Source organism: Streptomyces sp. 8N616 (assembly GCF_052246385.1).
GTDB lineage: Bacteria > Actinomycetota > Actinomycetes > Streptomycetales > Streptomycetaceae > Streptomyces.
The window spans coordinates 1-56,357 of record NZ_JBQQBY010000050.1 but is presented as its reverse complement, the minus strand read 5'-3'; the positions used below and the strand labels follow the sequence as shown (position 1 = coordinate 56,357).

47 protein-coding genes, 3 pseudogenes and 1 riboswitch (1 of these 51 running past the window's edge) are annotated in these 56,357 nt (G+C 72.2%); of the genes and pseudogenes, 30 read left to right on the top strand and 20 right to left on the bottom strand.

The window, feature by feature from the left end; genetic code table 11:
* Positions 1–1,078: the 3' portion of an IS701 family transposase gene (locus tag ACTWQC_RS32535; RefSeq protein WP_443319448.1), read on the top strand. 206 nt of this gene lie to the left of the window's left edge; the window shows 1,078 of its 1,284 coding nt (coding positions 207–1,284); the start codon falls outside the window, past its left edge; it ends in the stop codon at positions 1,076–1,078.
* On the opposite strand, the gene ACTWQC_RS32530 is transcribed toward ACTWQC_RS32535, so the two are convergent.
* A complete protein-coding gene (locus tag ACTWQC_RS32530; RefSeq protein WP_443319447.1) occupies positions 1,027–3,102 on the bottom strand; it encodes a helix-turn-helix domain-containing protein in 2,076 nt (691 codons plus the stop codon). The genes ACTWQC_RS32535 and ACTWQC_RS32530 overlap by 52 nt on opposite strands.
* A 268-nt stretch (positions 3,103–3,370) precedes the next feature.
* On the opposite strand from ACTWQC_RS32530, the gene ACTWQC_RS32525 reads away from it, so the two are divergent.
* The 3 genes and pseudogenes from ACTWQC_RS32525 to ACTWQC_RS32515 all read left to right on the top strand — a co-directional run.
* The gene (locus ACTWQC_RS32525) at positions 3,371–4,162 is read left to right on the top strand and encodes a methyltransferase domain-containing protein (RefSeq protein ID WP_443319446.1); all 792 of its coding nucleotides are present in this window, start codon (positions 3,371–3,373) and stop codon (positions 4,160–4,162) included.
* A 145-nt stretch (positions 4,163–4,307) separates the two neighbouring features.
* Positions 4,308–4,616 (top strand): hypothetical protein, encoded by a 309-nt coding sequence (locus ACTWQC_RS32520; RefSeq protein ID WP_443319456.1) that lies wholly within the window; start codon positions 4,308–4,310, stop codon positions 4,614–4,616.
* Positions 4,589–4,798 (top strand): annotated as a pseudogene (locus tag ACTWQC_RS32515) (chorismate-binding protein); the annotation flags it as partial. The gene ACTWQC_RS32520 and the pseudogene ACTWQC_RS32515, both read left to right, overlap by 28 nt.
* A gap of 151 nt (positions 4,799–4,949) precedes the next feature.
* Here the strand turns inward: ACTWQC_RS32515 and ACTWQC_RS32510 are convergent.
* Positions 4,950–6,107, bottom strand: a pseudogene (locus ACTWQC_RS32510) (transaldolase family protein); the annotation flags it as partial.
* Between the two features lie 266 nt (positions 6,108–6,373).
* Between ACTWQC_RS32510 and ACTWQC_RS32505 the strand changes: the two are divergent.
* A complete protein-coding gene (locus ACTWQC_RS32505; protein WP_443319445.1) occupies positions 6,374–6,877 on the top strand; it encodes a GNAT family N-acetyltransferase in 504 nt (167 codons plus the stop codon).
* A gap of 251 nt (positions 6,878–7,128) precedes the next feature.
* Here the strand turns inward: ACTWQC_RS32505 and ACTWQC_RS32500 are convergent, their stop codons facing one another.
* Complete coding sequence (locus tag ACTWQC_RS32500; RefSeq protein WP_443319444.1) at positions 7,129–8,118, bottom strand: zinc-binding dehydrogenase; 990 nt, start codon at positions 8,116–8,118, stop codon at positions 7,129–7,131.
* Positions 8,119–8,373: 255 nt separating this feature from the next.
* On the opposite strand from ACTWQC_RS32500, the gene ACTWQC_RS32495 reads away from it, so the two are divergent.
* Positions 8,374–9,000 carry a pentapeptide repeat-containing protein gene (locus tag ACTWQC_RS32495; protein ID WP_443319443.1) on the top strand — a complete coding sequence of 209 codons (627 nt, stop codon included), beginning with the start codon at positions 8,374–8,376 and terminating at the stop codon, positions 8,998–9,000.
* 71 nt (positions 9,001–9,071) lie between these two features.
* On the top strand, positions 9,072–9,407 hold the full coding sequence (locus ACTWQC_RS32490) for a hypothetical protein (protein ID WP_443319442.1): 336 nt from the start codon (positions 9,072–9,074) through the stop codon (positions 9,405–9,407).
* Between the two features lie 79 nt (positions 9,408–9,486).
* On the opposite strand, the gene ACTWQC_RS32485 is transcribed toward ACTWQC_RS32490, so the two are convergent.
* The 3 genes from ACTWQC_RS32485 to ACTWQC_RS32475 form a co-directional block, all read right to left on the bottom strand.
* Positions 9,487–9,984, bottom strand: a complete 498-nt coding sequence (locus ACTWQC_RS32485) for a hypothetical protein (protein WP_443319441.1) — start codon at positions 9,982–9,984, stop codon at positions 9,487–9,489.
* A 76-nt stretch (positions 9,985–10,060) separates the two neighbouring features.
* A complete protein-coding gene (locus ACTWQC_RS32480; RefSeq protein ID WP_443319455.1) occupies positions 10,061–11,656 on the bottom strand; it encodes a M4 family metallopeptidase in 1,596 nt (531 codons plus the stop codon).
* Between the two features lie 449 nt (positions 11,657–12,105).
* Positions 12,106–12,657 carry a GNAT family N-acetyltransferase gene (locus tag ACTWQC_RS32475; RefSeq protein ID WP_443319440.1) on the bottom strand — a complete coding sequence of 184 codons (552 nt, stop codon included), beginning with the start codon at positions 12,655–12,657 and terminating at the stop codon, positions 12,106–12,108.
* Positions 12,658–13,098: 441 nt separating this feature from the next.
* On the opposite strand from ACTWQC_RS32475, the gene ACTWQC_RS32470 reads away from it, so the two are divergent.
* The 5 genes and pseudogenes from ACTWQC_RS32470 to ACTWQC_RS32450 all read left to right on the top strand — a co-directional run bounded on the left by ACTWQC_RS32470 (position 13,099) and on the right by ACTWQC_RS32450 (position 17,789).
* The gene (locus ACTWQC_RS32470) at positions 13,099–14,046 is read left to right on the top strand and encodes an ROK family protein (RefSeq protein ID WP_443319439.1); all 948 of its coding nucleotides are present in this window, start codon (positions 13,099–13,101) and stop codon (positions 14,044–14,046) included.
* Positions 14,046–15,203 (top strand): N-acetylglucosamine-6-phosphate deacetylase, encoded by a 1,158-nt coding sequence (nagA, locus tag ACTWQC_RS32465; RefSeq protein ID WP_443319438.1) that lies wholly within the window; start codon positions 14,046–14,048, stop codon positions 15,201–15,203. Before ACTWQC_RS32470 ends, nagA begins: the two co-directional genes overlap by 1 nt.
* 133 nt (positions 15,204–15,336) lie before the next feature.
* Positions 15,337–15,562 (top strand): annotated as a pseudogene (locus ACTWQC_RS32460) (PfkB family carbohydrate kinase); the annotation flags it as partial.
* 44 nt (positions 15,563–15,606) lie between these two features.
* On the top strand, positions 15,607–16,563 hold the full coding sequence (locus tag ACTWQC_RS32455) for a 1-phosphofructokinase family hexose kinase (RefSeq protein ID WP_443319454.1): 957 nt from the start codon (positions 15,607–15,609) through the stop codon (positions 16,561–16,563).
* Positions 16,564–16,934: 371 nt separating this feature from the next.
* On the top strand, positions 16,935–17,789 hold the full coding sequence (locus ACTWQC_RS32450) for a class II fructose-bisphosphate aldolase (protein WP_443319437.1): 855 nt from the start codon (positions 16,935–16,937) through the stop codon (positions 17,787–17,789).
* 60 nt (positions 17,790–17,849) lie between these two features.
* Here the strand turns inward: ACTWQC_RS32450 and ACTWQC_RS32445 are convergent, their stop codons facing one another.
* Positions 17,850–18,884: a CBM35 domain-containing protein gene (locus ACTWQC_RS32445; protein ID WP_443319436.1), complete on the bottom strand. Its 1,035-nt coding sequence runs from the start codon at positions 18,882–18,884 to the stop codon at positions 17,850–17,852.
* A gap of 297 nt (positions 18,885–19,181) precedes the next feature.
* Positions 19,182–20,891, bottom strand: a complete 1,710-nt coding sequence (cdgB, locus tag ACTWQC_RS32440) for a diguanylate cyclase CdgB (RefSeq protein WP_443319435.1) — start codon at positions 20,889–20,891, stop codon at positions 19,182–19,184.
* A gap of 361 nt (positions 20,892–21,252) precedes the next feature.
* On the opposite strand from cdgB, the gene ACTWQC_RS32435 reads away from it, so the two are divergent.
* Complete coding sequence (locus ACTWQC_RS32435) at positions 21,253–21,753, top strand: flavin reductase family protein (protein ID WP_443319434.1); 501 nt, start codon at positions 21,253–21,255, stop codon at positions 21,751–21,753.
* A 134-nt stretch (positions 21,754–21,887) separates the two neighbouring features.
* On the opposite strand, the gene arfB is transcribed toward ACTWQC_RS32435, so the two are convergent.
* A complete protein-coding gene (arfB, locus tag ACTWQC_RS32430) occupies positions 21,888–22,313 on the bottom strand; it encodes an alternative ribosome rescue aminoacyl-tRNA hydrolase ArfB (protein ID WP_443319433.1) in 426 nt (141 codons plus the stop codon).
* A 229-nt stretch (positions 22,314–22,542) separates the two neighbouring features.
* Here arfB and ACTWQC_RS32425 point away from each other — a divergent pair, with 229 nt between their 5' ends.
* Positions 22,543–23,118 carry a TerD family protein gene (locus tag ACTWQC_RS32425; protein WP_443319432.1) on the top strand — a complete coding sequence of 192 codons (576 nt, stop codon included), beginning with the start codon at positions 22,543–22,545 and terminating at the stop codon, positions 23,116–23,118.
* 203 nt (positions 23,119–23,321) lie between these two features.
* Here the strand turns inward: ACTWQC_RS32425 and ACTWQC_RS32420 are convergent, their stop codons facing one another.
* Together ACTWQC_RS32420 and ACTWQC_RS32415 are read right to left on the bottom strand one after the other, a co-directional pair.
* Complete coding sequence (locus ACTWQC_RS32420; RefSeq protein WP_443319431.1) at positions 23,322–24,332, bottom strand: SIS domain-containing protein; 1,011 nt, start codon at positions 24,330–24,332, stop codon at positions 23,322–23,324.
* A 13-nt stretch (positions 24,333–24,345) separates the two neighbouring features.
* Entirely contained in the window at positions 24,346–24,507 is a 162-nt protein-coding gene (locus ACTWQC_RS32415) for a hypothetical protein (protein ID WP_443319430.1), read from the bottom strand.
* Between the two features lie 178 nt (positions 24,508–24,685).
* Between ACTWQC_RS32415 and ACTWQC_RS32410 the strand changes: the two genes are divergently transcribed.
* From ACTWQC_RS32410 to otsB, 3 genes are all read left to right on the top strand, one after another.
* Positions 24,686–25,918 (top strand): extracellular solute-binding protein, encoded by a 1,233-nt coding sequence (locus ACTWQC_RS32410; RefSeq protein ID WP_443319429.1) that lies wholly within the window; start codon positions 24,686–24,688, stop codon positions 25,916–25,918.
* Between the two features lie 13 nt (positions 25,919–25,931).
* Positions 25,932–26,180, top strand: coding sequence for a DUF3263 domain-containing protein (locus ACTWQC_RS32405; RefSeq protein ID WP_443319428.1), 249 nt, complete (start codon positions 25,932–25,934; stop codon positions 26,178–26,180).
* Positions 26,181–26,390: 210 nt separating this feature from the next.
* Positions 26,391–27,233, top strand: coding sequence for a trehalose-phosphatase (otsB, locus tag ACTWQC_RS32400; RefSeq protein ID WP_443319427.1), 843 nt, complete (start codon positions 26,391–26,393; stop codon positions 27,231–27,233).
* Between the two features lie 50 nt (positions 27,234–27,283).
* Here otsB and ACTWQC_RS32395 read toward each other — a convergent pair whose 3' ends face one another.
* Together ACTWQC_RS32395 and ACTWQC_RS32390 are read right to left on the bottom strand one after the other, a co-directional pair.
* Positions 27,284–28,738: an alpha,alpha-trehalose-phosphate synthase (UDP-forming) gene (locus ACTWQC_RS32395; protein WP_443319426.1), complete on the bottom strand. Its 1,455-nt coding sequence runs from the start codon at positions 28,736–28,738 to the stop codon at positions 27,284–27,286.
* A 262-nt stretch (positions 28,739–29,000) separates the two neighbouring features.
* Positions 29,001–29,999, bottom strand: coding sequence for a glucosyl-3-phosphoglycerate synthase (locus tag ACTWQC_RS32390; protein WP_443319425.1), 999 nt, complete (start codon positions 29,997–29,999; stop codon positions 29,001–29,003).
* Positions 30,000–30,173: 174 nt separating this feature from the next.
* Positions 30,174–30,318: riboswitch (SAM riboswitch) on the top strand.
* Positions 30,319–30,336: 18 nt separating this feature from the next.
* Between ACTWQC_RS32390 and thrC the strand changes: the two genes are divergently transcribed.
* From thrC to groL, 4 genes are all read left to right on the top strand, one after another.
* Entirely contained in the window at positions 30,337–31,623 is a 1,287-nt protein-coding gene (thrC, locus tag ACTWQC_RS32385; RefSeq protein ID WP_443319424.1) for a threonine synthase, read from the top strand.
* 169 nt (positions 31,624–31,792) lie between these two features.
* The gene (locus tag ACTWQC_RS32380) at positions 31,793–32,071 is read left to right on the top strand and encodes a ubiquitin-like small modifier protein 1 (protein ID WP_443319423.1); all 279 of its coding nucleotides are present in this window, start codon (positions 31,793–31,795) and stop codon (positions 32,069–32,071) included.
* A gap of 506 nt (positions 32,072–32,577) precedes the next feature.
* Positions 32,578–32,781, top strand: a complete 204-nt coding sequence (locus ACTWQC_RS32375; protein ID WP_003986833.1) for a cold-shock protein — start codon at positions 32,578–32,580, stop codon at positions 32,779–32,781.
* A 506-nt stretch (positions 32,782–33,287) separates the two neighbouring features.
* Positions 33,288–34,910, top strand: a complete 1,623-nt coding sequence (groL, locus tag ACTWQC_RS32370; RefSeq protein ID WP_443319422.1) for a chaperonin GroEL — start codon at positions 33,288–33,290, stop codon at positions 34,908–34,910.
* Between the two features lie 90 nt (positions 34,911–35,000).
* Here groL and ACTWQC_RS32365 read toward each other — a convergent pair whose 3' ends face one another.
* A complete protein-coding gene (locus tag ACTWQC_RS32365) occupies positions 35,001–36,416 on the bottom strand; it encodes a phytoene desaturase family protein (RefSeq protein ID WP_443319421.1) in 1,416 nt (471 codons plus the stop codon).
* A gap of 311 nt (positions 36,417–36,727) precedes the next feature.
* Between ACTWQC_RS32365 and ACTWQC_RS32360 the strand changes: the two genes are divergently transcribed.
* The 4 genes from ACTWQC_RS32360 to ACTWQC_RS32345 all read left to right on the top strand — a co-directional run bounded on the left by ACTWQC_RS32360 (position 36,728) and on the right by ACTWQC_RS32345 (position 40,788).
* Entirely contained in the window at positions 36,728–37,180 is a 453-nt protein-coding gene (locus ACTWQC_RS32360; RefSeq protein WP_443319420.1) for a hypothetical protein, read from the top strand.
* A gap of 533 nt (positions 37,181–37,713) precedes the next feature.
* Positions 37,714–38,310, top strand: coding sequence for a DUF5819 family protein (locus tag ACTWQC_RS32355; RefSeq protein WP_443319419.1), 597 nt, complete (start codon positions 37,714–37,716; stop codon positions 38,308–38,310).
* A 238-nt stretch (positions 38,311–38,548) separates the two neighbouring features.
* A complete protein-coding gene (locus ACTWQC_RS32350; RefSeq protein ID WP_443319418.1) occupies positions 38,549–39,616 on the top strand; it encodes an HTTM domain-containing protein in 1,068 nt (355 codons plus the stop codon).
* A gap of 410 nt (positions 39,617–40,026) precedes the next feature.
* On the top strand, positions 40,027–40,788 hold the full coding sequence (locus ACTWQC_RS32345) for a hypothetical protein (protein WP_443319417.1): 762 nt from the start codon (positions 40,027–40,029) through the stop codon (positions 40,786–40,788).
* A 136-nt stretch (positions 40,789–40,924) separates the two neighbouring features.
* On the opposite strand, the gene ACTWQC_RS32340 is transcribed toward ACTWQC_RS32345, so the two are convergent.
* From ACTWQC_RS32340 to ACTWQC_RS32325, 4 genes are all read right to left on the bottom strand, one after another.
* Positions 40,925–41,473, bottom strand: coding sequence for a SixA phosphatase family protein (locus ACTWQC_RS32340; RefSeq protein ID WP_443319416.1), 549 nt, complete (start codon positions 41,471–41,473; stop codon positions 40,925–40,927).
* Positions 41,470–43,008 carry a PTS transporter subunit EIIC gene (locus ACTWQC_RS32335; RefSeq protein ID WP_443319415.1) on the bottom strand — a complete coding sequence of 513 codons (1,539 nt, stop codon included), beginning with the start codon at positions 43,006–43,008 and terminating at the stop codon, positions 41,470–41,472. The genes ACTWQC_RS32340 and ACTWQC_RS32335 overlap by 4 nt, the downstream gene beginning before the upstream one ends.
* 117 nt (positions 43,009–43,125) lie before the next feature.
* The gene (murQ, locus tag ACTWQC_RS32330; protein WP_443319453.1) at positions 43,126–44,070 is read right to left on the bottom strand and encodes an N-acetylmuramic acid 6-phosphate etherase; all 945 of its coding nucleotides are present in this window, start codon (positions 44,068–44,070) and stop codon (positions 43,126–43,128) included.
* A 246-nt stretch (positions 44,071–44,316) separates the two neighbouring features.
* Positions 44,317–45,258 (bottom strand): MurR/RpiR family transcriptional regulator, encoded by a 942-nt coding sequence (locus tag ACTWQC_RS32325; protein ID WP_443319414.1) that lies wholly within the window; start codon positions 45,256–45,258, stop codon positions 44,317–44,319.
* A 58-nt stretch (positions 45,259–45,316) separates the two neighbouring features.
* Here ACTWQC_RS32325 and ACTWQC_RS32320 point away from each other — a divergent pair, with 58 nt between their 5' ends.
* Both ACTWQC_RS32320 and ACTWQC_RS32315 read left to right on the top strand, forming a co-directional pair.
* Positions 45,317–45,688, top strand: coding sequence for a hypothetical protein (locus ACTWQC_RS32320; protein ID WP_443319452.1), 372 nt, complete (start codon positions 45,317–45,319; stop codon positions 45,686–45,688).
* 2 nt (positions 45,689–45,690) lie between these two features.
* Complete coding sequence (locus ACTWQC_RS32315) at positions 45,691–45,951, top strand: DUF4031 domain-containing protein (protein ID WP_443319413.1); 261 nt, start codon at positions 45,691–45,693, stop codon at positions 45,949–45,951.
* Positions 45,952–46,392: 441 nt separating this feature from the next.
* Here the strand turns inward: ACTWQC_RS32315 and ACTWQC_RS32310 are convergent, their stop codons facing one another.
* Positions 46,393–47,631 (bottom strand): Cmx/CmrA family chloramphenicol efflux MFS transporter, encoded by a 1,239-nt coding sequence (locus ACTWQC_RS32310; protein ID WP_443319451.1) that lies wholly within the window; start codon positions 47,629–47,631, stop codon positions 46,393–46,395.
* 567 nt (positions 47,632–48,198) lie between these two features.
* Between ACTWQC_RS32310 and ACTWQC_RS32305 the strand changes: the two genes are divergently transcribed.
* Positions 48,199–51,348, top strand: coding sequence for a helicase-associated domain-containing protein (locus tag ACTWQC_RS32305; protein ID WP_443319412.1), 3,150 nt, complete (start codon positions 48,199–48,201; stop codon positions 51,346–51,348).
* 524 nt (positions 51,349–51,872) lie between these two features.
* Entirely contained in the window at positions 51,873–53,591 is a 1,719-nt protein-coding gene (locus ACTWQC_RS32300) for a DNA repair helicase XPB (protein ID WP_443319411.1), read from the top strand.
* Positions 53,592–53,604: 13 nt separating this feature from the next.
* Here ACTWQC_RS32300 and ACTWQC_RS32295 read toward each other — a convergent pair whose 3' ends face one another.
* Positions 53,605–53,805, bottom strand: coding sequence for a hypothetical protein (locus ACTWQC_RS32295; RefSeq protein ID WP_443319410.1), 201 nt, complete (start codon positions 53,803–53,805; stop codon positions 53,605–53,607).
* 307 nt (positions 53,806–54,112) lie between these two features.
* Between ACTWQC_RS32295 and ACTWQC_RS32290 the strand changes: the two genes are divergently transcribed.
* Entirely contained in the window at positions 54,113–56,227 is a 2,115-nt protein-coding gene (locus tag ACTWQC_RS32290; protein WP_443319409.1) for a HelD family protein, read from the top strand.
* Positions 56,228–56,357 lie beyond the last annotated feature (130 nt).

Sequence of the window (56,357 nt, the reverse complement as noted above, 5' to 3'; positions counted from 1 at the left end):
GCTCTTCGGCGGGCAGGCCACCGAGCAGAGCCTGCACCACTTCATCTCCAGCTCCACCTGGGACTGGCGGCCGGTGCGGCGGGCGCTCGCCCGCCACCTGGACCAGGCGATGGCCCCGCAGGCCTGGGTGGTGCAGTCCGTTCCGATTCCGAAGACGGGCCGGCACTCCGTCGGCGTCGACCGCATATTCGTGCCGGAGCTGGGCCAGACCGTCAACGGGCAGCAGGCATACGGAGTCTGGCTCGCGGGCGCCGAGACGAGTGTGCCGGTCAGCTGGCGGCTCTTCCTCCCCCCGTCGTGGGTCAACGACCCCGCCAGGCGGCACAAGGCGGAGATCCCCGCGACCGCCCGCGAGGAGCGCCCGGACGCATGCGCGGCCGCCGCCGTACTCGACAGCGTCGGCGGCTGGCAGCTGCGGCGGCGGCCGGTGCTGATGGACGCCCGGCTGCACGATGTGGGCGGCGTCGTACGGCGGTTCCTGGACGCGCGCGTGCCGCTGGTCACCCGGATCGGCGGGACGTCGAGCCTGGTCGTCGCGGATCCGGCGATGCCGGGTTACGGCCGCGGTGCGCTACCCGCCCAGCGGATCCTGGAGTCCGTACCGGGCCTGCGCCGTCCCGTCGAGTGGGCCGACCCGGCCGTCGGGCCCGCCCGCAGGACGACGCTGGTCGCGGCCGTACGGGTGATCCTCCCGGACATCCGGGCGGGCGGCGCCGTGGACGCAGGGCCGCCGACGCGGCCGGCCGGCGGCGGGCAGCGGAGCCTGCTCCTGCTGGGGGAGTGGCGTTCCCGCACTGCCCCCGCGCAGCTGTGGCTCACCGACATGACGTCCGCGCCCGCGTCCTCGCTGCTCGTGCTGACCAAGCTGGCCGGCAGGGTGTCCCGGGACTTCGCGGAGCACGGCGACCCCGTCGGCCTGCGGGACTTCGAGGGGCGGTCCTTCCGCGGCTGGCACCGCCATATGACGCTGGCGTCCGCGGCGCACGCGGTTTCGGTGCTCGGCGCGAGGGGACCCGGCGGTCCGCGCTATGTCCCGGAGCCGTCCGCTTGCCCCTCCCGACCACCCCGCCCCTCCTGACCACCCCGCCCCTTCTGACCGCCCTGACCTGCCTGACCACCCGGGGCAGGACCAGGGCTGCGGCCCGGGCTGGATCGGCCCCGGCCCGGGCCGCCTTCCTCCCGCTGCCTGCGCAGTGTGTGCCGGGCGCGGTTCAGCCGGAGCGCCAGCTGCACTTCGAGGGCACGCTCCGGCTTCTGCCAGTCGGGGCCGAGCAGTTCGGTGATGCGCTCGAGGCGCCGTGAGACGGTGTTGGGATGAACGTGCAGGGCCTCCGCGGCGCGCGTGGGGCTGCCGCCCGATTCGAAGTACGAGCGCAGGGTGCCGGTGAGATCGGTGTAGCGCTGCGCGTCGTACTCCAGGACGGGACCGATCGCGGCGGCGATGAACCCCTCGGCGTCGTGGTTGTCGGAGAGCAGCAGGCCGAGGAAGCCGAGCTCCCTGGCGGAGGCGGTGGAGCCGGTGCCGCCCAGCGCGGTGAGCGCGTCCAGGCAGCGCAGCGCCTCACGGTAGGCGCGGAAGACCGGGCCCGGATCCGAGACCGGGCCCGCGCCGCCCACCGTGACGGGATGGCCGAGCAGCGGCGACAGCTCCGCGGAGACCGCCTGCGCCGCGCCGCTCGCGTCGGAGCCGGGCAGGAGCAGCACGATGCACCCGTCGCGGGTGCTCTTGAGACCCGTCATCCGGCGGGCATATGAGGCCGCCCACACCAGCGCTCTGCCCTGCGCCCCGCCCTCGGGCCGGGCGACGACCACGACATGCGGCTTCTCCAGGTGGACGGCGAGCCGGCGGGCGCGCTCGGCGAGCTGCTGCGGCGGCCGCTGCGGCGGCCGCTGCGGGGTGGCGAGCAGGTCCTCGAACAGCTCGTCGCGCACCTTGTCCTCGGCGACGGCCGTGCTGCGCTGCATCAGCAGCAGGACCGCGACGGCCTGCGCGGCCAGGTGCAGCAGCCGTACGCCGTTGTCGTTGAGCGGCCTCCTGGGGCGCAGCAGGAGCGTGCCGAGGTCCTCGCGCCCCGCTACGACCGGGGCCACCCAGGTGCCGTCGGGCAGGGCCGGCCGCGCCTGTCCGGCGTGCGCGTCCAGGGCCGCCTTGGTGACCTCGGTCTCGTCGAGCCCCGGGAGCTCGCCGGTGGCGGTGAGCAGCCGCCCGTCCGCGTCCCGCACCATCAGGGTGCCCTCCAGCGCATCCGCCGCCTCCGCGGCGAGCGTGTGCAGGTCCGAGCCGGTGAGCACGAGGTCGATGAGGCGGCTGTGGGTGTCGCCGAGCCGCCGCACGGCGGTGAGGCGCGACTTGGCCCGCGAGGTGTCCAGCTCCAGCTCGACGACCTCGGCGTGGGTGCGGTCCAGCAGCCGGGTCTTCTCGATGGCCACGGCGGCGAGGTCCCCGAGCGAGCTCATCAGCGAGACCTCGTCCGGGGTGAAGTGACGGATGTTCCGGTCGGCGATGTAGAGGATGCCGAAGGTGGAGTTGCCGTACCGCAGGGGGACGGCCATCATCGCGCGCAGCCCTTCGGCCCTGACCACCTCGTCGAGGACGTCCTGGTGCACGATCCGCTCGTCCGGCAGGTAGTCGGGGGTCCAGAAGGGCGCGGAGCTGTCGGTGACCTTCTGGCCGAGCCCGGAGAACAGCGGGGCCTTGAAGCCGATGGTGAGCGCGGTGGCGTTGCCGTCGGCGGTGCGGACGTAGGAGCACGACTCCGCGGGCTCGTGGAAGCTGATGTAGGACATGTCGACGCTGAGCAGCCGGCGGGCTCGCCGGGTGATGAGCTCGAGGAGGGCGTCCAGGTCGTACGGCGTGGTCAGGTCGCGTGCGGTGTCGACGAGGGCGGAGAGACCGGCCTCGCGCTGCCGGCGGCGGCCGAGCAGCGCGTGGACGGACAGCGCCAACTCCTGGGCGCGGGTCAGCTCTTCGAGGGTGGCGGGCGAGGCGCCTTCCCGGCGGGCCTGCCTGATCAGGTCCTCGAACTGGCTCGGAGGTGCCTCCTTGGCCAGCAGCTCGAGGACGGATAAGACGTCGATGCCTTTTGATCCGCCGTCCGACACCGTGCTCCCCCGTTGAGGCCAGAACGTCCCCCTCGCCGCGAACCTAATGACGGGACAAGGTGCGAGTCAAGGCTTGACCAAGCGTGAGGGCAGCCGGAACGCCGCAGCTCAGGACCGTACTGTGGTGGCCCGGGCACCTCTCGAACCCCCGAGAGTGTTGCCGGGTCACCTGTTGCGGCGCCTCAGCTGTGCGAAACAGTTGGCGTCCGTACATCGCTCATCTGTACGGTCCGGCTGAACGGAGGCCGACGTAGGGAGCAGGGGTCACGTGTCGGAAGTCCAGAGCTATGTCCGGTCACTTCAGCGCAGCCAGGAGTCACTGACCAGAGCGGACCGGCCCAGCGTCTTCACCATGCGGGGGCGCGACTGGGATCTGCTGGACGAGGTCTTCGCGCCGATCTACTCCCCCTCGACGGGCATCGCTCTCGACTTCCTCGGGCTCGGACCCGGACCCGGACCCGAACCCGGACTCGGATCCGGACTCGGATCCGGACTCACCGACGGGGCAGCCGAAGCGGAGCAGGCCCCGCTCAAGGGTTCGCTGCTGGAGATCGGCTGCGGCACCGGCATCATCGCGGTCACCGCCGCCCTGGCCGGCTGCGGCCCGGTCGTCGCGGCCGACATCAGCGAGCGCGCGGTCGAGAACGCGGCCAGGAACGCCGCCCGGCACGGCGTCTCCGACCGCGTCCGCGCCGTGCACGGCGACCTGTTCTCCGGACTCGGGCCCGGCGAGCGGTTCGACACGATCTTCTGGAGCTCCAACTACGTGCGGGCGCCGGAGGACTACGAGTACCGCTCGGTCCATGAGCGGGCCTACGTGGACGCGGGATACGCGGTGCACCGCAGGTATCTGGCGGAGGCGCCGCAGTGGCTGACCGCGGGCGGCTCGGTGCTGCTGCACTTCAGCAACCGGGGAGACGTCGAGGGCCTGAACGCGATCGCCGCCGAAACCGGCCGGGAACTCCGGGTCCTGGCCACCCGTTCGGTCCCCGAAGGCGGGGACATGGTCGAGCACATGCTGCTCGAGGCCGTCTCTGCACGGACGGCGGCCGCCAACTGACGGGCAGCTTCGCCCGGATGACCCGCGAGCACCCGGCGGCCGGGGCCACGCGGACGCCCGCGCCGCCCGTCCGACTGACCGGCGGCCGCCGCCCGGACCCTCAGCCTCCCGTGGCCGGCCGTCTGCCGCGCCCCACCGCCCTGCTGTGGCCGACCCGGGGCCGGGACCCAGGCTGCGCGTGCTGGTGGAGCGGCTGCTGGACCGGGCCGTGGTGTTCGACCACGCGACCTGCACCACGTATCTGCTCGCGCTGGTGGAGGAGCAGGACCGGCAGGGCGCGGACGAGACCGCGGCCCGGGCCTGGCTGAACGCGGTCGCGACCGGCCTCCGCGCCATAGCGGGCCGGTGTCCGAGCCGCCGGGCCCGCCCGGGATGGCGGGCGAACTGCGGCTGCGCCACGGCCGCGAGGCGTACCTGGAGCTCATCTTCTCGCTGTCCGGGGCCGCCGATCTGAGCATCGTGATCCGGACGGCCGTGGTCACTCCAGGGCGGGTGCGCTACGGCGTGGGCGGCGCGATCATCGCGCTGTCGGACCCGGAGGAGGAGTACGAGGAGACGGCGGTGAAGGCGGCGCCGCTGCTCGCCCTGACGGGGGCGGAATTCCCGGGGAGGGCCCGGCAGACGCAGCCGGCGTGAAGGGGTGGGTCCGTAGGGTCCTTTCCGCGGCGGCGGTTTGGGCGGCGGCGGGAGGGGTGGCGGCGGTACGGGTGGTGGCGTCGGGGGTGGCGGTGGTTCGGGTGGCGGCGGTACGGGTGGTGGCGGCGGTGCGCGCGGCGGAGCGCAGGTCCTCCCACGCCTCCAGGGCGTTCCTGAGACAGTCCTCCGCCACCTGGCGCACCACCGCCTCGTACCCGATGCCGAGGGCCTCCAGCTCCTCGATCACCCGCCTCGCCGCCTCGTGCTCGCCCGTCATGGTGTCGCCGCGCAGCCGGGAGTGGTGGACGGCCGCGTCGAGCGTGTCCGTGGGCAGCGCGTTGACCGTGCCCCAGGCGACGAAGCCGTCGACATAACGGGTCTTGGAGTACGCCGGGTCCTGAACCGCGGTCGAGCTCCACATCAGCCGCTGCGGGCGGGCTCCGGCGGCCACGAGGGCGCGCCAGCGGTCGCTGCCGAGCCGTTCCTCGTAGAGCCGGTACGCCAGGCGGGCGGTGGCGAGCGAGGTCTGCCCGCGGAGCGCGCGGGCGGCGGCCGGTCCGAGCCCGGGCCCGAGCCCGGGTCTGGGTCCGGGTCTGAGTCCGGGTCTGAGTCCGGGTCCGGGTCCGCGACCGAGTCCGTCGAGGCGGGCGTCCACCTCGGCGTCGAGCCGGCTGATCGGCAGCCCGGCCAGTGAGGTGATCGCCCGCAGCGGACGCCCCGCCGCGCGCGCCCGCTCAAGGCCTTCGAAGTAGGCGTCGACGGCCTCGCCGTAGCGGTGCACCGAGTAGAGGGTCGTGGCGTGCACGCTGATCCCGTCGGCGAGACAGTCGGTGATCGCGGAGAGCCCGGCCTCGGTGGCCGGGATCTTGACCAGCACATTGGGCCGGTTCACGGCGCGGTTCACCGCGCGGGCCTCGGCGACCGTGGCCCCCGCGTCGTGCGCGAGCCGCGGGTCGAGGTCCACCGACACCTGGCCCTCCAGGCCGCCGCTCGCCCTGAACACCGGCCGCAGCACGTCACAGGCCCACCGGGCGTCGTAGGCGAGCAGCGCCCGCACCGCCTCGTCGCAGGACGTCCCCTGGCTCTCCAGCCGGCCCAACTGCTCCAGGTATGAGGGGTGGGTCGTCACGGATCCGGTCAGCAGCCCCGGGTTCGTGGTGGCCCCGCTGATTCGCCGGTCCCGCACCAGCCGGTCCAGGCCGCCGGAGTCGAGCAGCTCCCGGCAGGCGCCGTCCAGCCAGAGGGACACTCCCTCCGCGGCGAGCTGCTCCAGGACTCCGCCGTCCGGTCCGGCTGCCGGTTCTGCCATGACGGGGTGCCAACTCCCCTCGATAAGCGTTGAGAAGGGGCGCATGCGCGCGACGCACGCGCGCGATGCATACGGGTGGCGCATACGGGCGGCGCAATATGGGCGGAGACACGAGGCTAGGGCAGGGACCCCGGGGGTCGGGAACACGTTCTCGTGAGTGCCTTCCGACTACGTCAAGTCATCGCTCAGGAGCCAGCGGCATCCGGGGGATGCCGCGTCATCCGGAGGGATGCCGATGCCCGGCGGCCCGGCCGTACGCTGACGACATGATCCGTACAGCCAAGCCCGAGGACGTCCCCGCCATCGTCGCCATGATCCGCGAGCTCGCCGCGTACGAGAAGGCCGAGCACGAGGCCGAGGCGACAGAGGGGCACATACGCCGCGCCCTCTTCTGCGAGAGCCCGGCGGCCTTTGCGCACATCGCGGAGACGGACGGCCGGGCCGAGGGCTTCGCCCTCTGGTTCCTCAACTTCTCCACCTGGCGCGGCGTGCACGGCATCTACCTGGAGGACCTCTACGTCCGGCCCGAGGCCCGCGGCCGCGGCCACGGCAAGGCGCTCCTCGCGGAGCTGGCCCGGCTCTGCGCGGAGCGCGGGTACGGGCGCCTGGACTGGTCCGTCCTGGACTGGAACACCCCGTCGATCGACTTCTACAAGTGGCTCGGCGCGGTCCCGATGGACGAGTGGACCGGCTACCGGCTCACCGGCGCTCCGCTGTCCCGGCTCGCTTCCGAGGCAGCTGGGCCGGAGGCTGCGGAGCGGCCGGTGTAGGACGGGTCAGGCGGAGCGAGTTCCCCCACCCCGCCCCTTCCCGTAACCAGGGCTCCGCCCCTGGACCACGTGTGGTCTGAGGCGAAGCCCCGGACCCACCCCCGCCTCGCGCGTCTGCGGCCTCGTGGGCCTGCGGCTGCGTGGAGAGCGCGCAACTCCCGCCATACGAGCTCGTGCTCACCGCTTGCGTATCGCCGCGCGGAGGACGTCGCTCACCGGTGCAGACTCACGGCCTGCCGCAAGGCGCAGCCTCAGGGGATGAGGACGACCTTGCCCGTCGTCCCGCGGGACTCCAGAGCGCGGTGGGCGGCCGCCGCCTCCGCGAGGGGGAAGGTGGTCACCGCAGGGTCCAGGCGGCCCTCGGCGGCGGCCTCCATCGCCGCGTCCTCCAGGCCGCGCAGACCGCCCGGCCGTGCGAGCATGCGCGGGCCCACCACCACCTCGGACGTGACGCCGCGCTCGGTCAGCTCCGCCTCCGAGGGCTCGGTGGCGTCGCTGCCGGGGGCCCAGCCGTAGACGATGTGGCGGCCGCCGCGGCCGACGAGGCCGAAGGCGGTACGGCCGAGGGTGCCGCCGACGCCGTCGAAGGCGACCGTGATGGCGCGGGAGCCCATGGCGGCGCGGACCTGGTCCGCCCAGTCGGGGGCGTTGTAGTCGACCGCGATGTCCGCGCCGTTGGCCCGTACGGCCTCGGTCTTGGCCGGGCCGCCGGCGACGCCGACCACGGTGGCGCCCAGATGGCGGGCGTACTGGACGATGAGGGTGCCGAGGCCGCCGGCTGCGGCGGTGACCAGGACCACGTCGTCGGGGGTAAGGGCGGCCTGCTCCAGGATGCCCAGGGCCGTACGGCCTGTGCCGATCATGGCGACGGCCTTCTCCGAGGAGAGCCCGTCCGGGACCGAGTGGAGGGACTCGGCTTCCGCGACGGTCACTTCGGCGTAGCCGCCGTGGGCCGGGGACGGGCCGAGGTGGACGACGACGCGGCTGCCGAGCAGGCTCTCCGGCACGCCCTCGCCGAGCGCATCGATCGTGCCTGCGACCTCGCGGCCGGGTGTCATGGGCAGTTCGGGCAGCGGGAGCGGGCCACGCCGGGCGCCCTGGCGGATGGTGGTGTCGAGCATGTGGACGCCGGCCGCGGCGACCGCGATCCGCACCTGTCCCGGGCCCGGCTCCGGGTCCTCGGCCTTCTCATAGCGCAGGTTCTCGGCCGGGCCGAAGGCGTACTGGCGGATCGCGTGCATGGTGGGCTCCCAAGGGTCGGTCGGGTCGAGCGGCCGGGTCGAGTGGCCGGGGCGAGTGGCCGGGGCGAGTGGCCGGGTCGAGTGGCCGGGTCGAGCGGTCGGTCGAGCGGTCGGGTCGGCTTTCGCCGCTCGGCAACAGCCTTCAACCTCGAGCTCGCTTGAGGTCAAGCCTCCGCTGTCAGACCCGTGCCCCAGGATGGGAGACACGACGACCGGGAAGCGCGGAGACGGCCGGGCAGTGCGGAGCAGAGGGAGATGCGCATGGAGCTTTCGCCGTTCGAGGAGGACGGGCTCGAGGGGGAGGGGGACTACGAGGGCCTGGAATTCGCGGATCTCGACCTCGCGGGACAGGACGGGCGGGACGCCCGCTTCCTGGACTGCGCGCTGCGGCGCTGCGGCCTCGACGAGGCGCGGCTGACCGGGGCGCGGTTCATCGGCAGCGTGCTCGAGGGAGTGCGGGGCGTCGGCACGGACCTGGCCGGCGCGGTGCTGCGGGATGTGGAGCTGACCGACGCGCTGCTGGGTGGGGTGCAGCTGCACGGCTCGGTCCTGGAGCGGGTGGTGGTGCGCGGCGGGAAGATCGACTACCTCAATCTGCGAGGGGCCTCGTTCAAGGACGTGGTTTTCGAGGGGTGCGTGCTCGTCGAGGCCGACTTCGGCGGCGCGCGGCTGGAGAAGGTCGTCTTCCGCGACTGCTCACTGGGGCAGGTGGATTTCAGCGGGGCGCGCATGGCGGAAGTGGATCTGCGCGAGGCGGCCGAACTGGACATTGTGCGGGGAGTGGACCGGCTTGCGGGTGCAGTGATCTCTCCGGCCCAACTCCTGGAATTGGCACCGGCATTCGCGGCGCAGTTCGGAGTACGGGTCCAGGGCCCAGAATGATCTAACTGATGGATATCGAATCGCAAGCCTGAAAGAGGTTTCGCGCGCCTGGGTCCGGCAATCAGCGGGCCATGAACAACAACCCTGAACCCAGGCCCGTAAACGGCGCCTATGGCGCCAACCGGGACGGCGCCGGAGCAAGCCGGGCAGCCCTGATCATCCAGACCATCGCGGACATTGCCGCAGGCTTCCTGGCCCTGTGGATCCTGCTGTACCTGCTCGAAGCCAACCAGGGAAACGTCTTCGTCGGGTTTGTGCGCGGAATGGCGGATTTCCTCGCCTGGTGGTCCCAGGACATCTTCACCATGGAGACCGAAGGGCTGCGCGTATTCCTCAATTACGGCCTGCCCGCCATCATTTACCTGCTGATCGGACATGGGCTGGCCGTGCGCTTGCGCCGCGTCTGACGGAATTGCGCCCGGCTGCCTCGGGGCCGGTTCCGTGTGTTCCGTTCGGGCTTGTCCCGGCCCGGCCCGTTCCGTCGGTTCAGATCCGAGGGAAACGTGCTTGCAGATCCCAGATGACGGGATTGCCCGCGAGCGCCTCGTGCATATCCGTGAGGTCCGCGATCAGATCCTGCAGAAAGTCGCGGGCCTCGCGGCGCAGCGCCGCGTGGTTGAGGGTGAGCGGCGGCTCTCCGGCCGGCTGCCAGTCGGCCGTGACGTCCACCCAGCCGAAGCGTCGCTCGAAGCGCAGACGGTCGGTGGTCTCGGTGAAGTCCAGCTCGGCGTACTGGGCGCGGTGCGAGCGGCTGCCGCGCGGATCGAGGTCGAGCCGCTCGACGATGTCGCACAGCGCCCACGCGAAGTCCAGTACGGGCACCCATCCCCAGCCTGTGGACAACTCCCGGTCGGCCTCGGTGTCGGCGAGATGGACGTCGCCGCAGAAGAGGTCGTGCCGCAGGGCGCGTACGTCCGCGGTCCGGTAGTCCGTCTGCGGCGGGTCGGGGAAGCGGCGGGAGAGCGAATAGCCGAGGTCGATCACCGCTCGATGGTGTCACGGGCCGCACCGGGGGAAGGCGGTGCGGCCCGTGACCGCGTGATGTCGCCGGGTGACCCGGCTACTTCACGTTCACCCCGGTCCAGGCCGCGCCGACCGCCTTGTACTCGGCGCTCGTCGTCCCGAACAGGTCACCCGCCGCCTTGAGGGTGGCGGTACGCGCGCCCTTGTACGTGGTCGTCGACGTCATGTACGTCGTCAGCGCCCGGTACCAGATCTTCTCCGCCTTGGCCCGCCCGATGCCCGTCACCTTCGAGCCGTCGAACGTCGGGCTGTTGTAGGACACCCCGTTGATCGTCTTCGCGCCGCTGCCCTCGGACAGCAGGTAGTAGAAGTGGTTCGCGGGACCGGAGGAGTAGTGGACGTCGATGTTCGCGATGCCCGCGTACCAGTTGTCCTTGGAGGCGCCGTCGCGGCTCGGCTTGTCCTGGTAGCGCAGCGGCGTGCCGTCGCCGTTGATGTCGATCTTCTCGCCGATGAGGTAGTCGCCCGGGTCGGCGAGGTTCTTCGCGTAGAACTCGGTCGAGGTGGCGAAGATGTCGGAGGTCGCCTCGTTCAGGCCGCCCGACTCGCCGCTGTACCGCAGCCCCGCGGTGTTGGAGGTGACGCCGTGGCTCAGCTCGTGCGCGGCGACGTCCAGCGAGGTCAGCGGGTTCGCGTTGCCCTCGCCGTCCCCGTACGTCATGCAGAAGCAGCTGTCGGACCAGAAGGCGTTGACGTAGTTGTCGCCGTAGTGCACGCGGGAGTACGCGCCCACGCCGTCGTTCTTGATGCCGTTCCGGCCGAGGACGTTCTTGTAGAAGTCCCAGGTGGTCGCGGCCCCGTAGTGCGCGTCGACGGCGGCGCTCTGCCGCCCGCCGCCCCAGACGTCGTCCGCATCCTTGAAGATCGCGCCGCTGCCGGACGTGCCCTGACCCAGGTCGTTGGTCCGGTGGTTGCCGCGGGCGCCGTCCTTCAGCTGGTACGAGCTGCCGTTCTTCGTCGTGCCGAGGGTGACCTTGCCGCTGTAATCGCCGGTGCCGGTTCCGGTGTGGACGGTCTCGTTCGCGAAGAGCTTCTTGCCGGTGGCGGCGTCGGTGACGACGTGGAGCTCGCTGGGCGTGCCGTCGTGCTGGAGCCCGGTGACGACGGTCTCCCAGGCCAGTACGGGCTTGCCGCCCGCCGCCCAGATCACCTTGCGGGGGGCCTCGCCGGTGGCGGCCCCGCCGGTCTTGCCTGCCTTGCCGCCCTCGCCGGTGCCCTCGGCCTCCGCGGCCTTCAGGGCGGTCTTCTTCGCGGCGGACGCGGGGACTTCGGCCGCCGTGTCCGGCACGGATATCCGGGCTTTGGTCGCCTTGGTGACGCTGCGCGAGCCGCTCTTCTTCTCGTGGACGACGAGGTCGCCGCCGAGGACGGGCAGGCCGGCGTACGTGCGCTCGTAGCGGGTGTGGACGGTGCCGTTCGCGTCCTTGATGACATCGCGGACGATCAGCTTCTCCCGGGCGCCGAGGCCGAGCGCACCGGCTTCGGCCGGGGCTGCCGTCTGCGCGGCCTCGATCGCGGAGGCGCGCTGGGCGGCGGACTGCGCGACCGCGATGGCTCCGGTCGCGCCCGTGGGGGCGGAGTCGCGATCGGGCTGGGCGCTCGCCGAGCCGGTCTGGACGCCGACGACGACCATGGCGGCCGAGGCAGCGAGCGCGGCGGCGCCGGCGGTGCGCTTTCTGGCGTGTTTCCGGGGAGAGTTGGACGTGCGTCTCACTCGGTCTCCTTGATGCGGGGCCGCGGGGTCGCGGCCCGGGTGTGGGGGACGGGCGGCCGTGGGTGTGGCGGCCCGTGGTACAGGAGCGTGCGGGTGCGGTGCTGCGAGTGCTGCGAGTCGTACGAGTGGTGCGGGTCGTGCGGGCTCCGCAATGCGGGCCCCACGGAGGGGATTGCGCACGCATGCGAAAAGAAGGCCCTACCGCGATGCGCGGACGAGCCGACCAGAGCGTGCCATTGGTTGAACCTTTACGACAGGTCGGCAACAAAGATTTGACCTTGCGTTGTCCGATGACTGACCGGACATGTTCGTATTACGGCCGTGTCGGGCGTGGCTCAACGGAGGTCGTGCGCCTGGGAGTTACTCCCTTAGGCCGGAAAGTCCCCTGATTCCCGGAGGTCCTTGCGCAGCACGAGGCACGGCCGGTGCAGCCGCCGGTCCTCCCGGTGGTCGATGACCTCGTAACCGAGGGCGGTCCAGAACGCCAGCGCCTTCGGATTGTTCTCCAGCACCGCGAGCCGTACGCCCTCGTGCCCCGCGGCCCGCAGCCGCTCCTCCACGAGCTGGGCCAACTCCCGCCCGTGCCCGGTCCGCTGCTCCTGTCCGTGCACCATCAGCAGGCCGATCCACGGATCCGGATCGTCTGGATCCGGGTGCTCGGCGAGCGTGATGGCCACACCGAGCAGCTGGTGCCCCTCCCGGCCGAGCAGCACCTCGGCCGCGGGATGCGCCAGTTCCTGCCGGATGCTCGCCGCGACCTGCTCGGGACGGATGTCCTCGGGGTCGGGGAAGTCGCCGCTGATCCGCTGGAAGACGGGGTCGGAGCGGTAGAGCGCCGTCAGCTCGTCGAGCAGCGGCGCGGGCAGGCCGTGCGGCCCGTGCGCCTCGTCTTCGGACAGCGTGAGCGGTTCCAGGATCATGCGCCGACGCTAACGCCGCGGAGCCCCGCGCACGGGCCCGGCACGCGCGGTCGGCCCGCGGCGGGCGGCCCACCGGGCCGGCGGGGGCAGCTCTCGATGCGGAACACCGGTGCGGCGGGGTTGGGACGGTATGGGGGCGGGTGCACGGATGGGCGCCGCGGGGCGGCATTCGGGCTCGGCCGGGGCGGAACGCCGCCCCGCGGCGGCGCGAACCCGTCATCCGCACCCGCCCGCGCCGCCTCGATCGGCCCCGCCGCGCAGCCGCACACCCCCCGGCGTCGGCGGCCGGCAGGACCGCGTTGCCCCGCGGCGGCACCCGGGCCGCCTGCCCGCGCGCGGGCCTGCGCATCTCGTCCCGCGTCCCCTCCCGCGGCTGCGGCCCGCCCGGCGAGGGTGTGAGTGGACTAGACCTCTTGGGGTGGACCGCGCGAGACTGTTCTCGTGAGAAACGTCATCGCCCTCGACGTGGGCGGCACCGGGATGAAGGCTGCCCTCGTGGCGGCGGACGGCGCGCTGTTGTACGAGGCCCGGCGGGCGACCGGCCGGGAGCGTGGGGCCGAAGCCGTCGTCGAGTCCATCCTCGACTTCGCCGCCGAGCTGCGGCAGCTCGGGCGCGAGCGGTTCGGCGAGCCCGCCGTGGCCGCAGGCGTCGCGGTCCCAGGGATCGTCGACGAGACCGACGGCATCGCCGTCTACGCCGCCAACCTCGGCTGGCGTGACGTCCCCTTGCGGGCCCGCCTCGCCGAGAGGCTCGGCGCCGATGGGAATGGACGCTGTCCCGTCGCGCTCGGCCACGACGTCCGCACCGGCGGCCTCGCCGAAGGCCGCATCGGAGCGGGCCGCGGGGCTGATCGCTTTCTCTTCCTCCCCCTCGGCACCGGCATCGCCGGCGCCATCGGCATCGACGGCCGGATCGAGGCCGGCGCCCACGGCTGCGCGGGCGAGATCGGCCACATCGTGGTACGCCCCGGCGGCCCCGCCTGCCTCTGCGGGCAGGCCGGCTGCCTGGAGACGCTCGCCTCCGCGTCCGCCGTCTCCCGCGCCTGGGCGGAAGCGAGCGGCGACCCGGACGTGGACGCCGCCGACTGCGCGAAGGCCGTCGAGTCCGGCGACCCGCGGGCCCGCGCCGTGTGGCAGGAGGCGATAAACGCGCTCGCCGACGGCCTCGTCACCGGCCTCACCCTCCTCGACCCCCGCACACTGATCATCGGTGGCGGCCTCGCCGAGGCCGGAGAGACGCTCTTCGCGCCGCTCCGGGCAGCCGTCGAGGCCCGCATCACCTTCCAGCACATCCCCGACATCGTCCCGGCGGCCCTGGGGGACACCGCCGGATGCCTGGGCGCGGGCCTGCTCGCCTGGGATCTTCTCTCCGCGGAGGTAACCGCCTGATGGTGGCTCGTAAGGCAGTCAAGGTTCTCACCGGCGCGCGCGTGGTGCTGCCGACCGGCGTCGTCGAGGGCGGCCGCGTCACGGTCGACGGCCGCACCATCGCGCCGTACGCCGGGGGCGAGGCCACCACCGTCGCCCTGCCGAGCGACCACTGGATCGTCCCCGGCTTCGTCGACATCCACGTGCACGGCGGCGGCGGCGCCTCCTTCTCCGCCGGTACGGCGGAGCAGGCCCTCGAAGTCGTCGCGACCCACCGGCACCACGGCACCACCACGATGGTCGCCTCCACCGTCACCGGAGACCTCGACGACCTGGCCCACCAGGCGTCCGCGCTCTCCGAGCTGGTCGAGCAGGGCGACCTCGCGGGCATCCACTTCGAGGGCCCGTTCATCGCCCGCAACCGCTGCGGCGCCCACGAGCCGACGCTGCTGCGCGACCCCGACCCCGCGGACGTACGGAAGCTGGTCGACGCGGCGCGCGGCACGGCGCGGATGATGACGCTCGCGCCCGAACTGCCCGGCGGCCTGGAGTCCGTACGGCTGCTGGCCGACCACGGCGTCATCGCAGCCGTAGGCCACACCGACGGCTCCTACGACGCGACGCTCGCCGCCATCGAGGCGGGCGCCACCGTGGCGACCCACCTCTTCAACGCGATGCCGCCCCTCGCACACCGCGCGCCCGGCCCGATTCCCGCGCTGCTCGAGGACGAGCGGGTGACCGTCGAGCTGATCAACGACGGCGTGCACCTGCACTCGGCCGTCCTCGGCCTCGCCTTCCACCGCGCAGGCGCGGCCCGCGTCGCCCTCATCACCGACGCGATGGCCGCGGCCGGAAAGGGCGACGGCCGCTACCCGCTCGGCGGGATGGACGTCGAGGTCAGGGACGGCGTGGCACGGCTGGTCGAGGGCGGCTCGATCGCGGGCTCGACGCTGACGCAGGACACGGCCTTCCGGCGCGGCGTGACGGTCGACAGACTGCCGGTGGAGCAGGTCGTCGAGGCCATCTCGGCAACCCCGGCCCGGCTGCTCGGCGCGTATGACCGGGTGGGCTCGCTGGAGCCGGGCAAGGACGCCGATCTGGTCGTGCTCGACGCGGAGTTCCGCCTGGTGAGCGTCATGCGGAAGGGGGAATGGGTCGTTTCGCCCGAACTGGGCTGAGAGTGCGACCGGTTGGGCCGGTCAAGGGTCTCGCCTGCCGTGAGGCGGCAGTGGCATGATCGCTCGCGCACTTGTACCTACGCGGGCGGGCCGGGGGCCCGGCAGCAGACCGACAGCACGGGAGGGGCAGCCGTTGATCCTCACGGTCACGCTCAACGCCGCCCTCGACATCACCTACCGCGTGCCGCGCCTGCGGGCCTCGGCCACGCACCGCGTGTCCGAGGTATCGGAGCGCCCCGGCGGCAAGGGGCTGAACGTGGCCCGGGTACTCGCGGCGCTCGGCCACGGTGTCACGGTCACCGGCTTCGTGGGCGGGGCGACGGGGGAGACGGTGCGCAGGCTCCTCGCGGCGGCGGACACGCACGCGTCAGTGCCCGCTCCGCGGGCGTCTGGTGACTCCGCGCTGGACGCGGCGCGCCGCCGGACCAGCGACGGCGCGGGGCAGTACGCCACCGCGCCCGGGGGGCGGGCCCGCGATGGGGCGGCCGGCGACGGGGAAGGCCGGTCCCACACCGGTGCGGCAGGCGGACCGGCGACCGACGCGACCTACGGCGGCGGCCAGTCCCTTTCCTTGGCGTCCGGCCCCGGGGCCCGCGGCCCAGTCCTGCCCCCCGGGCCGGCAGGCCCGGACTCCCGTTCCCCGGCGGGAGGCCACATCGTCGACGCGCTCACGCCCATCGCCGGGGCCACCCGCCGCACCGTCGGCGTCGTGGACTCGGCCTCCGGGGACACTACGCAGCTGAACGAGCCCGGCCCGGTCATCGCCCGCCCCGAGTGGGACGCCTTCCTGGGCACCTACACCACCCTTCTCGGCGAAGCCGAGGCCGTCGCGCTGTGCGGCAGCCTGCCGCCCGGCCTGCCCGTCGGCACGTACGCCCAGCTGATACGCGAGGCGCAGGCCGCCGGCGTACCCGTCCTCCTCGACACCAGCGGCGAGCCGCTGCGCCGCGGCATCGCCGCGCGCCCCGATCTCGTCAAGCCCAACGCCGAAGAACTGGCCGGGCTCACCGGCTCCACCGAGCCCGTACGCGCCGCGCACGACACCCGCCGCCGCGGCGCCCGCGCGGTCGCCGCCTCGCTCGGCGCGGACGGGATGTTCGCGGCGACGGCCGGCGGCAGCTGGCAGGCGGCGCCGCCGCGCCGTATCCCCGGCAACCCGACGGGCGCGGGCGACTCGGCCGTGGCAGGCCTGCTGTCGGGCCTTGTCGAGGGGTTGTCCTGGCCGGACCGCCTGGTGCGGGCCGTGGCCCTCTCGGCGGCGACCGTACGAGCCCCGGTGGCGGGCGAGTTCGACCGCGCCACGTACGAGGACCTGCTGCCGCGGGTCGAGGTCGCCGACCGGTCGGACTGCCCGGTCTGACGAGGCCGGGAGGCAGCAGTGACCAGCAGGACAGAGGCGCAACCGCCCGCTGCACCCCCGCGCCTCCGGCACACCCTCACCACCCCCCCGCCCTTAAAGGGGGCTCAGATGCCCGGACGGACGGCGGGGGGCCCGCGCATAGCGCCGATGTCTTGACGCAACCGAGCCGCAGCCGCGGCTCACGGCGACCGGGCCGCTGCCCGCGGTTCATGGCAAGGGCATTCGGGCCGCAGCCCGCGGCTATGGCAACTGGCCCGCAGCTCGCGGTTTACGGCGACCGTGCCTCAGCTCGCGGTTTACGGCAACTGGGGCTGCAGCCGCGGCTCCCGGCCACAACCGGGCCCGCCGTGGCCCACGTTCGGGGAGGGCGCATGCCACTGGTCGGCACAGCCGAGCTCGTCGCGCGGGCGCAGGCGGCGGGGCGCGCCGTAGCGGCGTTCAACGTGATCACGCTGGAGCACGCGGAAGCCATCGCGGCGGGCGCCGAGTCCGCGGGCGCGCCCGCGATCCTGCAGATCTCGGAGAACGCCGTGAAGTTCCACGGCGGTCGCCTCGGCCCGGTCGCCTCGGCCGCCGCCGCAGTCGCCCGCGCCTCGTCCGCGCCTCTCGCTCTCCACCTCGACCACGTCGAGTCGGCGGAGCTGCTGCGCGCCGCGCACCCCGAGGGCTTCAGCTCGGTGATGTTCGATGCCTCGAAGCTCAGCTACGGCGACAACGTCAAGGCCACGGCGGAGGCGGTGCGCTGGGGCCACGAGCGCGGCATCTGGGTCGAGGCCGAACTCGGCAAGGTCGGCGGCAAGGAGGGCGAGCCGCCCCTGGACGCGCACGCGCCGGGCGTACGGACCGACCCCGCCGAGGCCGCCGCGTACGCCGCCGCCACCGGCGTGGACGCCCTCGCCGTCGCGGTCGGCAGCTCGCACGCGATGACCGAGCGCACCGCGACCCTGGACCACGACCTGATCGCCCGCCTCCGCGACGCCGTCCCCGTGCCCCTGGTCCTGCACGGCTCATCGGGCGTCCCCGACGCCGAACTCCGCCGCGCCGTCGCCTCCGGCGTGTCCAAGGTCAACGTGGGCACGGCCCTCAACACGGCCTTCACCGGCGCCGTACGGGCCTACCTCGGCGCGAACCCGAAAACGGTCGACCCGCGCAAGTACCTGGCCCCCGCGCGCGACGCGATGGCGGAGGCGGTCGCCCGCTTCCTCCGTACGGTCAGCGGCGGCTGACAAACCGCCGGTCAGCGTGGCTGACGAGCCGTCAGTCGGCCTCGCCCGTCCGTCGGCCCGTCACCAGCCGTCCGGAGCCCCGCCGCTCCCGGGCCGCAACGCCACCCTGTCGAGGTTGACTTCGCACGCGTTGCCCGTCTCGCACGACAGCTTGATCGTGTTGGTGCCCTTGGTGAGGTTGACCGTGGACCACGTGTGCTGCCAGCCGTGCTCCCAGTCGCCCGCCTTGGCCCCGGCGAAGTTCTTCATGTTGATCGCCTGGGAGGAGGGCTTCCCGTTGGTCGTGAGGGTGAGGTCGGCGTCCTTGCCCGGCACGCCGTACCGCACGTACAGCCGGTACTCCCCGGCCTCGTCGACGTCCATGTTCCAGGTCGCCGCCGCACCCGGGGCGTTCATGCCGACGTACGCGCCCGTGGCGCTCTTGGCGCCCTTGATGCTCGAGTCGGTGGTGGCCGGGCTGTCGACGCGGAGGCTGGCCGCGTCCGCCTTCGGCAGCTCCGCCTGGGGCTCGTCGCCCGGGTCCTCGCTGGGATCGACGCTCTCGGCGGCGGTCGGGGACGCGGAGTTCCCGGCCTCGTCCTGCTTGCCCTCGCCCCCGGTGTTGTTGGTGAGCATCGCGACCCCGATGCCGATGACGACCACCGCGACGACGGCGATGGCGCCGATGAGCAGTCCCCTGCTGTTCGGGCCGCGCCCGCCGCCACCGTGGGCGCCGCCGTGGGACGGGGGCGCGGGGCGGTTCGGCGTGCCGCCGGGGAGGGTCTCGGGGGCGGCGTAGTGCGGGTTCGTCTGCCGGCCGTAGGACTGCTGCGGCTGCGTCGCGTACGGCGCCTGCTGTCCCTGCTGAGCCTGCTGGCCGTAGCGGCGCTCGCCGACCCGCGAGACCTGGTTGTACGAGGTGCGGGGGACGCCGGGCTGTGCCGGGCTGGGGGCACCTCCCAGACGAAGCTCTGGGGGAGGGTAGCCGTAGCCGCCGGTACGGGGAGCGGCCGCCGAGTCCGCGCCTGCGCCACCCTCGCCGTCCTCCGAGCGGTACAGGTAGGCGAACGGATCGTCGTTCTCAGGCGTGCTCGCGCCGTTGTTCCCGGCCGTCATCCCCTTGTCACTCCCCAACTGTCTTCGGACCAAAGGCGCTCTGGACCCAGAACGCCAGGACAGCTCCTATCAAGGCCGGGGCGACCCCGACAGGCCCAGCGCTGTCCCGATGGCCAATGTTCATGATCGATTCACCGGCGGCGGCCGCTCCGAGGCGCTCGTCCGAAGCCACACCACCCGATCGACCGAGCCTACCCGCTCGCCGCAAGGACCGTTCCGTGTTCACCGCGGTGGAACGGCGACCGCGCCCGCCCCGCCTGGGCGTCCCCATGCGATGGCGGTGAGAGGTGAGTCGTGTCACCCCGCCCGGCGGTGCGTCTTCGCGCGGGAGCGCTTCTCCACATACATCCGCTGGTCTGCCGACTGCAGGACCTCCTCGGCCGACATGCCGCAGCTCGCCCAGCCGATGCCGAAACTCGCCCCGACCCGGACCGCCCGCCCCTCCACGCGGATCGGCGGGATGATCGCGTTGCGCAGCCGTACGGCCAGGTCCTGGGCGTCCGCGCGGCCGAGGCCGTCGGCGAGGACGACGAACTCGTCGCCCCCGAGCCGGGCCACCGTGTCTCCGTCCCGCACGCCGCTGGTGAGCCGCCGGGCGACCTCGATCAGGACGGCGTCACCCGTGTGGTGCCCGAAGCGGTCGTTGATCGACTTGAAGCCGTCGAGGTCGCAGAAGAGGACGGCGAGGCCCTTGGTGCCGTCGTCCTGCTCGCCCTCGGGCGGCGCGACGGAGTGCACATGGTGGTCGTACGGGCCCAGGGGCGGCGGGATCGGGCGACGCCCTGCGTACGGCGCGTCGAAGCCGTCGGAGCGGAAGCCGAGCTCGTCGGTCTCCGCCTCGGCCTCCACGGGACCGTATGCGGCGCCCCCGAACTCGCCGGGCGCCACGTCGAGTGTCTTGCTGCTCGGCCCGTTCTGGGAGGGCAGCGGCGGCCGGCTGCACAGCCGGGCGCCGAGCCGGGCGCGCAGCTCGGCGCTGTTCGGCAGCCCGGTCAGCGAGTCGTGGCTCGCGCGGTGCGCGAGCTGCAGTTCGTGGCGCTTGCGCTCCTCGATGTCCTCGACGTGGGTGAGGAGGAAGCGCGGCCCGTCGGCGGCGTCGGCGACCACGGAGTTGCGCAGCGACACCCAGACGTACGTGCCGTCGCGGCGGGCCAGTCGCAGCTCGGCCCGGCCGCCCTCGGCCGAGGTGCGCAGCAGGGTGCCGATGTCCTCGGGATGCACCAGGTCCGAGAAGGAGTAGCGGCGCATCGCGGCGGCGGGGCGGCCCAGCAGCCGGCACAGCGCGTCGTTGGTGCGCAGCAGGCGTCCGTGCTGGTCGCCGCCCATCTCGGCGATGGCCATCCCGCTGGGCGCGTACTCGAAGGCCTGGCGAAAGGACTCCTCGCTGGCGCGCAGGGCCTGCTGCTCGCGCTCGAGCCGTACGAGCGCGCGCTGCATGTTGGCGCGCAGCCGCGCGTTGCTGATGGCGATGGCGGCCTGGAAGGCGTACATCTGCAGCGCCTCGCAGCCCCAGGGGCCGGGCTTGCGTCCGTTGCGCGGCTTGTCGACGGAGATCACGCCGAGCAGCTCCTCGCCGGACGAGTACATGGGCGCCAGCAGCCGGTCCATCGGGTGCCATTCGTCGGCGAACCGCGGGATCGGGCCGTCGTTGCGCCACTGCGGGATGTCGTCGTCGTCCAGCATCCAGCCCTCGGTGTGCGGGATGAAGCGCAGCGCGCCCCAGTGCTCGCCCATGGACAGCCAGCGGTCCCAGGCGGTGCGGGAGCCGACCCGGCCCGCCATGAGGGCCTCGGCGCCCGCGCTGCCGGCGACGGCTGCGACGACGAGGTCGCCGTCGGGCCGTACGAGATTCACGGCGGCGAGCTCGTAGCCGAGCCCGTTGATGACACCGTCCGCGACGGTTTGCAGGGTGTCGGCGAGGCTGCGGGCGGTGTTCAGGTCCGCGACGACGTGGTGCAGTTGCCGCAGGGTCGCGAGCCGGACGTACGGCTCCGACTCCGTCTCCATCGCTCGCACCCCCCGAGACCTGACAGCAACTCCAGGGTCAGACATCCGATTGCCACGGCCACTGAATCACAGCGAGCTGCTCACTCGGTACACAGGGTCAACAATTACCGCTTGCTGTGACTCAAGTCACAGTCAGTGATGAATCGTTGCAGCCCAAGGGTGGGAGCGCTCCTACAGTTCTTGATCGCAAATTCCGGACCCGGGCGGCACACCGGGTCCATACCGGCGAGTACGTCGGATGGCCTAGGTCCCGGCTGGTTCCCGGGTCCGATGCGGGTCCGCGGCGGCGGCCGCTAGCGTTCTTCGCGTGTTGCAGAGGACCCCGCCCCCGCGCCCAGAGGCCATCCCCCATGCTGATGGGGTGAGTGACGACGAGTTCCGCGCCGCCATGTCCCGGCTTGCGGCGGGTGTGGTGCTGCTGACTGCATTCGACCCCGAGGACGGGCCGCGGGGCGAGGACGTCGGCATGACGGCGACGGCGTTTATGTCGGTGTCACTTGACCCGCCGCTGGTGATGGTGAGCGTTCGCAACGAGTCGCGGATGGACGAACTTCTTGAGCGTCAACCGCTGTGGGGAGTGTCCGTACTCTCCGAAAGCCAGCGGCACATCGCCGGACGGTTCTCGATGAAGGGGCGGATCAGCGACCGGCTGCTCTTCGAGGACATCGCGTACGAGCGCGGGGAGGCGTCGGGGGCGCCGCTGGTCGGCGGGGCGCTCGCGGTGCTGGAGTGCCGTACGGAGCAGCGGGTGCGGGCGGGGGACCACACGCTGGTGATCGGACGGGTGTTGACCGCCCGTACGCCGAGCGCGGAGGGCGGGCCTCTCCTGTACTTCCGAGGCCGCTACCGGCTGCTGGGGTAGGGCCGTTCGGCCCCGGACGGACCGGCCCGGGCGAGCGGACCGGCCCGGCGGGCGGAAACCCCCGGCGGGCGGGAGCCGAGGGGGGAGAGCCGGTCGTGGGGAGCCGGGGGGAGGACGGGCGGGAAGCCGCGGGACTACCAGTCGCGGCCGCTGCGGCCGCGCTTGATGTCGCCGCGCTGCTTCTTCTGGCGCAGCCGCCGCTCGTTGATGCCCCGGGGGATACGGGTCGGGCGGCGCGGCTTGGGCGGCGGCGCGGTCGCCTCGGCGAGGAGGGCGGCAAGGCGGACCGCCGCCGTCTCGCGGTTGCGCCACTGCGAGCGGTGCTCGGAGGCCCGTACGGACACCACGCCGTCGACCAGGCGCCCCGCGAGCCGTTCAAGGGCCCGCTCCTTCCACACCGGCGGCAGCGCTTCGGTCGCGGCGAGGTCGAAGCGCACCTCGGCCTGGCTGTCGCTGGTGTTGACGTGCTGGCCGCCGGGCCCGGAGGAACGCGAGAAACGCCACATGAGCTCGGCCTCCGGGAGGGAGACCGAGCCGCGGATGACGTAAGGCCCGGACATGCTTCCCATGATCCCGCCCCGGCCCGCGGCCGTCACCCGCTTTTCCGTGCGCCGGGGCGCGGGGCGACAGAGGCGCGGCGGGGGCGCGGCGGGAGCGGGGCGCGCAGGGGCGCGTAAAGAAAGTAAAGCGGGTCGGAACCCGGCGGTGCTCTCCTGGCGTTGTGGAGGATGACGGTAGCTTCGTCACCGGCACGGAGCCCGAGACACTGACGAGGAAAGGGACATCCCCATGGCTGTAAGCCTGTCCAAGGGCGGCAACGTCTCGCTCACGAAGGAGGCCCCGGGCCTCACCGCCGTCACGGTCGGCCTCGGCTGGGACGTCCGCACCACCACCGGCACGGACTTCGACCTGGACGCGAGCGCGATCGCCGTCAATCCGGGCGGAAAGGTCGTCTCCGACGGCCACTTCGTCTTCTTCAACAACAAGTCCACCCCGGACCAGACGATCGTGCACACGGGTGACAACCGCACCGGCGAGGGCGCGGGCGACGACGAGGCCATCAACGTGAACCTGGCCGGCCTCCCGGCCGACGTGGACAAGATCGTCTTCCCCGTCTCCATTTACGACGCGGAGTCCCGCAGCCAGAACTTCGGCCAGGTGCGCAACGCGTACATCCGCATCATCAACCAGGCCGGCGGCGCCGAGATCGCCCGCTACGACCTCAGCGAGGACGCGGCGACCGAGACCGCGATGGTCTTCGGCGAGCTGTACCGCAACGGCGCGGAGTGGAAGTTCCGCGCGGTGGGCCAGGGTTACGCGTCCGGCCTGGCCGGCATCGCTCAGGACTTCGGCGTCAACGTCTGAGGTCGCGCCCGGCGTGCCGACTGACGCTGAGCCGCCGGCGGCGCAGCGACGCGTCGACGCAATGCGGAGGGCCGGCCCCGAAAGGGCCCGGCCCTCCGCGCGAGCTGAGGTGCAAGGGTGTGGGCATGCGTTCCGCCCCGCGGAACGCATGCCCACAATCCGGCTTCCGGCCGGAGGCCGGGCTTCGTGCGGCGCGGAGCGGCCTATCCGGCGAGGATCACGCTGCGCGTGAGGTTCCGCGGGCGGTCCGGGTCGTAGCCCCTCGTCTCCGCCACCGCGACCGCCAGCCGCTGAGCGCGGATCAGATCCGCCATCGGGTCCAGCGCCCGCGGCCCCGTCGAGCCGTCCGAGTCGGCGAGCAGCGCGCCGCCGACCCGGGCGACATCCGCTGCCAGCCCCTCCGGCAGCGCACCGAACACCCAGGCAACGCGCCCCGGCCCGGTGATCGAGATCGGCCCGTGCCGGTACTCCATCGCCGGGTAGGACTCGGTCCAGGCACCCGCCGCTTCGCGCATCTTCAGGCCCGCCTCCTGCGCGAGGCCGTATGTCCAGCCGCGCCCCAGGAAGGTCCACTGCTCGGCCGCGAGCACCGTCTCCGGTACCGGCTGGGTGACGGCGAGTTCGGCGTCGACGGCGGCTTCGGCGACCGTCTTCACGCCCGCGGGGAGCGGCCCGTGCGCCTCGAGACCGGCTCGCAGGTACGCGAGGGCCGTGGTCGCGAAGCGGGTCTGGACGACCGACTCCTCGTCAGCCCAGTCCAGCACCGCAACGGCGCCGGCCGCCTCCAGCACCGGCGTCTTCGGGTCCCCAGTGAGGGCCGTAGTCGCAGGGGCGGCGGGGGCAGGGGAGGCGGTCGCAGTGGTGGCGGCCGCGCCAGTCGCACCCGTACGGCCGCGCAGCGAGGCCAGGAGGTCCAGGACCTCCGTCGTCGTCCCGGACCGGGTGATGGCGACGACCCGGTCGTACGGGCGCCCGAGCGGGAACTCCGACGCCGCGAAGGCGTCCGTCTCGCCCTGCCCCGCGGCCTCGCGGAGCGCCGCGTACGCCTGCGCCATGAACCACGACGTGCCGCACCCGGTCACCGCCACCCGCTCGCCCGGCCGCGGCAGCCCCGCCCCGGCGGCCGCGGCCTCCGCCGCGCGCCGCCAGCAGCTGGGCTGGGTGGCGATCTCGGCTGCGGTCCTCGAGGTCGGGGGCTGCTCTGCTGCCGCCATGTCGGCTGCTCCTTCAGTGGGGGTCGGCGAGGTCGATGCGGTTGGGGGCAGGGCGGTCCGGGCGGTCGATGCGGGTCAGCGCTTGGCCTTGCAAGCGGTCGTGGAGGCGGTCCCGAGCCTCGGTCCCCGTCGTGAATAGCAGTCCTGACCTGCGGGAGGAAAGGGCGATTCTCACGAGCGGGTTCCTTTGGTGTAGACCTGGTGTAGACCTTAGGGGGCGCGCGGGCGAATACCCGTTCCTTCATGCCGGAGCGAGGACGCGCTGACTACCAAGTGACGTTCAGGACAAAAGGGTGGTATTCGCAGTGCAGCGGCGGTTCTTGGGCTTGATGGCAACAGGTGTCGCAACAGCCATGGCGCTATCCCTCACCGGCTGCGGACGTGACTCCTCCGTCGGCGACGTGACGCTCGAGCTCGTCGCGGCCGACTACGGGGACTCGGCCGCCAACGGTTCCAGGAAGTACTGGGAGCAACTGGCCCGGGAGTTCGAGGCCGAGAACCCCGGCATCCACGTCGATGTCTCCGTCTACAGCTGGAACGACGTCGACCGCGAGGTCGCGGAGATGGTCAGGCGCGGCGAGGCCCCGGACATCGCCCAGATCGGCGCCTACGCCGACTACGCGGCCGAGGGCCGCCTCTACAGAGCCGACGAGTTGCTCTCCATACCCACCCAGGCGGACTTCCTTCCCGGCCTCGCGCAGGCGGGCGAGATACGCCGCATCCAGTACGGCCTGCCGTTCGTCTCCAGCACCCGGGTGCTCTTCTACAACAAGACGCTGTTCGCCGAGGCCGGCCTCAACGGGGCGCCGACGACCTGGGCAGAGCTGCGGCAGGACGCCGAGGCGCTGAAGCAGGCCGGCGTCCAGGTGCCGTACGGGCTGCCGCTCGGCCCCGAGGAGCCGCAGGCCGAGGCGCTGAACTGGATGCTCGGCGGTGGCGGCGGTTACACCGACAACGTTGGCAACTACACCCTCGACTCCAAGGAGAACGTCAGGGCGTTCGAGTGGCTGCGCGACGAGCTGGTCGCCCAGGGCCTCACCAACCCCAAGCCCGGTTCGACCGACCGCAAGGAAGTCTTCGACGCCTTCGCGCGCGGGCGGGTCGGCATGCTCAACGGCCACCCCACGCTCATGCGGCTGGCGGACGCCAAGGGCGTGAAGTACGGCATGGCGCCGCTGCCCGGCAAGGACGGGCCGTCCTCGGCCACCACCGGTGTCGCCGACTGGATGATGGCGTTCAAGCAGAACCGGCATCGCGAGGAGGCCGGCAAGTTCCTCGATTTCGTATACAGCGAGGAGAATGTGCTGAAGTTCGCGGACCAGTACGACCTCCTCCCGGTCACCAACTCCGCGTCCGAGGCGATGCGCGCCGACAAGCGGAACAAGCACCTCTGGGAGTTCCTCGACCAGTTGCCGAGCGCCGAGTTCTACCCGGTGAGCAAGCTCTCCTGGGGCCCGGTCGTCTCCAAGCTCAAGAAGTCGATCGGCGCGACCGTGGAGCCGGGCGGCGACCCGGCGAGCGTGCTCGGCGCGCTGAAGCGCGACGCCGAGGCGACCGAGAGCGCGGCCAGGAGCACCATCGGGTAGGGCCGTTATGGTGATGGGCATGAGGGAAGGGGAGAGCGGGGAGCTGTCCGACAGGGACCGCGCCGTGCTCGGCGTGGAGCGGCGCAGCTGGGCGGGGCCCGGTGCCAAGGAGCGGGCCATAAGGGAGCAGCTCGGCATCTCGCCGACCCGCTACTACCAGCTCTTGAACGCCCTCCTCGACGACCCGCGGGCCCTCGCCCACGACCCGGTGACGGTCAACCGCCTCCGCCGCATCCGCGAGACCCGGCGCGGAATCCGCTGACCGGTTGTGGGCATTCGTTCCGCGGGGCGGAAGGCACAACCCGGCCACCGGCCCGCAGCCGCCTACGAAACGGGACTGCTTCGGTGGGGATTGCGCGCCGTTGCCGGGTGCAGGCCGTGGTGTGCCCACCCTCCCCCATAGCCTGAACGGCATGGGGGCTCCCCCATCGCCCCCGCGGAACGAATGCCCACACCACGGTAGGGTCGCCGTATGGGCATTCCGGACTCCCTGCCGACCCCGGTCACACCCGCGGGCCGCGCCGGCCTCGCCGCGCTGCTCGAGCGGTCCGAACGGGCCGTGGTGGCCCTTGACTTCGACGGCACGCTCGCCCCGATCGTGCCCGACCCCGACCAGGCGCGCGCCCACCCGGGCGCCGTGCCGGCGCTCTCCCGGCTGGCCCCGCTGGTCGGCTCGGTCGCCGTGATCACCGGCCGCCCCGCCCGTGTCGCCGTCCGCTACGGGGGCTTCGCGGGCGCCCCGGGCCTGGAGCACCTCGTGGTCCTGGGGGCGTACGGCGCGGAGCGCTGGGACGCGGCCTCCGGCGCCGTGCAGGAGCCGGAACCGCACCCCGGCGTCGCCGCCGTACGGGCCGAACTCCCCGGCGTCCTCGACCGCGACGGCACCTGGCGCGGCACGTACGTGGAGGACAAGGGCCGCGCCATCGCCGTCCACACCCGCCGCGCCGACGATCCGCAGCGCGCCTTCGAGCAGCTGCGCGAGCCGCTGTACGCGCTGGCCGAGCGGCACGGCCTGATCGTCGAGCCGGGCCGCCTCGTGCTCGAGCTCCGCCCGCCGGGCATGGACAAGGGCGTCGCGCTCGCGGAGTACGTGCGGGAGTCCGGCGCGGGTGCGGTGCTCTACGCGGGCGACGACCTGGGGGACCTCGCCGCCTTCGGCGTGGTGGAGAAGCTCAGGTCCGACGGTCTGCCAGGCGTCCTGGTCTGCAGTGGCAGCACTGAGGTCACCGAACTCGCCGAACGCGCGGATGTCGTGGTCGACGGCCCCGCTGGGCTGGTCGACCTGATCAACGCCTTGGCCGACGCGCTGTCGTAGCCACGTGTGGGCATTCGTTCCGCCCCGCGGAACGCGTGCCCACAACCTCGTCACCCCGCCCGGAGGGCGTTGAGCTGGTCGAGGAACCACTGCTGCGGGGGCAGCGCAGTCGCCGCCGCAGCCAGCCGCTTCGTGCGCTCCGCACGCTCCCCGGCCGACAGCACCAGCGCCTGGTGCAGCGCATCCGCCGTCCCCGTCACGTCGTACGGGTTCACGACGACCGCCTCCTCGCCGAGGTCCTCGTACGCGCCCGCCTCCCGCGACAGCACCAGCACGCAGCCCTCGTCCGAGACGACCGGAACCTCCTTCGCGACGAGGTTCATGCCGTCGCGGATCGGGTTGACCAGGGCCACGTCCGCCAGCCGGTACGCGGCGAGCGAGCGCGCGAAGTCGTCCTTCACGTGGAGGATCACCGGGTGCCAGGCCTCCGTACCGAACTCGGAGTTGATCTCCTCGGTGACCCGCTGCACCTGCTCGGTGTAGCGGCGGTAGACGGCCAGGTCCTGCCGGGACGGATAGGCGAAGGCCAGGTGGACGACCAGGCCCCGCCACTCGGGGTGGTCGGTGAGCAGCTGCCGGTAGGCCTGGAGGCCGCGCACGATGTTCTTCGACAGCTCGGTGCGGTCCACCCGGACGATCACCCGCCGGTCCCGTCCGCCGATCTGCTCGCGCAGGGCCGCCATCCGCTCGACCACGTCCGGCCGGTGCGCCCGCTCCCGCAGGAAGTCCGCGTCGGCGCCGAGCCCGTGCACGCCGAGCCGGGTCGTACGGCCCTCGTACGTGACGGCTTCGTGCTCGGTGTCCACCTGGGCGCCGAGCACGTCCGCGGCGCAGGCGGCGAACGCGTTCGCCCAGCGGTGGGTGAGGAAGCCCGCCCGGTCCGCGCCGAGCATGCCGCGCAGCAGCTGCCGCGCGATGTCGTCGGGCAGCATCCGGAAGTAGTCCAGGGGCGCCCAGGGCGTGTGCGAGAAGTGGGCGATGCGCAGGTCGGGGCGGCGTCTGCGGAGCATGCCGGGGACCAGGCAGAGGTGGTAGTCCTGCACCAGGACCGCGGCGCCCTCTGCGGCCTCCTCGGCGAGGGCGTCGGCGAACGCCGCGTTGTACGTCTCGTACGCCGCCCACTGGGCGCGGAACTCGGCGCCGAAGGCCGGCTCGAGCGGGGTCTGGTAGAGCATGTGGTGCACGAACCACAGCACGGAGTTCGCGATGCCGTTGTAGGCGTCGGCGAAGACTCCGGGGTCGATGTCGAGCATCCGCACCTGCTGGCCGCCGGTCTCGGCGGGGTCGAGGCGGGTGCCCGAACGGCGTACGGCCTCGCGGTCGCCGTCGCCGAGCGCCGCGCACACCCACAGCGCGCCGGCGTCAGGGCCGATGGCCGAGAGGCCGGAGACGAGCCCGCCTCCGCCGCGCCTGGCGGCGAGCGAACCGTCCTCGTGCAGGGCGTACGAAACCGGGCCGCGGTTGGACGCGACGAGAACCTGGGCAGCCTGCTGCTCTGCGACCATGCCGCGAGCCTAGCCCGCCACAGATCCGCGCAAACGTGCGCTTCACCACCACCGGTTTGTGGGCATTCGTTCCGCGGGGCGGAACGGGTGGGCACAAACCGGCCACCGGCCTCTGGTCGGCAACGGTGCGCCAGCCCTCGCCGTGGCTTCCGTTTCGTACGCGGCTGCGGGCCGGTGGCCGTGGTGGCCCACCCTCCCCCATGGCTTGAACGGCATGGGGGTGCCCCCATCGCCCCGCGGAACGAATGCCCACAACCAGGCCTCAGGCCACTTGGTCCTTGCTCGCCGCACGGCGAACCCGGTACTCGGGGATCGTGATCATCGGCGGCCGTTCCTCCGCCGCCACCTCGTGGACCGTCGGGGTGAACCCCTCGTCCGTGCGGTCGAATTGCGTCAGCACCGGCCGTACGAGGTGCCCGCGCGCCAGCCGTGCCTGCGCGGTGCGGTAGATCGTCGCGGCCATCCGGCCGAGCGCCTGCCCGTCCTGGTGCCGGTGCAGCCGTATGCCGACGTCCACCTGCGCCAGCGCGTCCAGCCCGGCCAGCTCCAGCGCGTCGACCAGCATGCCCAGCTCGACGCCGTAGCCGACGGGGAACGAGAGCCGCTCGAGCAGCGAGCGGCGGACCGCGTACTCGCCGCCCAGCGGCTGGACGAACCCGGCGAGCCGCGGCCAGTGGAGGTTGAGCAGCGGGCGGGCGACCAGCTCGGTGACGCGGCCGCCCTGCTCGCCCCGGGCGAGCCGGCCGCCCCGTTCGTCCTTCGCGCCCAGCGGGCGGTCGTACATCGCCTTGACCAGCTGCACATCCGGCTCGGTGAGCAGCGGCCCGACGATCCCGGACACGAAGATCGCCGAGAAGTCGCGCAGGTCGGCATCCACGAAACAGACGATCTCGCCGCTGGTGACCAGGAGCGAGCGCCACAGCACCTCGCCCTTGCCGGGCAGTGGGGTCAGCCGCGGCAGGATCGTGTCGCGGTGCACCACCCGGGCCCCGGCCGCGGCGGCCACCTCGGCCGTACGGTCGGTGGAGCCGGAGTCGAGCACCACCAGCTCGTCGACCAGGGGCACCGCCTCGCTCATCAGCTCGCGGCGGATCGTCTCCACGATCGGCCCGACTGTGGTCTCCTCGTCGAGCGCGGGGAGTACGACGGTGACCGTCCCTGCGGGCCCTGCGCTCCGCTTGGCGGCGAGGAGCCGGCTCAGCGGACGATCGGCGGCGGACCAGGAGCGGCGCTCCAGCCAGCGCTCCACCTCATCAAGCACGTACGCTCGTCTCCCTGGTGTCGGGACCCCATGAGAACCATGTGATCCATCTCGCGGTTCGGACGACTCCCTCAACCGTCCGTGCCTTCCGTTACAGTCTTGAACAACGCACGTGTCCACTTCATGTCGGGGTGGGCGCGGACAAATGCCCGGGGATGCTGCCCGGTGCCATACCGCTCATCCAGAGGGGCAGAGGGAAACGGCCCGTTGAAGCCCCGGCAACCCTCCAGCCGGTCTCGCGCATCGCATGGCGAGGCTCCCGGCTAGGGAAGGTGCCAATTCCGTCTCGTGGCGAAGTCCGTCACGGGAAAGATGAGGAGAAAGGGCCTCGCCATCCATGGCTGTGCAAACCGTTGCGAACAGCACCGAAACCGTCTCTCTCGGACCGGCCGCCGCCCTGTCCTGCCGTGAGTGCGGCGAGCGATTCGCCCTCGGCCCGATCTTCGCGTGCGAGGTGTGTTTCGGGCCGCTCGAGGTGGCGTACGACCTGCCGAGCGGCGACCCCGAGGGCCTGCGGAAGCGGATCGAGGCAGGCCCGAACAACATCTGGCGGTACGCCCCGCTGCTTCCCGTCCCCGCCGACGTCGCGAGCAAGCCGAACCTGAACCCCGGCTTCACCCATCTCGTGAAGGCCGACAACCTCGCCCGTGAGCTGGGCGTCACCGGCGGCCTGCACGTCAAGGACGACTCCGGGAACCCCACCCACTCCTTCAAGGACCGCGTCGTCGCCATCGCCGTCGAGGCGGCCCGCGCCTTCGGCTTCACCACCCTCTCCTGCTCCTCCACGGGCAACCTCGCGGGAGCCGTCGGCGCCGCGGCCGCCCGTGCCGGCTTCCGGTCCTGCGTGTTCATCCCGCACGACCTGGAGGCGGGCAAGGTCGTGATGGCCGCCGTCTACGGCGGCGACCTGGTGGGCATCGAGGGCACGTACGACGACGTGAACCGCTTCTGCAGCGAGCTGATCGGCGATCCGCTCGGCCAGGGCTGGGGCTTCGTCAACGTGAACCTGCGCCCGTACTACGGCGAGGGCTCCAAGACCCTGGCGTACGAGATCGCCGAGCAGCTCGGCTGGCGGCTCCCGGACAACCTCGTCATCCCGATCGCCTCGGGCTCGCAGCTCACGAAGATCGACAAGGGGCTGAAGGAACTGATCCGGCTCGGTCTGGTGGAGGACAAGCCGTACAAGATCTTCGGCGCGCAGGCCGAGGGCTGCTCCCCGGTGTCGCGGGCGTTCAAGGACGGCCACGACGTCGTACGGCCCGTGAAGCCGGACACCATCGCCAAGTCGCTGGCCATCGGCAACCCGGCCGACGGCCCGTACGTGCTCGACATCTGCCGCCGTACGGGTGGCGCGGTCGAGGACGTCGACGACGAGCAGGTCGTCGACGCGATCAAGCTGCTGGCGCGCACCGAGGGCATCTTCGCGGAGACCGCGGGTGGCGTGACGGTGGGTGTGCTGCGCAAGCTGATCGAGACGGGTCAGCTCGACCCGGCGGGCGAGACGGTGGTGCTGAACACCGGCGACGGCCTCAAGACGCTTGACGCGGTGGCCCCGACCACGGGCCCGTCCGCGACCATCCGCCCGAGCCTCGACGCGTTCCGTGAGGCGGGCCTCGCCGACTGACCGTCGGGTTGTGGCCATTCGCTCCGCGGGGCTGGGGGTACTCCCCCTGGCTTCGCCGGGGGGACCCCCACCCAGGCGAAGCTCTGGGGGAGGGTGGGCACAACCCGGCCACCGGCCCGCACCGGAACACGAAACCCTGAATCCGCCCTCGCACCGAAGGTGACCCCGTATGAGCGTCAACGTCCGTATCCCGACCATCCTGCGCACCTACACCGGTGGCCAGGCCGAGGTGAGTGCCGAGGGCGCGACTCTCGCCGAGGTCATCGAGTCGCTGGAGAAGAACCACCCGGGCATCGCCGCGCGCGTCCTGGACGACACGGGCAAGCTCCGCCGCTTCGTGAACGTCTACGTCAACGACGACGACGTGCGTTTCGAGGACGGGCTGCAGACGGCGACGCCGGACGGCGCCGGGGTCTCGATCATCCCGGCTGTCGCGGGCGGCTGCTGAGCGCCTCCAGCCCCCAGCCCCTCCAGGCCACCTCCAGTGGCTCCAGTGGCTCCAGCGCCTCCGGCCGCTCCGGAAAATAGTTGAGGACAAAACTCAACAACGTTTCGTAATCGGGATCGCCCCCTCCGTGAGAGAAGCGGAGGGGGCGGTTCTACGTGGTTGAGCGCGGTACAGTTGGTCAATCCCCCGCCGGCGTCCTTGCCGAACGCATATGAGAACCGACAAGTTGTGTCCCAAGTGTGTGCGCGATTTGTCGGTTTGATGCGTTATGCCCGGCCCGAGTTGCCCTGAATTCTTGCTAATTCCACGGGAATTACCGATCGGGTGCGCCCAGAATTCTCGTCGGATTGACCTGTTGCAGACGGCATCCGTGCAGATACATTCAGCCGCGGTCGAGGCGTTCCGGCGCACACCCCCGCGTGTTTGGGGGGTGAGGTCTGGGTGAAGTCTGACCCGGGTCCGCGGAGTGCGGTCCTGCGCAAGGGCCAGTAATAGGGGAGTTAGGGATGGCTCAGGGCACCGTCAAGTGGTTCAACGCGGAGAAGGGGTACGGCTTCATCGCGGTCGACGGTGGTGCGGACGTCTTCGTGCACTACAGCGCGATTCAGATGGACGGCTACCGCACCCTCGAGGAAGGTCAGCGGGTCGAGTTCGAGATCTCGCAGGGCCAGAAGGGGCCGCAGGCGGACATGGTCCGCGTAGCAGGCTGACCGAGGACGCGCCGACTGACCACAGGCGTTAGAAGAGGGCCCGCACCCCGTCGAGGGTGCGGGCCCTTCGCCATGGCACACGGCTTGCGCCCACCCTCCCCTGGCCTTCGGTATGGGACCCCACCGACCGCCACCCCTCAACGAGGCCCTTCGGGCCGCCTTGCGCCCACCCGTCGCCCGGCCGCCACCCTCATCGGCGCCCTCCGGGCGGCTTGCGCCCGCCCGTCGCCCGACCGCCACCCCTCGACGAGGCCCTTCGGGCCGGCTTGCGCCCACCCGTCGCCCGACCGCCACCCCTCAATGAGGCCCTTCGGGCCGCCTTGCACTCTCGGGGGGAGAGTGCTAATCATTGGCGTTAGCACTCTGACGTTGAGAGTGACAGAAGGACCGGGTCGGTGAGGCCCGCAGGCTGGGCGGGGCAAGGAACCGTCAGGCGTGCAGGCCGTCCGTCGCGGGCGCGGGCGCGGTCCGGAGCAATCCACCCCAGTCCGGGAGGACCACTTCACATGGCCAAGATCATCGCGTTCGACGAGGAGGCACGGCGCGGTCTCGAGCGCGGGATGAACCAGCTCGCCGACGCCGTCCGCGTCACGCTCGGCCCCAAGGGCCGGAACGTCGTCCTCGAGAAGAAGTGGGGCGCCCCCACGATCACCAACGATGGCGTGTCCATCGCCAAGGAGATCGAGCTCGAGGACCCGTACGAGAAGATCGGCGCCGAGCTGGTCAAGGAGGTCGCGAAGAAGACGGACGACGTCGCCGGTGACGGCACGACGACCGCGACCGTCCTGGCCCAGGCGCTCGTCAAGGAAGGCCTCCGCAACGTTGCCGCGGGCGCCAACCCGATGGCCCTCAAGCGCGGCATCGAGCGGGCCGTCGAGGCCGTCTCGGCCGCCCTGCTCGAGCAGGCCAAGGACGTGGAGACCAAGGAGCAGATCGCCTCCACCGCCTCCATCTCCGCCGCCGACACCCAGATCGGCGAGCTCATCGCGGAGGCGATGGACAAGGTCGGCAAGGAAGGCGTCATCACCGTCGAGGAGTCGCAGACCTTCGGGCTCGAGCTGGAGCTCACCGAGGGCATGCGCTTCGACAAGGGCTACATCTCCGCGTACTTCGCGACCGACATGGAGCGTATGGAGGCCGTCCTCGACGACCCGTACATCCTGATCGTCAACTCCAAGGTATCGGCGGTGAAGGACCTGCTCCCGCTGCTGGAGAAGGTCATGCAGTCCGGCAAGCCGCTGCTGATCATCGCCGAGGACGTCGAGGGCGAGGCCCTGTCCACGCTCGTCGTCAACAAGATCCGCGGCACCTTCAAGTCCGTCGCCGTCAAGGCCCCGGGCTTCGGTGACCGCCGCAAGGCCATGCTCGGCGACATCGCCATCCTCACCGGTGGCACCGTCATCTCCGAGGAGGTCGGCCTCAAGCTGGAGAACGCCGGTATCGACCTGCTGGGCCGCGCTCGCAAGGTCGTCATCACCAAGGACGAGACGACCATCGTCGACGGCGCCGGTGACAGCGACCAGGTCCAGGGCCGGGTCAACCAGATCCGCGCCGAGATCGAGGCCTCGGACTCGGACTACGACCGCGAGAAGCTCCAGGAGCGCCTCGCGAAGCTGGCCGGCGGCGTGGCCGTCATCAAGGCCGGTGCCGCGACCGAGGTCGAGCTCAAGGAGCGCAAGCACCGCATCGAGGACGCGGTGCGCAACGCCAAGGCTGCCGTCGAGGAGGGCATCGTCGCCGGTGGTGGCGTGGCCCTGCTGCAGGCTTCCTCGGTCTTCGAGAAGCTCGAGCTCGACGGTGACGAGGCCACCGGTGCCCAGGCCGTGCGCCTGGCCCTGGAGGCCCCGCTGAAGCAGATCGCGGTCAACGCCGGTCTCGAGGGCGGCGTCGTCGTGGAGAAGGTTCGCAACCTGACCCCGGGTCACGGCCTCAACGCCGCGACCGGCGAGTACGTCGACCTGGTCGCCGAGGGCATCATCGACCCGGCCAAGGTCACGCGTTCCGCGCTGCAGAACGCCGCCTCCATCGCGGCGCTCTTCCTCACCACCGAGGCCGTCATCGCCGACAAGCCGGAGAAGGCCGCCCCGGCGGCCCCGGGCGGCATGCCGGGCGGTGACATGGACTTCTGATCGACCGAAGCGGTCGATCAGAAGTCCTGAACGCTGGGGCGGCACCTGTGAAGGTGCCGCCCCAGCGGCTTTTCGTGCGGGGCGCCGAGGCTACCGGCCGAGGAATTTCAGCGCGGACTGCGCTGCGTTGTAGCCGCACATGCCATGGGTTCCGGCACCGGGTGGGGTGGCGGCCGAGCACAGGAAGACGCCGGGGATGCCGGTGCTGTACGGGTCGAGCGCCACCCGCGGTCGCAGCGCCACCTGCACAGCAGTATTGGCCCCGGTGAGAATGTCGCCGCCGACATAGTTCGGGTTGTAGTGGGCCATGTCGGTGGTCGAGCGGACGAAGCTTCCGACTACGCCCTCGCGGAAGCCCGGTGCGAACTCCTCGATCCGATTCAGGATGGCGTCCGTGGCGTCACCCGTGTAGCCGTGCGGGACATGCGCGTACGCGTAGAGCGGGTGGATGTTCCCGGCGGACCGGTCGGGATCGGCGAGGTACTGCTGGGCGACCAGGACGAACGGACGCTCGGGCATGCGGCCGCGGCTGGTCTCCCGCTCGGCGTGGACGACCTCCTCCAGGGGACCGCCGAGGTGAACGGTGCCGGCGCGACGGCAGGCCGTGTTGGTCCACGGAACCCCGCCCTCGACGGCCAGGTCGAGCTTGAACGCCGCCGGCCCGTGGCGCCAGCGCCGGTAGGCGCGGCGGACCCGCGGGGGTAGCTGGTCCCCGCATATGTCGGCGGCCGCGCCCGGGGCGACGTCGAACAGGACGGTTCGCGCCGCTCGCAGCTCGCCGAGGGAGCGCACCCGTACCCCTGTTTCGACGGTGCCGCCGAGCTCCTTGAGGACCTTGGCGAGGGCGTCGCTGATTGCCCGCGACCCGCCGCGCGCCACCGGCCAGCCGTACCGGTGCCCCGCGGCAGTGAGCATGAGGCAGACCGCTCCACTCAAAAGGCTGCCCAGTGGGTGGAAGCCGTGCGCCGCCACGCCGGCGAACAGCGCACGCGCCTCCTCCGTCCGCCAACGGCGGGCGGTGACCGTGGCAGGCCGGAGCGCGAGGAGCCCGAATCGCAAGAGGCGCCTCGGGTGCCTGGGCACGTGCGTCACCGGCCGGAGAAGGTCCTCGGCCATCGCGTCGAACCCGGAGGCCAGAGGTCCGAAGAGCCGCCCCCAGGCCGGGCCGTCCGCGCCGAGAGCACGCGTTGTCTGTTCAAGGGAGCGGACCATCACCGCGGCCCGGCCACCTTCCAGCGGATGCGCGAGGTCCACGTCGGGCCAGAGCCACTCCAAGCCGTACCTCTCCAGGCCGAGGGAGCGCAGGAACGGTGAGGCGACGGCCAGCGGGTGCACCGCGGAGCAGTGGTCGTGCAGCACGCCGGGGACGGTCAGTTCGCTGCTCCTTGTCCCGCCGCCGATCTCCTCGGCCGCCTCGAGGACGCTGACCGCCACGCCATGCTGTGCCAGGGCCACGGCGGCCGCCATGCCGTTCGGACCGGCCCCCACCACCATCGCTTCACTCATGTGTCACGGCTCCATCGCCGTGGTCACGGGCCGAGGCTGACAGGGATTCAAGCCGCATTTCTCCGAGGTCTGTCATGGCCCAAAGGGTGAAATACGAGGTCTGAATGATGGCATCACGTCTGCAGATCAGGTTAACGGGCCCTGGCAGGCGCGCAGTATGGCATGCGCAGAAAGGTTGTTTCCATCATATCGACCACCCGCGTTCACAGCGTCGGTGGTCGACGCTGAACGTCAGGAGAAGACCGATGTTGCGTACCCTCAGGACCTTGGCCGTTGGGGCCTCGGTGGTTGGTGCCACTCTTTTCGGTGGGGTGGCGGCCGGCTCGAACGTCTGGGCGGACGACCAAGAAGGTGCCCACGACTACGCCCAAGACTGGCGGGAGTACGGGGACAAGTGGCGGGGCCACGACAACGGCCACGGCAAGAACATCAAGTTCAGGTTCGACCACAACTTCTACGAGGGGGGCGACAGATTCGACCACAACTGCGTCGAGGTTTCCGCGATTTGCCAGCAGGATTCCCCCCAGAACTTCAACTACAGCCCGGAGTTCAGCATCGACATTGATGTGCTCCGGTTCGGTAGGGGCAACCAGGGTCAGGGCCAGGGCAACCAGGGTCAGGGCCAGGGCAACCAGGGCCAGGGCCAGGGCCAGGGCAACCAGGGTCAGGGCCAGGGCAACCAGGGTCAGGGCCAGGGCAACCAGGGTCAGGGCCAGGGCAACCAGGGTCAGGGCCAGGGCAACCAGGGCATGGGCCAGGGCTAGGGCAGGACATGGGCGGGATGTAGAACAACCGACCCGTCTGCGCGCTCCGCGTTGTGCCGATCCCGTTCCCGTGTGCTGGGAATTGAAGATCGTCAAAATTCCGGCGACCGGTGCTCAACAGTGCCGGTCGCCGGAAGGCGCGTATGAGCTCGGACGGTCGGGGCCGCACGGGCGACGACGCAAGGGGCGCGTCGAACAGGCGGGTACATCCATGCGCCGCACGATCGAATCGTGCCGGCGAAGCACCAGGAGCAGCATTGGAACAATCCACCGAGCGCCGGGTCGGCCGAGACGTCGACCAAGGCGGCCATGCAAGTCGTGCCGACGAGAAGCCCGGGAGGTCCGGAGCAGGGGTGGGTGTCGGCCTCCATACCGAGAAGACTCCCCACCGGGCCCTGCGAAGGCAGCGATCCCGGCAAGCGCCGGAACGGAGCGCCTCTCCCGCGTCCGACGGTGACCCGCCAACGCCGTCGTATTCTCCCGCCACGCCTTCCGGCGAGGCCGCACGTAACTGGTCCCCACGGTCTTCTGCCGTGCTGGTGTCGGCCGGCGTCGTCCTCATGGCTGCCGCGTTGTTTCACCTCGCCATGCTGTTCCTCAGCATCGCCCCGGCCAACTCGATCACAACGAAATATCAGGAAAAGATCAACGGCTACGTCCTCCCGGAATTCTTGCAGGGGTGGCAGCTGTTTGCGCCGAACCCGTTGCAGGAGTCGCTCAAGCTCGAAGCCAGAGTGCGCATGGCGAGTGGCGCGACTGCCTCCCGGACCACGCCATGGGTCAATATCAGCGCCCGGGACACCGCGGCGGTGACGCACAATCCATTCCCCAGTCATGTCCACCAAAATGTGCTCCGCCGAGCCTGGGATTTCTACAACAGGTTCCACAATTATCGGGACGGCAGGCCGATCGGCATCCGCGGCGAACTCTCTGAGGCTCACCTCAAGCGCATCGGATTGCAGCGCCTCGGACTGCAGGGGAAGGGCGACGGCCACCCCGTGGGTATTCAATTCCGCATCACCACCATCCCCGTACCGCCCCCCAAGTGGAGCGCTGAGAAGGACAAGGAAAAGACAGTGACCCGACTGCCTTGGTGGCCGGTGCAAGAGTCGGACCGCAGAGGACTGTGACGTGAAGATCGGACGCGCTGCGACGACACCTGCAGTACCCCCACCCGCACTCCCTCCACGTGCGAACTCCGATACCGCGAATGACGGCACCCCTGCCGCCGGAGCGGAGACGGTTGCGTCGGACGCGACCTCGGACTTCCACGGCCGCGGTGGCCGAGTGGGACGGTTCATCGCCCTTGTCACGGGAGACCACGCCCTCTATCAGGCCGCCCTTTTCCGGATCGGACTCGCCTTCGTCGTGGCGGCTTTCCTGATCTGCGAATGGCCGCATCGCCGGGTGCTCTACGGAGACCGGAGCGCCTGGAGCCTCGACCTCGCCGGGCGTCTTCTCGCGGAGCAACACGGCTTCACCTTGCTCACCTGGTGGAGTGGCCGATGGTGGTTCGAGCTCGTCTATCACGCCACCATCATCGCGGCTGTTCTGCTCATGCTCGGCTGGCGGACCAGGGCGACGTCGGTCTTCCTTATGGTCGGTGTGCACTCCCTGGCCAACCGCAACTCCTTGGTGACGGACGGTGGAGACAACATCATGCAGGTGATGGTGATCTACCTTGTGCTCACCCGCTGCGGTCGGGTCTGGTCACTCGACGCACGTCGAAACCGGTGTGGAAGCACGAACCCCGGCCAGGACAGCCGGGGTTTCCTGATGTGGCAAGCTCTCGGACTTCTGCTGTTGTGGACGTTCCGCTTCGATATCACGGGCTGGGCCGGCGCGCTGTGGGGGTTGTGGGCCGTCCACGGGCTGTGGTGGCTGGTGAACCGGTGGTTCCCCCGCAGCCAGGGGCGCGCACTGCTGGACGCCGGTGCCCAGATGGTGCACAACTGCGCCATGCTGGTGATCGCCGTTCAGGTCTGCTTCATCTATGCCACGGCCGGGTGGTACAAGATCCAGGGTTCCCTCTGGCAGAACGGCACCGCGCTGTATTACCCCCTGAGGATCGAGGAGTGGACCCTCACCCCATGGCCGTGGTTGTCGGAGCTCGTCGCGGCGAACATGGTGGTCGTCTTCCTCCTCACCTACGGGACGGTGATCCTGCAGGTAGCCTTCCCCTTCGTACTCGTGAACCGACGGGTCAAGAACGTTCTCATTCCGGTGATGATCGCTGAGCACCTGGGGATCGCGGTCCTCATGGGCCTTCCCTTCTTGTCGCTTGCCGCCATCGTGTGCGACATGCTCTTTCTGCCCACCGCTTTCCTGCTCTGGGCCGGGGCCCGCTGCACCGATACCTTCCGACGCCTGTGGGAGCGCGCGCGGGGCTTCCCCGGATCAACACGTTCGACCAAGGAGGTTGCGGCACAGACGTGACCTGAGCAACCGATCTCGACGCACGAACCGAGGGCGGCACCCCAGCACATGGGGTGCCGCCCTCGGGCGTTCGCGGCTGCTCATTCCCGCGGCTCTCGTCTCACCTGTGCCGGACTGGCGCGATCTGGTCGGTGGCACCGAGCATTCGATGCCCGTTCGACGCGAGCTCGATGCACGAGTCCTGTGCCCGCCACTGACCGCGGCGCCTCCTGCCGACCATGCACAAACTACGAAACTCTAAGCGCTACTCGTCAGTCCGCCGAACGCCGTTGTTGCTTCCGGCCGTTCCCGTGCGATGCGTTGTGGGCTCCCGGCGGTTTCCCTAGCGTCACCCGTCAGTGCAGTTGTTCGCTCCAGAAACATCTGCACCATCTCTCACCCCCCACCGTTCGACCGGAAGAGATCGTTCCATGAGATTCCGCAAGTCCCGGCTGCTCGCCGCCGTGACGGCCACCCTCTCCTTCGGCGCCCTGGGCGCCGGTACCGCCTTCGCCGAGACCCCGACCTTCTGCGAGGGCAAGTACGTCTGCCTGGGGGACGGCACCGTCTTCGGCGCCCCGGAGGAGGCGTATCCGGAGGCGTCCGGCGAAGGCCAGATCAGCGCACGTCAGATAGTCGAGGACTGCGCGGCGGAGCAGGAGATGGACGTGCCCGGGGTGTCGTGCGGCTTCTATCCGTACGGATCGCCGGAGACCACAGGGCTCGGCCCCTGGGAGCCGCTGAGCTCCGACTTCGCCAACTGCCGGGGCGGAAACGAGCAGAACAACATCACCTGGAGCGACCACAACGAGTACATCACGACGAACAGTGTGACCGTCGGCGCCACCCTCGAGGTCGGGCTGAGCAAGCTGGTCAAGGCCTCGATCCAGACCCAGTACCAGCACACCTGGGGGCAGTCGACCGGCACGACCCAGAGCTTCAGCGCGTTCGTCCCCGAGGGCCACAAGGCGCACCTTCAGCACCGGTACCAGCGGCAGCAGGTCACCGGAGTGTTCTGGATCGACTACGAGCACACGGGGACGGGCCCCTTCGAGGGACACGGCCACCACTACTGGGCCATCACCGACTTCACCGCCACCTCGCCCGTGAAGAACTCCTCCAACGGCGCGGTGGAGGACCAGGTGTCCCTGTCCAAGCCGCAGAAGCTGCAACCGGGAGAGTGCGACGCCTGACGCCTGACGCCTGACGCCTGACGCCTGACGCCTGACGCCTGACGCCTGACGCGTGAGGCGTGAGGTCTGACCCGGGACGCGTGACGCCGGGCGCCGGAAGCCGGAAGCCGGACGTGCCGTCAGGCGGCGTACGGCGTCACCCCTTCCTGCCGCGCGGCACGGCCATTTCGGTCAGCCGGGCGGCACCCGGCGCGAGGGCCGACCAGGGATCCGGGACGCGAAGGACGGCGATGGCGGACGTGGGGAACTTCTCGCGGGTCCGCACCAGGGCATCGCCGTCCGCCTCGCCGCTGAGCATCAGGATCAGGTCCTGGAGGCCCGGGTTGTGGCCGATCAGCAGCAGCGTCCGTACGTCTGCGGGGATCTGCCGTACCAGGGCGAGCAGCTCCTCCGCGGTGGCCTGGTAGACGCCCGCGTCGTAGGTGACCTGTGGGGCAGCGCCCCCGGCGCGCAGTTCGGGTGCGGCGAGGTCCCATGTCTCACGGGTGCGCCAGGCGGGGGAGCAGAGGACGAGGTCGGGAGCCGCGCCGGTGTCCCGCAGCCAGCGGCCCGCGGCCGGGGCGTCGCGGCGGCCGCGCGGGGCCAGTGGCCGGTCCTGGTCGGCCACTCCGTCCGGCCGGGCGGACTTGGCGTGCCGCAGGACGTACAGGCGCCGTGGCCGTGCGGCCGTGGCCTCCGCTGTCACGGCGCCACCCCGGCGGACGTCGCCGGCTCCTTGTCGTGGTCGCCCTGGACGAGGGCGCGCGGGTCGGCGGCCGCCGGGTCGGCCGCCGCGTCCTCCGGGGCGACGTTCAGCTCCGCCCGCTGCTGCCTGCTGAGGCCGAAGAAGTACGTGATGAGGAAGCCCGCCGCGTAACCGACCAGGAGGCCCGCCGCGTAGACGGTGACGAGCGCGGCGAGTCCTGTGTTGCCCTTCAGCAGGGGGAAGAGCGCCCATCCGGAGGGGCCGATGGCCGTGGAACCGACCGCGTCGCCGAGCTGGTTGAGCATGCCGACGAAGCCGCCGCCGAACGCGCCGCCGATGCAGGCCGTGACGAACGGGCGGCCGAGCGGCAGCGAAACGCCGTAGATCAGCGGTTCGCCTACGCCCAGCAGGCCCGCGGGGAGAGCCGAGCGGATGGTCTTGCGGATCGAGGTGTTGCGGCGGAGCCGGAGGAGGACGGCGACGGCCGCGCCCACCTGGCCCGCGCCCGCCATGGCGAGGATGGGGAGGAGGACGGTGTAGCCCTGCTGCTCGATCAGGGTGGTGTGGATGGGGATCAGGGCCTGGTGCAGGCCCAGCATCACGAGGGGGAGGAAGAGGCCGCCGAGGACGAAGCCCGCGAAGGCTCCGCCCGCGGACAGCAGCCAGTTCGCGAAGTCGCCGATGGCGGTGGACACTTCGCCGGCCAGGAACATCAGGCCGAAGAGGGTGGCCAGGCCGGATACCAGCACGGTGACGGTCGGCGTCACGAGGACGTCCAGCGCCTCGGGGACCCGACGGCGGCACCACTTCTCGACCTGGACGGCGAGCAGTGCCGCGCCGAGCGCGCCCAGCACGCCACCCTGGCCGGGCGCCAGCTTCTGGCCGAAGGCGCTGACGTTGGCCACGCCCGCGTAGACGATGATCGCGGCGACGGCGCCGCCCAGCACCGGCGTACCGCCGAACTCCTTGGCCGTGTTGATGCCGACGAAGACGGCGATCAGCGACAGGAAGCCGGACGCGATGGCGGCGAGCGCCGGGACGAGGGAGGACGCCCAGGGGGCGTGGCCGGTGCTGACCAGGTTGGTCAGCAGGCCGTTGATGCCCGCGACGATGCCGCAGCCGATGAGGGCGGGGATGAGCGGGACGAAGATGTTGGCGATGCGGCGGAGGAAGAGTTTGAGCGGGGTGGCGTTGCGTGCTTTTTGCGCGGCGCGCAGTGCGGTGCCGTGCGCGGCCAGTTCTTCGGCGGTGGTGGCGCCTGTTGCGCCTCCACGCGCGGTGCGCTCCTGCTCCACCAGCCGCTCGAACTCCGGCGTCACCCGGGCGACCGTGCCCGGGCCGAGGACGATCTGGTAGGTGTCGTCCTCGACGACGCCGAGCACGGCGGGCAGGGCCCTCAGGGCCTCGTCCTGTACGAGGGAGCGGTCGGCCAGGCCGAGGCGGAGCCGGGTCATGCAGTGCGCTACGGACGTGACGTTCCGCGCTCCTCCGACGAGGGGGAGGAGCGCGGCTGCGGTCTCGTGTGCTGGTGGCATGTGCGGAGGTGCCTTGCTGTTGTGCGGGTGCGGGGGCTGTTCTTCGGGTGCGGGCCGGTGGTCGGGTTGTGCCCACCCGTTCCGCCCCTGGCGGAACGAATGCCCACAACCCGCCTGTCAGTCGGAACTCTGTGCCGCGCGGAGGGCTGCGCGTAGGTGGCCTTGGGAAGCGGCCAGCAGCCTTTCTGCCGTCGGGGCGTCGACTCCGCCGAGGATGGTGAGGATCGCGTTCTTCACCTCCCCGTCCGTTGCCGCGAGCGCGGCCTCGATCTCCGCGTCCGGCGCACCCGTGGCGAGCGAGACGATGCGGCGTGAGCGGGCGCGCAGCTTCTCGTTCGAGGCGCGGACGTCGACCATCAGGTTCCCGTACGTCTTGCCCAGCCGGATCATGGTGATCGTCGAGAGCATGTTGAGGACGAGCTTCTGGGCGGTACCCGCCTTGAGGCGGGTCGAGCCGGTGAGCAGCTCGGGGCCGACGACGATCTCGATGCCGTGCTCGGCGGCCGCCGCGAGCGCGGAACCGGCGTTGCAGGACAGGCCGATGGTGAGCGCCCCACGCGTGCGTGCGTGCTCCACGGCGCCGATCGCGTACGGGGTGCGGCCCGAGGCGGAGATGCCGACGACCGTGTCATCCGCCGTGAGGCCCAGTGCGTCCAGGTCCGCGGCCGCCAGCTCCATGCTGTCCTCGGCGCCCTCGACCGACGTCACCATGGCGGAAGGGCCGCCCGCGATCAGGCCGACCACCTCGGTGGGCGCGGTGTTGAACGTCGGGGGGCACTCGCTTGCGTCGAGCACGCCGAGCCGTCCCGCCGTGCCCGCGCCCGCGTAGACCAGCCGGCCGCCGCGGGCCATACGGGCGGCGGTGGCATCGATCGCGGCGGCGATCTGCGGGAGCACCGCGGCGACCGCCCCGGGAACGGTGGCATCCTCCCCATTCATGATCTTCGCGATCTCGAGGGTGGGCAGCTGGTCGATGTCGGCCAGCTCGCTGCGGAACGCCTCGGTGGTGAGGCTGTCCAGCTGGGCGCGCAGCCTTGCGTAGTCGCCTGCGGCATCGCTCATGTCGTCGGCAGGGTCGGCGGGGTCGGCGGGGTCGGCGGGGTCGGCGGGGTCGGCGGAGTTGCCGGGGTCGCCGGGGTCGCCGGGGTCGCCGGGGTCGGCGGGGTCGGCGGGGTCGGCGGGGTCGGCGGGGTCGGCGTGCTCCGCGTGGTCGGCGCCCGGGGTGTGGGTGGTGGAGGGCATGGCCTGTCGACTCTCTGTGGCGGGAAGGGGGTGGCGTCGTTCTTCGGGTGCGGGCAGGTGGACCCGCTACTGCCGCTTGGGGCTGTGGCGGTGGGCCAGTGCTTCGTACGAGGCGGACAGCGCGGGTGCCGCCGCGTCGTACGTGCGCTGGGCGACGCCTATGAACAGGCAGTCCACGACCAGCAGCTGGCTCGTCCGGCTCGACATGGCGGCGGGCCGCAGCTCGCTCTCGCGCGCGGTCGACGTCGTGAGGACGTGGTCCGCGTACTGCGCGACGTCCGCGTCCGGGCGGCCGGTGATCGCCAGCGTCGTCGCGCCGTGGTCGAACGCGACCCGCAGCGGCTCGATGACGTCCGTCGTCCGCCCGGAGTGGGTGATCGCGATGGCGACGTCGCCCGCGCGCAGCTGCACGGCGTTGGTGACGGCCAGGTGCGGGTCCGCATGGGCGTGCGCTATCAGCCCGATCCGCAGCAGCTTCTGCACCAGGTCCTGGGCGACGAGGTTGGAGGCGCCGATCCCGTACACATCAATGCGGCGGGCGGTGGCGAGCGCGGCGACCGCGGACTCGAGCTGGGTGGTGTCGAGGCCGGCCGCCGTGTCGGCGAGGCACTGCTGCTCCTCCTGGGCGAGCTTGGCGACGACGGAGGAGATCGGGTCGTCGACCGCTATGTCGGCGGTGACGGCCGGCGCCGCGCCCGACTGCTGCTGGGCGGCGAGCCCGGCGAGCGCGAGGCGAAGATCGCGGTAGCCCGGGTAGCCGAGGACGCGGGCCGTACGGACGACGGTGGCCTCGCTGGTGCCGGTACGCTCCGCGAGACCCGTGACGGTGAGCGCGGCGCAGCCCGCCGGGTCGCCGGCCACGGCCTCGGCAACTCGCTGCATCGAGCGGGTCATTGAGGGCCCGAGCGTACGGACCTTGGCGGCGAGGGCGGCGGGCGCGGGGGGCCCATCGGGTCCGGTCGGGCGGGCCGGCACGGCGCTGAAAGTTTCCTTCAGATTGCTGCTCACACTTGGAAGGTATTTTCAGCCGCCGGTGGAGTCAACCCCCTGTGGAAAGGGCGTGACAATGGGGCTTATGGAGCTTGAGCAGGCACTGCACGCTGCGCGTGCCCTCGTACTCGCCGATCTTGCGGCCGGGGACGTGGCCCAGGCCGACGTGGTATCGCTCGTCGAGGACGCGGTCGCGCACCGGCGCTGGTGGGTCGAGCAGTGGCCTGAAGGCGCACCCTTCCTCGCGGGGCTGATCGCGCAGGACGTCCAGGACGCGCTGCTGGACAAGTACGGGCGCTGGCCGGTCTGTCCGGTCTGTACCGAGGGCGGGGATCCGCATGCGCTGGGCATCGAACCCGAACTGGGCCCCGATCCGCACTGGGTGTGCACGGAGGCGGGCGTGGTCGTCGCCTCCGTGGGCGGCCTGGGCGCCGTCCTGGGGCACTGAGCGTGGCGGTCTACATCGACCCGCCGACCTGGCCGGGCCACGGGCGGATGTGGTCGCACATGGTCAGCGACGTCTCGTACGAGGAGCTGCACGCCTTCGCGGCCCGGCTCGGCGCCCCGCCGCGGGCCTTCGACGGGGACCACTACGACGTGCCGAGCGAGCGCTACCGCGGGGCGGTCGAGCTGGGCGCGATCGAGGTGAGCAGCAAGGAGCTGGTGAGGCGGCTGACGGAGGCGGGGCTGAGGCGGCGCAAGGGCGGGTGAATCGGCGCCGGCTAACGGGGGCGGCGTGCCTGCGGTCTGGCACTGCCGCGTAACTGGCGCCGGTCGTTGCGAGCCCGCAGGTCTACCAAGGTCGCCGAATCCAGCGGCTATCCCACGCCTGACCAGGTGGATCCGGCCGTGCGGGGGCTCGGCATGAGCACCAGAGCCGGGCGGCCGGGCAGGCTCCGCTGCGCTGAATGGCCTCGCACCTTGCGCGGCAGTCATGCGAGCTGCCTCCTCATGTCGCCCCAGCCGGCCCAAAGCCGTATCCCCTGCCCGGTGTTCGGCCGCCGGCAACCGGCAGGCTCGGCCAAGGGCCCGCTGTCGACTTCGGCCTGCGTGAGGCGTGAGGCGTGAGGCCGGTCGGCTCGGTCCAGAGCGGGCTGACGGTGGAGCGCCCGGGGCATACGAGGATGCGGTGGCGGGCGGTGCGGACGTGCCTTACGCGCCGGTCGTCGAGTCGGCGGGTGAATGCTCGGAGGCGTGCTCGAGGGCGTGCGGCGAGCCCGCTACCGCGATCATGCGGGTGCTCCCAGCACGCCGGTGGAGGCGGAGGCTCCATGCCGCCGTCCCGATCGCCGCCGCACTCATCACCGCGCCGGCCAGCGCCGTGGAGGGGAAGCCGAAGCCCGCGTCGATGACCGCGCCGCCGATCCACGGGCCGCCCGTGTTCCCGAGGTTGAAGGCCGCGGTGGTGGTCGCTCCTGCGAGGGTCGGGGCCGCGCTCGCGACGTTGAAGAGGCGCGCGTTGAGGGCGGGCGCCGTGTAGAAGGCCGAGACGCCCAGGAGGAAGGAGAGGGCGACCGCGGCGACCGGGCTGTGCGCGGTGAAGGCGAGCGCCGCGAGGAAGGCCGTCGAGGCCGTGATGCCGGTCAGCAGCACCCCGAAGAGGTGTGCGTCCGCGACACGGCCGCCGATCGCCGTACCGATGAGCGCCCCGATGCCGAAGAGGCCGAGCACGGTGGGAACCCAGCTGTCGCTGAGCCCGGCGACGTCGGTGAGGAGCGGTGCCAGGTAACTGAAGGCGCAGAAGACGCCGCCGGCGGCGAGCGCGATCGTGGCGACCGCGAGGAGAACCTGCCGGTCGCGGTAGATCCGCAGCTCCCGGCGGAGCTTCGGCCGCCCTTCGGGGACGGGGATGCGCGGGATCAGCGCGACCACGCCGACGAGCGCGACCGCGGACATCCCGCCGACCGCCCAGAACGCCGACCGCCAGCCGAAGTGCTCGCCGAGGAGCGCGCCGGCCGGGACGCCGAGGACGTTCGCGATGCTCAGTCCGCCGATCAGCACCGCCAGCGCGCGGGCGCGCGCGTTGACCGGCACCATCGCGACGGCGACCGCCGCTCCGACGGCCCAGAAGCCCGCGCAGGCAAGGGCGCTGATGACGCGCGAGGCGAACAGGAACCCGTATCCGGGTGCGATTGCTCCGCCGATCTGACCGAGGCCGAATACGCCGAGCAGCGTGATGAGGGTCGTACGGCGGGGGAGCCGGAGGGTCGCGACGGCGAGCAGCGGGGCGCCTACGACCATGCCGATCGCGAAGGCCGAGATCAGCAGCCCGGCCTGCGGGATGGACACGCCCATGTCGTCGGCGATGGTCGGCAGCAGGCCGGAGAGCATGAACTCCGAGGTTCCGAGGGCGAAGACGGATATGCCGAGGATGTGGACGGCGGGGGGCATGCGGGTGCGCTCGGCGTTGGGTGGCATGACAGTTCCCAACGCCGTTGGTGCGCCTGACATTCCGAGCGCGGAGGGGGGAGCGCCGGGGGCGGGTGCCGGGCCGGGTCCTGGGCTGAGCGCCAGGCCCAGCTCCGGGCCGAGTGCCGGGCTCAGCCCTGGGCCGAGTACCGGCCGAGCTCCCGGCCGAGGGGCGCGGCTCCGCGGGACTGTCTCCCCCCACCGGCCCTTCTTCTGAGAGGGCTTGGCCCCCTTCCCATCGGTCGGTGGACTACTTCGGTCGGCGGGGCTGCATTCGGCCCGGCCGACCCCGCGGAGTGAAGCCGCCGCCATCCGCCCCGCGGCGCTCTGGCCGCGTGCCTCGCCCAGCGGCACCCGCGGCCTCCCGGCCCCAGCCGCTCCTCCGGCCCCCGGCCCCAGCCGGGCGCGCGGCCCCACGCCCCAGCCGAACGCACCACCCCGACTCTGCTCCCTCCGCCTCAGTCGCGCCTGCGCGACCCGGCCCCGCGGGGTGGTGGGGGATGCGGTGGGCATCCCGGTGGTTGGCGGGGAGCGGATATCGTGGTGCGGATGACCAGCGAGCGGGATCCGGAGGCGCGCGCGTCGGCGGAGCGTCGCCGCCGCGGCGGTGGGCGGCGCGCCGGGGCGGCGCCCCGCACGCTCGCCGAGGAGCTGCGCACGCGCCCCGACGCCGACCTCGCCGTCCTCCTCCGCGCCCGCCCCGACCTGCTCTCCCCGGTCCCCGGCGACCTCACCCAGCTCGCCACCCGCGCCGGCACCCGCGCCTCCGTCGTACGGGCCCTCGAGCGCCTCGACCGGTTCGCCCTGCAGACCGCCGAGGCGCTGGCGGTCGCCCCCGACCCGTGCCCGTACTCCGTACTGCTCGGCCTCATGGCGGGTGACTCCGGCGACGAGGCCGTCGCACGCGAACTGCCCCGCGCCGTCGCCGCGCTCCGCGCCCAGGCGCTCGTCTGGGGCGGTGACGACCGGCTGCATCTGGTCCGTACGGCCCGCGAGGTGCTCGCGCCCAGCGCCCCCGGGGCAGCAGGCGCCGCAGGCGCCGCGGGCGCGGCCGCCCCGTCGCCCACCGGGCTCGGGCCCACCGTCGCCGAGGCCACCGCCGGGATGTCGCCCGGCCGCCTCCAGGAGATCATCGCCACAGCCGGGCTGCCGACCACCCACGACCCGGTGACCGCCGTCGAAGCACTCACCGCCCTCTTCCGCGACCGCGAGCGGATGGCGGCGCTGCTCGCCGGGGCGCCGGAGGAGTCGGGGGAGATCCTCGCCCGGCTCGCATGGGGCCCGCCGTACGGGACCGTGCCCGCGCAGCCGTCGGCGCCGGTCCGCTGGCTCACCGCCCGCGGGCTGCTGCTGCCGATGGGTGTCGGCACGGTCGTGCTGCCGCGCGAGGTCGCGCTGCACCTGCGCGGCGGCCGCGCGCACCGCACGCCCGAGCCGCTGCCGCCGCCCCTCGCGCCCGCGGCCGAGCACCGGCCCCGGATCGTCGACGCGACCGCCGCGGGTCAGGCTTTCACGGCCCTCGGCACGGTTGAGGACCTGCTGAAGGAGTGGGACCTCGGCGGGCCCGCCGCCCTGCGCGCGGGCGGCCTGAGCGTCCGCGACCTCAAGCGGACCGCCGCCGCGCTCGACACGGACGAGCCGACCGCGGCCTTCTGGCTCGAACTCGCCTACGCCGCCGGGCTGCTCGCCTCCGACGGCGAGGCGGACGAGCGATTCGCGCCGACCCCGGCGTACGACGAGTGGCTGGGGCAGCCCGCCGAGCAGCGGTGGGCCGCGCTGGTCTCGGCCTGGCTCGGGGCCACCCGCACGGCCGGACCCGTCGGAGGCCAGGACGCGAAGGGGCGCACGCTGGCGGCCCTCGGTCCTGGCCTCGACCGCTCCCCGGCCCCGTACGTCCGCCGCCGCGTCCTGGAGCTCCTCGCCTCCCTGCCGGAGGGCACGGCGCCGGATCCGGATGCGCTGCTGGCGTGCCTGCGCTGGGAACACGGGGCCGCCTCCGGCGCGGACGGGGGTACGTGCGGGGAGGCTGCCGGTGCGGCCTCCGGGACAGGCGCGGCCACCGGCCCCGGCCCCGGCGCCGGAACGGCCGGGCGCCCGACGGCTGGTGGCGGCGCCACACCCGCCGCATCCGCCGGGTCCTCCACCGCCGCGCGGGCGCGCTCGGCCGCCACCCGGATCGCCACAGCCGGCCGGCAGGCCCAGCCCCAGACCCAGGGCCGGACCTCGTCCCAGAGCCAGGCCCGGACGGCTGCGCCCGCCCCGGAGGGCCTCCGCTCCCGCCTCGCGCGCTGGACCCTGACCGAGGCAGAACTCCTCGGCGTCACCGGCCGCGGCGCCCTCTCCACCCACGGCCGCGCCCTGCTGGGCCTTACGCCCGCCGACGAGCGGACCGGCCCGACCGAGCCGGACGCGGATCGCGTCGGCGCTCCTCGAGGCGGGCGCCCCGACCGGGCCGGGCGCGCCTCCGGAGGGGCGGCCGGGGGCTTGGCAGCGGACACTGAAGCGGCCGCGGCTCAAGTAGCCGGACAGGACGTGGCGGAGTCGGACGCACCGGGGGCAGCACCGCCAACCGACCGGGCCGGGCGCGCCCCTGAACCTGAAGGGGCCGGGGAGGGCGCAGCGCTGGGGGCCAGCGGCCGTGGCGCGGCAGCCGCCCGCACATTCGCCGCAGCCGGGTACGGCCCCGCGTGGGCCGGGATGCCGACCGCCGAAGAGGTCGCGGCGGCGGTCGCGCAGGCCGCCGCGCTGCTCGCACCGCAGTTGCCCGAGCCGCTCGATCACGTGCTGCTGCAGGCCGATCTGACCGCTGTCGCGCCGGGGCCGCTGGAGCGGCCGCTGGCGCAGGTGCTCGGGGTGCTGGCGGACGTCGAGTCGAAGGGCGGCGCGACCGTCTACCGCTTCACCCCCGGCTCCGTGCGCCGGGCACTCGACGCCGGGCAGACGGCGGCCGACCTCCACGCGTTCCTCGCGGAGCACTCCCGTACGCCCGTACCGCAGCCGCTCAGCTATCTGATCGACGACGTGGCGCGCAAGCACGGCAACCTCCGCGTCGGCGCCGCCTTCGCGTACGTCCGCTGCGACGACGACGCGCTGCTCGCCGAGATCCTCGCCGACCGCCGCTCGTCCAGTCTGCGGCTGCGCCGTCTCGCGCCGACCGTGGTGGCCGCGCAGGCCACGCCCGACCTGCTGCTGGAGCGGCTGCGCGAGATGGGTTACGCGCCGGCCGCCGAGTCGGCCGAGGGCGACGTGCTGGTGACCCGCGCGGACGCGTACCGCACCCCGCCCCGCACCGCGCCCGCCCCCGTACACGGCGGTCCGCCCGTCCCCGACGACACTCTGCTCGGCGCGGCGGTCAAGGCCATCCGCGCGGGCGACCTGGCCGCCACGGCCGTCACCAGGCCCGCTGCCGCGACCACAGCCGCCTCCGCCTCCACCGCCGCGCCCGCGGACGGCGGCGGCCGCCTTCCCCGCACCACCTCTGCCGAGACCCTCGCCACTATGCAGGCCGCCGCGCTGGCCAGCACCGCCGTGTGGATCGGCTACGTCAACGCGGACGGGGCGGCCAGCCAGCGGGTGATCGCGCCGGTCCGGGTGGAGGGCGGCTTCGTCACGGCGTACGACCACACCGCCGACGAGGTCCGCACCTTCCCCCTGCACCGCATCACCGGCGTCGCCGAGCTCGCCGACGGACCTGCCTAGTCCGACGGATCTTGCCTCGGACTCGCCTCCCCCCAGCGGTCCGCGGTCCGGCCACTCCGGCGACAGCCGGAACCACTGCCCGAATCAACGCCGGCATCAACGCGGGAACCCACTGCCCGAACCGCTGTGGAAACTGTGGAAGAGAGTCATTCATGCGCCGAATCGCCGCCGTGCGGCTCGGAGCCGGCGCGCTCCTCGCCGTGCTCACCGTCCCGGCGAGCGCCGTCCCCGTACCGTCGAGTTCCAGGTGGAAGGCCCGCTGGTGAACAACCTCCACCTCCCCGTCCTCTGAGAGCCGGCTAGGGCCAAGTGAGGGCCGGGTGAGGGCCGGGTGAGGAGCGAGTGGCCGCGGACCGGCCCGACCGGCCCCGACCGGCAGCCCCCGGGGCTCCCAGGTGTTTGTGGCCGGGGCCACCCGGCCACCTCGCCGCATGGGGCACACTGGAGGTTTGGCCGGTCCGGTCGGAGCCCCCGCCCTGCTCCTCCACCCCGCCGGCCGCACCGCCAGTAGAAAGGGCCGAGGCGTGAACGGACCGCTCATCGTCCAGAGCGACAAGACGCTGCTCCTGGAAGTCGACCACGAGCAGGCGGAAGCGTGCCGCCGCGCCATCGCCCCCTTCGCGGAGCTGGAGCGCGCTCCCGAGCACATCCACACCTACCGCGTCACCCCGCTCGGGCTGTGGAACGCCCGCGCGGCCGGGCACGACGCCGAGCAGGTCGTCGACGCGCTCGTCGAGTTCTCGCGCTACCCCGTGCCGCACGCCCTCCTCGTCGACGTCGCCGAGACCATGGCCCGCTACGGGCGGCTGCGCCTCGAGAAGCACCCCACCCACGGCCTCGTCCTGGTCACCACCGACCGCCCGGTCCTCGAGGAGATCCTCCGCTCCCGGCGGGTCCAGCCGCTCGTCGGCGCCCGCATCGATCAGGACACGGTCGCCGTGCACCCCTCCGAGCGCGGCCAGATCAAGCAGACGCTGCTCAAGCTCGGCTGGCCCGCCGAGGACATGGCCGGTTACGTGGACGGCGAGGCGCACCCCATCGAGCTGCGCGAGGACGGCTGGGCGCTGCGCCCGTACCAGAACCACGCCGTCGAGAACTTCTGGCACGGCGGCTCCGGCGTCGTCGTCCTGCCCTGTGGCGCGGGCAAGACGCTGGTCGGCGCCGGTGCGATGGCGACCGCCAAGTCGACGACGCTCATCCTCGTCACGAACACCGTCTCCGCGCGCCAGTGGAAGCACGAGCTGGTGCGGCGCACCTCGCTCACCGAGGACGAGATCGGCGAGTACAGCGGTGCGCGGAAGGAGATCCGGCCGGTCACCATCGCCACGTACCAGGTCCTCACCACGAAGCGGAAGGGCATCTATCCGCACCTGGAGCTGTTCGACTCCCGCGACTGGGGCCTGATCGTCTACGACGAGGTGCACCTGCTGCCCGCGCCGGTCTTCAAGTTCACCGCCGATCTGCAGGCCCGCCGGCGCCTCGGCCTGACCGCGACCCTCGTACGGGAGGACGGCCGCGAGTCGGACGTCTTCTCGCTCATCGGCCCGAAGCGCTTCGACGCGCCCTGGAAGGAGATCGAGGCGCAGGGCTACATCGCGCCCGCGGACTGCGTCGAGGTGCGGGTCAATCTGACCGACTCCGAGCGGCTGGCGTACGCGACGGCCGAGACGGACGAGAAGTACCGGTACTGCGCGACGACGGACAGCAAGCGCCGGATCACCGAGGCGCTGGTCGAGCAGCACCGCGGTCAGCAGACGCTCGTCATCGGCCAGTACATCGACCAGCTCGACGAGCTGGGCGAGCACCTGCGGGCTCCGGTGATCAAGGGCGAGACGACCAACGCGCAGCGCGAGAAGCTCTTCGACGGCTTCCGGCAGGGTGAGATCAGCGTGCTCGTGGTGTCCAAGGTCGCGAACTTCTCGGTGGACCTGCCGGAGGCGACGGTCGCGATCCAGGTGTCGGGCACGTTCGGGTCGCGGCAGGAGGAGGCCCAGCGGCTCGGCCGCGTACTGCGCCCGAAGGCGGACGGTCACCCGGCGATCTTCTACTCGGTCGTCGCGCGCGACACGATCGACCAGGACTTCGCGGCCCACCGCCAGCGCTTCCTGGCGGAGCAGGGCTACGCGTACCGGATCGTCGACGCGGGTGACCTGCTGACGGCGGATGGGGCTGACGGGGCGGACGGAATGGACGACGTGGACGGGGTGGACGGCGTCGGGGACGAGGTGGGCGGCGAGGTCTAGCGGGCCGCTGGCGTCAGCGGCGGATCACCGGTGATCTTTCCGCGTACTCGCCGAGGACGACGACTCTGAACGCGGCCTCCGCGTAGACGCGGATCGCGCGCAGCGCATTGCCCAGGGCGTGCAGAATGCGCTGGTGGTGGGCGGGCCCTGCCCCGAGGGCGGAGGCCCCTGGGGCGGGCGGACGGTGTGCCGGGGTGAACGATGCGGAGCTCATGTCTCCATGATGGATTTCACGCGTTCGGAGCACATCCGCCAGCGGTCTGAGGCGGCGGTACGGGCCCGTCAGCCCTCAGGTGGAGACCCTTGCCCCACCCGGGAGGGATGCCCCTGAGGTGGGCTCGGGGGCGGCGGCCGCCCCCGGGACCGCCCGCCGGAAATTCGTTCGCCGTTTCGGGCGCCGGTGGCTAATATGCCGCGTCTGCCCGCCTCCCGCTCAGCTGAGGGAGAGCCTCCGTCCGGACGGCAACCGGCCGGGATCCGCTCGAATCCATCCACTGCTGCTCTGCCCGGAAGGCTCAGCCGTGCCCGCGCACGAAGACACCGACCCGCTCCGACGCGAGCGCGCCCACCTCGCCGCGTCACGCGCCGCGTTGCGCGCCATGCGCGCCGACGTCGAGGCGCTCGACATCAGCGACGTCACCGCGAACTGGGTGAACGCCGCCGTCCTGGAGCACCAGATCGGCGAGCGCATCAAGGCCCTCGCCGACCACGCCCACACCCCGCTCTTCTTCGGCCGCCTCGACTACCTCCACGCACCGGGGGCGGAGCTCGCCGAGGGCGGCGAGGGGGAACCCCCCGCCGGAGGCGGAGAAGAAGACCAAAGGTGCTACATCGGGCGGCGGCACGTACACGACGCCGACGGCGACCCGATGGTCGTCGACTGGCGCGCGCCCGTCTCCCAGCCCTTCTACCGGGCCTCCAAGAAGGCCCCCATGGCCGTCGCCCTGCGGCGGCGCTTCGGCTACACCGGCGGCGACCTCACCGCGTACGAGGACGAGCACCTCTCCGACCCCGCAGAGGCCGAGAAGGGCACGGCGAGCAAGCTGCTCCAGGCCGAGATCGAGCGGCCGCGCGTCGGCCCCATGCGGGACATCGTGGCGACGATCCAGCCCGAGCAGGACGAGATCGTACGGGCCGGGCTCGCCGGGACGGTGTGTGTGCAAGGCGCGCCCGGCACCGGCAAGACGGCCGTCGGTCTGCACCGCGTGGCGTATCTGCTCTACGCGCACCGGGAGCGGCTCGCCCGCACGGGCACCCTCGTCATCGGGCCGAATCGGTCCTTCCTCCACTACATCGAGCAAGTGCTTCCTGCGCTAGGTGAGTTGGAGGTCAGACAGGCGACGGTCGGCGACCTGGTCGGGCGCGTGGAGCTGCGCGGCGAGGACACCGCCGCCGCGGCCCGGATCAAGGGCGACGCGAGGATGGCGGACGTGCTGCGGCGGGCCGTACGGTCCGGCGTCACGATGCCGACAGAACCCTGCGTCGTCGTGCGCGGCTCGCGTCGCTGGCGCATTCCGGCGTACGAACTGGAGGAGCTGGTACGGGAGTTGCAGGCGCGTGACATCCGATACGAGGCCGCCAGGGCAGCACTTCCGCAGCGGATCGCGCACGCGGTGCTCGTACGGATGGAGGCGGCGGGCGAGGCGCCGGACGACCGCGTGCAGGACGCGGTGGCCCGCAACCCTGCCGTGAAGGCGGCGGTCAAGGCGATGTGGCCGCCGGTGGACCCGGCGAAGCTGGTGCTGCGGCTGCTCTCGGACCCGGACTTCCTGGCGGAGCAGGCGGAGGGGCTGCTGACCGCCGAGGAGCAGAAGGAGATCCTCTGGCAGAAACCGGTGCTGGGGTCCCCCATGCCGAAAGCCAGGGGAGTGCGGGCCGCGAAGTGGTCCGCGGCCGACGCGGTGCTGATCGACGAGGCGGCGGACCTCGTCGAGCGCACGCCGTCGCTCGGACATGTGGTGCTGGACGAGGCGCAGGACCTGTCGCCGATGCAGTACCGGGCGGTGGGGCGGCGCTGCTCCACGGGTTCCGCGACGGTGCTCGGCGACCTCGCGCAGGGCACCACGCCCTGGGCGACGGGGAGTTGGCCCGAGGCGCTGGCGCACCTGGGGAAACCGGACGCGCGGATCGAGGAGCTGACGGCGGGCTTCCGCGTGCCGCGCGAGATCATCGCGTACGCGTCCCGGCTGCTTCCGGCCATCGCGCCGGGGCTCGCGGAGGCGTCGTCGGTACGGGAGTCGCCCGGCTCGCTGGAGATCCGGCAGGTCGCGCCGGGCGATCTGGACGCGGCGGTCCTCGCCGCGTGCGGGGAGGCGCTGGCGCGCGAGGGGTCGGTGGGTCTTATCGCGGCGGACGCGCGGATTCCGGCGCTGACGGAGGCGTTGGGGGGTGCCGGGATCGCTCACCTCGCTCCGGGCGAAGAGACCTCTGCCGCTGTGCGGCTGACCCTGGTCCCGGCGTCACTGGCCAAGGGCCTGGAGTACGACTACGTGGTCGTCGACGAACCGGCGGCCGTGGTCGACGCCGAGCCGGATGAACGCACCGGGCTGCGCCGCCTGTATGTGGCGCTGACCCGCGCGGTCTCGGGCCTGTGGGTGATCCACGGAGCGCCGCTCCCACGGCAGTTGGCGGGCTGACGCCCCGGGTTGTGGGCATTCGTTCCGCGGGGCGGAACGATTGCCCACACCGGGGTTCATGCGCCCTCCCGCATCGGGATGCGGACCTCGCGCTCGCGTGCGACCTCGTCCGCACGGTCATAACCCGCAT

Coding starts and splice junctions, on each gene's coding strand:
- ACTWQC_RS32505 (WP_443319445.1), top strand. CDS start 6,374: ATGATCCGTACAGCCAAGCCCGAGGACGTCCCCGCCATCGTCGCCATG.
- ACTWQC_RS32500 (WP_443319444.1), bottom strand. CDS start 8,118: ATGCACGCGATCCGCCAGTACGCCTTCGGCCCGGCCGAGAACCTGCGC.
- ACTWQC_RS32495 (WP_443319443.1), top strand. CDS start 8,374: ATGCGCATGGAGCTTTCGCCGTTCGAGGAGGACGGGCTCGAGGGGGAG.
- ACTWQC_RS32490 (WP_443319442.1), top strand. CDS start 9,072: ATGAACAACAACCCTGAACCCAGGCCCGTAAACGGCGCCTATGGCGCC.
- ACTWQC_RS32480 (WP_443319455.1), bottom strand. CDS start 11,656: ATGGTCGTCGTCGGCGTCCAGACCGGCTCGGCGAGCGCCCAGCCCGAT.
- ACTWQC_RS32475 (WP_443319440.1), bottom strand. CDS start 12,657: ATGATCCTGGAACCGCTCACGCTGTCCGAAGACGAGGCGCACGGGCCG.
- nagA (WP_443319438.1), top strand. CDS start 14,046: ATGGTGGCTCGTAAGGCAGTCAAGGTTCTCACCGGCGCGCGCGTGGTG.
- ACTWQC_RS32450 (WP_443319437.1), top strand. CDS start 16,935: ATGCCACTGGTCGGCACAGCCGAGCTCGTCGCGCGGGCGCAGGCGGCG.
- ACTWQC_RS32445 (WP_443319436.1), bottom strand. CDS start 18,884: ATGACGGCCGGGAACAACGGCGCGAGCACGCCTGAGAACGACGATCCG.
- cdgB (WP_443319435.1), bottom strand. CDS start 20,891: ATGGAGACGGAGTCGGAGCCGTACGTCCGGCTCGCGACCCTGCGGCAA.
- arfB (WP_443319433.1), bottom strand. CDS start 22,313: ATGTCCGGGCCTTACGTCATCCGCGGCTCGGTCTCCCTCCCGGAGGCC.
- ACTWQC_RS32425 (WP_443319432.1), top strand. CDS start 22,543: ATGGCTGTAAGCCTGTCCAAGGGCGGCAACGTCTCGCTCACGAAGGAG.
- ACTWQC_RS32420 (WP_443319431.1), bottom strand. CDS start 24,332: ATGGCGGCAGCAGAGCAGCCCCCGACCTCGAGGACCGCAGCCGAGATC.
- ACTWQC_RS32410 (WP_443319429.1), top strand. CDS start 24,686: ATGGCGCTATCCCTCACCGGCTGCGGACGTGACTCCTCCGTCGGCGAC.
- ACTWQC_RS32405 (WP_443319428.1), top strand. CDS start 25,932: ATGGGCATGAGGGAAGGGGAGAGCGGGGAGCTGTCCGACAGGGACCGC.
- otsB (WP_443319427.1), top strand. CDS start 26,391: ATGGGCATTCCGGACTCCCTGCCGACCCCGGTCACACCCGCGGGCCGC.
- ACTWQC_RS32395 (WP_443319426.1), bottom strand. CDS start 28,738: ATGGTCGCAGAGCAGCAGGCTGCCCAGGTTCTCGTCGCGTCCAACCGC.
- thrC (WP_443319424.1), top strand. CDS start 30,337: ATGGCTGTGCAAACCGTTGCGAACAGCACCGAAACCGTCTCTCTCGGA.
- ACTWQC_RS32380 (WP_443319423.1), top strand. CDS start 31,793: ATGAGCGTCAACGTCCGTATCCCGACCATCCTGCGCACCTACACCGGT.
- ACTWQC_RS32375 (WP_003986833.1), top strand. CDS start 32,578: ATGGCTCAGGGCACCGTCAAGTGGTTCAACGCGGAGAAGGGGTACGGC.
- groL (WP_443319422.1), top strand. CDS start 33,288: ATGGCCAAGATCATCGCGTTCGACGAGGAGGCACGGCGCGGTCTCGAG.
- ACTWQC_RS32365 (WP_443319421.1), bottom strand. CDS start 36,416: ATGAGTGAAGCGATGGTGGTGGGGGCCGGTCCGAACGGCATGGCGGCC.
- ACTWQC_RS32345 (WP_443319417.1), top strand. CDS start 40,027: ATGAGATTCCGCAAGTCCCGGCTGCTCGCCGCCGTGACGGCCACCCTC.
- ACTWQC_RS32335 (WP_443319415.1), bottom strand. CDS start 43,008: ATGCCACCAGCACACGAGACCGCAGCCGCGCTCCTCCCCCTCGTCGGA.
- murQ (WP_443319453.1), bottom strand. CDS start 44,070: ATGAGCGATGCCGCAGGCGACTACGCAAGGCTGCGCGCCCAGCTGGAC.
- ACTWQC_RS32320 (WP_443319452.1), top strand. CDS start 45,317: ATGGGGCTTATGGAGCTTGAGCAGGCACTGCACGCTGCGCGTGCCCTC.
- ACTWQC_RS32310 (WP_443319451.1), bottom strand. CDS start 47,631: ATGCCCCCCGCCGTCCACATCCTCGGCATATCCGTCTTCGCCCTCGGA.
- ACTWQC_RS32305 (WP_443319412.1), top strand. CDS start 48,199: ATGACCAGCGAGCGGGATCCGGAGGCGCGCGCGTCGGCGGAGCGTCGC.
- ACTWQC_RS32295 (WP_443319410.1), bottom strand. CDS start 53,805: ATGAGCTCCGCATCGTTCACCCCGGCACACCGTCCGCCCGCCCCAGGG.